Source organism: Nitratireductor luteus, assembly GCF_026162365.1.
GTDB lineage: Bacteria > Pseudomonadota > Alphaproteobacteria > Rhizobiales > Rhizobiaceae > Chelativorans > Chelativorans luteus.
The window spans coordinates 112168-168781 of record NZ_JAOANW010000006.1 but is presented as its reverse complement, the minus strand read 5'-3'; the positions used below and the strand labels follow the sequence as shown (position 1 = coordinate 168781).

56 protein-coding genes (2 of these 56 running past the window's edge) are annotated in these 56614 nt (G+C 62.1%); 42 read left to right on the top strand and 14 right to left on the bottom strand.

Going from position 1 to position 56614, the window contains the following annotated elements:
* Positions 1-111: the final stretch of a M20 family metallopeptidase gene (locus tag N1058_RS09740; RefSeq protein ID WP_420847963.1), read on the top strand. The gene continues 1332 nt to the left of window position 1, outside the view; 111 of the gene's 1443 nt are visible here — the last part of the coding sequence; its start codon lies off the left edge, out of view; its stop codon occupies positions 109-111.
* Positions 112-354: 243 nt separating this feature from the next.
* Here the strand turns inward: N1058_RS09740 and N1058_RS09735 are convergent, their stop codons facing one another.
* Positions 355-798 carry a MarR family winged helix-turn-helix transcriptional regulator gene (locus tag N1058_RS09735; RefSeq protein ID WP_265517511.1) on the bottom strand — a complete coding sequence of 148 codons (444 nt, stop codon included), beginning with the start codon at positions 796-798 and terminating at the stop codon, positions 355-357.
* 189 nt (positions 799-987) lie between these two features.
* On the opposite strand from N1058_RS09735, the gene N1058_RS09730 reads away from it, so the two are divergent.
* From N1058_RS09730 to N1058_RS09710, 5 genes are read left to right on the top strand one after another with little or no spacing between them, the layout of a single operon-like run.
* Positions 988-1497: a flavin reductase family protein gene (locus N1058_RS09730; protein WP_265517320.1), complete on the top strand. Its 510-nt coding sequence runs from the start codon at positions 988-990 to the stop codon at positions 1495-1497.
* 27 nt (positions 1498-1524) lie between these two features.
* The gene (locus tag N1058_RS09725; protein WP_338040656.1) at positions 1525-2748 is read left to right on the top strand and encodes a flavin-dependent monooxygenase; all 1224 of its coding nucleotides are present in this window, start codon (positions 1525-1527) and stop codon (positions 2746-2748) included.
* A 31-nt stretch (positions 2749-2779) separates the two neighbouring features.
* Positions 2780-3754, top strand: coding sequence for a gamma-resorcylate decarboxylase (tsdA, locus tag N1058_RS09720; protein ID WP_265517319.1), 975 nt, complete (start codon positions 2780-2782; stop codon positions 3752-3754).
* Positions 3755-3764: 10 nt separating this feature from the next.
* Positions 3765-4700 (top strand): intradiol ring-cleavage dioxygenase, encoded by a 936-nt coding sequence (locus N1058_RS09715; protein ID WP_265517318.1) that lies wholly within the window; start codon positions 3765-3767, stop codon positions 4698-4700.
* A 50-nt stretch (positions 4701-4750) separates the two neighbouring features.
* A complete protein-coding gene (locus N1058_RS09710; protein ID WP_265517317.1) occupies positions 4751-5806 on the top strand; it encodes a maleylacetate reductase in 1056 nt (351 codons plus the stop codon).
* A 34-nt stretch (positions 5807-5840) separates the two neighbouring features.
* Here N1058_RS09710 and N1058_RS09705 read toward each other — a convergent pair whose 3' ends face one another.
* Positions 5841-6650, bottom strand: a complete 810-nt coding sequence (locus tag N1058_RS09705) for an IclR family transcriptional regulator (protein WP_265517316.1) — start codon at positions 6648-6650, stop codon at positions 5841-5843.
* A complete protein-coding gene (locus tag N1058_RS09700) occupies positions 6634-7053 on the bottom strand; it encodes an acyl-CoA thioesterase (protein ID WP_265517315.1) in 420 nt (139 codons plus the stop codon). Before N1058_RS09700 ends, N1058_RS09705 begins: the two co-directional genes overlap by 17 nt.
* An 85-nt stretch (positions 7054-7138) precedes the next feature.
* Between N1058_RS09700 and N1058_RS24215 the strand changes: the two genes are divergently transcribed.
* The 10 genes from N1058_RS24215 (at position 7139) to N1058_RS09645 (ending at position 17595) form a co-directional block, all read left to right on the top strand.
* The gene (locus tag N1058_RS24215) at positions 7139-9883 is read left to right on the top strand and encodes a benzoate-CoA ligase family protein (protein WP_420847962.1); all 2745 of its coding nucleotides are present in this window, start codon (positions 7139-7141) and stop codon (positions 9881-9883) included.
* Between the two features lie 61 nt (positions 9884-9944).
* Positions 9945-10910: a TAXI family TRAP transporter solute-binding subunit gene (locus tag N1058_RS09685; RefSeq protein WP_265517314.1), complete on the top strand. Its 966-nt coding sequence runs from the start codon at positions 9945-9947 to the stop codon at positions 10908-10910.
* 63 nt (positions 10911-10973) lie between these two features.
* A complete protein-coding gene (locus N1058_RS09680; RefSeq protein WP_265517313.1) occupies positions 10974-12938 on the top strand; it encodes a TRAP transporter permease in 1965 nt (654 codons plus the stop codon).
* Between the two features lie 42 nt (positions 12939-12980).
* Positions 12981-13676 (top strand): fumarylacetoacetate hydrolase family protein, encoded by a 696-nt coding sequence (locus N1058_RS09675; protein WP_265517312.1) that lies wholly within the window; start codon positions 12981-12983, stop codon positions 13674-13676.
* A 2-nt stretch (positions 13677-13678) separates the two neighbouring features.
* Entirely contained in the window at positions 13679-14326 is a 648-nt protein-coding gene (gene maiA, locus N1058_RS09670; RefSeq protein WP_265517311.1) for a maleylacetoacetate isomerase, read from the top strand.
* Between the two features lie 29 nt (positions 14327-14355).
* Complete coding sequence (locus N1058_RS09665) at positions 14356-15456, top strand: cupin domain-containing protein (protein WP_265517310.1); 1101 nt, start codon at positions 14356-14358, stop codon at positions 15454-15456.
* Complete coding sequence (locus N1058_RS09660) at positions 15456-16244, top strand: maleylpyruvate isomerase N-terminal domain-containing protein (RefSeq protein ID WP_265517309.1); 789 nt, start codon at positions 15456-15458, stop codon at positions 16242-16244. Before N1058_RS09665 ends, N1058_RS09660 begins: the two co-directional genes overlap by 1 nt.
* 447 nt (positions 16245-16691) lie before the next feature.
* Complete coding sequence (locus tag N1058_RS09655) at positions 16692-16946, top strand: DUF1488 family protein (protein ID WP_265517308.1); 255 nt, start codon at positions 16692-16694, stop codon at positions 16944-16946.
* Between the two features lie 55 nt (positions 16947-17001).
* A complete protein-coding gene (locus tag N1058_RS09650; RefSeq protein ID WP_265517307.1) occupies positions 17002-17262 on the top strand; it encodes a hypothetical protein in 261 nt (86 codons plus the stop codon).
* A gap of 27 nt (positions 17263-17289) precedes the next feature.
* Positions 17290-17595 carry a hypothetical protein gene (locus N1058_RS09645; RefSeq protein WP_265517306.1) on the top strand — a complete coding sequence of 102 codons (306 nt, stop codon included), beginning with the start codon at positions 17290-17292 and terminating at the stop codon, positions 17593-17595.
* A gap of 270 nt (positions 17596-17865) precedes the next feature.
* Here N1058_RS09645 and N1058_RS09640 read toward each other — a convergent pair whose 3' ends face one another.
* On the bottom strand, positions 17866-19026 hold the full coding sequence (locus tag N1058_RS09640; protein WP_265517509.1) for a LysR family transcriptional regulator: 1161 nt from the start codon (positions 19024-19026) through the stop codon (positions 17866-17868).
* Positions 19027-19165: 139 nt separating this feature from the next.
* On the opposite strand from N1058_RS09640, the gene N1058_RS09635 reads away from it, so the two are divergent.
* From N1058_RS09635 to N1058_RS09585, 11 genes are all read left to right on the top strand, one after another.
* Positions 19166-20539 carry an aminomethyl transferase family protein gene (locus N1058_RS09635; RefSeq protein WP_265517305.1) on the top strand — a complete coding sequence of 458 codons (1374 nt, stop codon included), beginning with the start codon at positions 19166-19168 and terminating at the stop codon, positions 20537-20539.
* Between the two features lie 202 nt (positions 20540-20741).
* Positions 20742-20867, top strand: coding sequence for a hypothetical protein (locus tag N1058_RS09630; RefSeq protein WP_265517304.1), 126 nt, complete (start codon positions 20742-20744; stop codon positions 20865-20867).
* Positions 20864-21811, top strand: a complete 948-nt coding sequence (locus N1058_RS09625; RefSeq protein ID WP_265517303.1) for an ornithine cyclodeaminase family protein — start codon at positions 20864-20866, stop codon at positions 21809-21811. Before N1058_RS09630 ends, N1058_RS09625 begins: the two co-directional genes overlap by 4 nt.
* 225 nt (positions 21812-22036) lie before the next feature.
* Positions 22037-23239: an ABC transporter substrate-binding protein gene (locus N1058_RS09620; RefSeq protein WP_265517302.1), complete on the top strand. Its 1203-nt coding sequence runs from the start codon at positions 22037-22039 to the stop codon at positions 23237-23239.
* A gap of 73 nt (positions 23240-23312) precedes the next feature.
* Entirely contained in the window at positions 23313-24179 is an 867-nt protein-coding gene (locus N1058_RS09615; protein ID WP_265517301.1) for a branched-chain amino acid ABC transporter permease, read from the top strand.
* A 4-nt stretch (positions 24180-24183) separates the two neighbouring features.
* Positions 24184-25191, top strand: coding sequence for a branched-chain amino acid ABC transporter permease (locus tag N1058_RS09610; RefSeq protein ID WP_265517300.1), 1008 nt, complete (start codon positions 24184-24186; stop codon positions 25189-25191).
* On the top strand, positions 25188-25967 hold the full coding sequence (locus N1058_RS09605; protein WP_265517299.1) for an ABC transporter ATP-binding protein: 780 nt from the start codon (positions 25188-25190) through the stop codon (positions 25965-25967). Before N1058_RS09610 ends, N1058_RS09605 begins: the two co-directional genes overlap by 4 nt.
* 1 nt (position 25968) lies before the next feature.
* Entirely contained in the window at positions 25969-26691 is a 723-nt protein-coding gene (locus N1058_RS09600; protein ID WP_265517298.1) for an ABC transporter ATP-binding protein, read from the top strand.
* An 11-nt stretch (positions 26692-26702) separates the two neighbouring features.
* A complete protein-coding gene (locus N1058_RS09595) occupies positions 26703-27485 on the top strand; it encodes an aspartate/glutamate racemase family protein (protein WP_265517297.1) in 783 nt (260 codons plus the stop codon).
* A 184-nt stretch (positions 27486-27669) separates the two neighbouring features.
* Positions 27670-28380: a GntR family transcriptional regulator gene (locus tag N1058_RS09590; RefSeq protein ID WP_265517296.1), complete on the top strand. Its 711-nt coding sequence runs from the start codon at positions 27670-27672 to the stop codon at positions 28378-28380.
* A 111-nt stretch (positions 28381-28491) separates the two neighbouring features.
* Entirely contained in the window at positions 28492-28929 is a 438-nt protein-coding gene (locus N1058_RS09585) for a YbaN family protein (protein WP_265517295.1), read from the top strand.
* A gap of 276 nt (positions 28930-29205) precedes the next feature.
* Here N1058_RS09585 and N1058_RS09580 read toward each other — a convergent pair whose 3' ends face one another.
* Genes N1058_RS09580 through N1058_RS09565 form a run of 4 tightly spaced genes read right to left on the bottom strand, consistent with a single transcriptional unit; the run spans position 29206 to position 33021 of the window.
* The gene (locus N1058_RS09580) at positions 29206-30531 is read right to left on the bottom strand and encodes a TRAP transporter large permease (protein WP_265517294.1); all 1326 of its coding nucleotides are present in this window, start codon (positions 30529-30531) and stop codon (positions 29206-29208) included.
* A 16-nt stretch (positions 30532-30547) separates the two neighbouring features.
* Complete coding sequence (locus N1058_RS09575; RefSeq protein ID WP_265517293.1) at positions 30548-31132, bottom strand: TRAP transporter small permease subunit; 585 nt, start codon at positions 31130-31132, stop codon at positions 30548-30550.
* 55 nt (positions 31133-31187) lie between these two features.
* Entirely contained in the window at positions 31188-32207 is a 1020-nt protein-coding gene (locus tag N1058_RS09570; protein ID WP_265517292.1) for a TRAP transporter substrate-binding protein, read from the bottom strand.
* Between the two features lie 34 nt (positions 32208-32241).
* On the bottom strand, positions 32242-33021 hold the full coding sequence (locus N1058_RS09565; protein ID WP_265517291.1) for a gluconokinase: 780 nt from the start codon (positions 33019-33021) through the stop codon (positions 32242-32244).
* Here N1058_RS09565 and gntR point away from each other — a divergent pair.
* A complete protein-coding gene (gene gntR, locus N1058_RS09560; RefSeq protein WP_420847961.1) occupies positions 32936-33973 on the top strand; it encodes an HTH-type transcriptional regulator GntR in 1038 nt (345 codons plus the stop codon). The genes N1058_RS09565 and gntR overlap by 86 nt on opposite strands.
* A 57-nt stretch (positions 33974-34030) precedes the next feature.
* Here the strand turns inward: gntR and N1058_RS09555 are convergent, their stop codons facing one another.
* Positions 34031-36049: a BTAD domain-containing putative transcriptional regulator gene (locus tag N1058_RS09555; RefSeq protein WP_265517290.1), complete on the bottom strand. Its 2019-nt coding sequence runs from the start codon at positions 36047-36049 to the stop codon at positions 34031-34033.
* Positions 36050-36237: 188 nt separating this feature from the next.
* Here N1058_RS09555 and N1058_RS09550 point away from each other — a divergent pair, with 188 nt between their 5' ends.
* From N1058_RS09550 to N1058_RS09540, 3 genes are all read left to right on the top strand, one after another.
* Entirely contained in the window at positions 36238-36732 is a 495-nt protein-coding gene (locus N1058_RS09550) for a cupin domain-containing protein (protein WP_265517289.1), read from the top strand.
* Positions 36733-36806: 74 nt separating this feature from the next.
* On the top strand, positions 36807-37892 hold the full coding sequence (locus N1058_RS09545; protein WP_265517288.1) for a PLP-dependent cysteine synthase family protein: 1086 nt from the start codon (positions 36807-36809) through the stop codon (positions 37890-37892).
* A gap of 25 nt (positions 37893-37917) precedes the next feature.
* Positions 37918-39405, top strand: a complete 1488-nt coding sequence (locus N1058_RS09540) for a pyridoxal phosphate-dependent decarboxylase family protein (protein WP_265517287.1) — start codon at positions 37918-37920, stop codon at positions 39403-39405.
* Positions 39406-39490: 85 nt separating this feature from the next.
* Here the strand turns inward: N1058_RS09540 and N1058_RS09535 are convergent, their stop codons facing one another.
* Positions 39491-40117: a trimeric intracellular cation channel family protein gene (locus tag N1058_RS09535; protein WP_265517286.1), complete on the bottom strand. Its 627-nt coding sequence runs from the start codon at positions 40115-40117 to the stop codon at positions 39491-39493.
* 264 nt (positions 40118-40381) lie between these two features.
* Here N1058_RS09535 and ehuB point away from each other — a divergent pair, with 264 nt between their 5' ends.
* From ehuB to N1058_RS09510, 5 genes are all read left to right on the top strand, one after another.
* Positions 40382-41227: an ectoine/hydroxyectoine ABC transporter substrate-binding protein EhuB gene (gene ehuB, locus N1058_RS09530; protein WP_265517285.1), complete on the top strand. Its 846-nt coding sequence runs from the start codon at positions 40382-40384 to the stop codon at positions 41225-41227.
* A gap of 69 nt (positions 41228-41296) precedes the next feature.
* A complete protein-coding gene (gene ehuC / locus N1058_RS09525) occupies positions 41297-41968 on the top strand; it encodes an ectoine/hydroxyectoine ABC transporter permease subunit EhuC (RefSeq protein WP_265517284.1) in 672 nt (223 codons plus the stop codon).
* Entirely contained in the window at positions 41965-42633 is a 669-nt protein-coding gene (gene ehuD / locus N1058_RS09520) for an ectoine/hydroxyectoine ABC transporter permease subunit EhuD (protein ID WP_265517283.1), read from the top strand. Before ehuC ends, ehuD begins: the two co-directional genes overlap by 4 nt.
* A gap of 10 nt (positions 42634-42643) precedes the next feature.
* Entirely contained in the window at positions 42644-43420 is a 777-nt protein-coding gene (gene ehuA, locus N1058_RS09515; RefSeq protein ID WP_274709219.1) for an ectoine/hydroxyectoine ABC transporter ATP-binding protein EhuA, read from the top strand.
* 72 nt (positions 43421-43492) lie between these two features.
* On the top strand, positions 43493-44707 hold the full coding sequence (locus N1058_RS09510; RefSeq protein ID WP_265517282.1) for a M24 family metallopeptidase: 1215 nt from the start codon (positions 43493-43495) through the stop codon (positions 44705-44707).
* Positions 44708-44765: 58 nt separating this feature from the next.
* Here N1058_RS09510 and N1058_RS09505 read toward each other — a convergent pair whose 3' ends face one another.
* Positions 44766-45836, bottom strand: coding sequence for a TRAP transporter substrate-binding protein (locus N1058_RS09505; protein WP_265517281.1), 1071 nt, complete (start codon positions 45834-45836; stop codon positions 44766-44768).
* 78 nt (positions 45837-45914) lie between these two features.
* On the opposite strand from N1058_RS09505, the gene N1058_RS09500 reads away from it, so the two are divergent.
* Entirely contained in the window at positions 45915-48392 is a 2478-nt protein-coding gene (locus tag N1058_RS09500) for an ATP-binding protein (protein WP_265517280.1), read from the top strand.
* A gap of 21 nt (positions 48393-48413) precedes the next feature.
* Here the strand turns inward: N1058_RS09500 and N1058_RS09495 are convergent, their stop codons facing one another.
* Entirely contained in the window at positions 48414-49073 is a 660-nt protein-coding gene (locus N1058_RS09495) for a response regulator (RefSeq protein WP_265517279.1), read from the bottom strand.
* A 318-nt stretch (positions 49074-49391) separates the two neighbouring features.
* On the opposite strand from N1058_RS09495, the gene N1058_RS09490 reads away from it, so the two are divergent.
* Positions 49392-49811 (top strand): DUF6647 family protein, encoded by a 420-nt coding sequence (locus tag N1058_RS09490; RefSeq protein ID WP_338040654.1) that lies wholly within the window; start codon positions 49392-49394, stop codon positions 49809-49811.
* A gap of 172 nt (positions 49812-49983) precedes the next feature.
* Here the strand turns inward: N1058_RS09490 and N1058_RS09485 are convergent, their stop codons facing one another.
* Positions 49984-50895: a LysR family transcriptional regulator gene (locus N1058_RS09485; protein ID WP_265517277.1), complete on the bottom strand. Its 912-nt coding sequence runs from the start codon at positions 50893-50895 to the stop codon at positions 49984-49986.
* A 177-nt stretch (positions 50896-51072) separates the two neighbouring features.
* On the opposite strand from N1058_RS09485, the gene N1058_RS09480 reads away from it, so the two are divergent.
* From N1058_RS09480 to N1058_RS09465, 4 genes are read left to right on the top strand one after another with little or no spacing between them, the layout of a single operon-like run.
* Positions 51073-51975, top strand: coding sequence for an amidohydrolase family protein (locus tag N1058_RS09480; RefSeq protein WP_265517506.1), 903 nt, complete (start codon positions 51073-51075; stop codon positions 51973-51975).
* Complete coding sequence (locus tag N1058_RS09475) at positions 51972-53897, top strand: TRAP transporter permease (RefSeq protein ID WP_265517276.1); 1926 nt, start codon at positions 51972-51974, stop codon at positions 53895-53897. Before N1058_RS09480 ends, N1058_RS09475 begins: the two co-directional genes overlap by 4 nt.
* Positions 53894-54874 carry a TAXI family TRAP transporter solute-binding subunit gene (locus N1058_RS09470; protein WP_265517275.1) on the top strand — a complete coding sequence of 327 codons (981 nt, stop codon included), beginning with the start codon at positions 53894-53896 and terminating at the stop codon, positions 54872-54874. Before N1058_RS09475 ends, N1058_RS09470 begins: the two co-directional genes overlap by 4 nt.
* A 58-nt stretch (positions 54875-54932) precedes the next feature.
* Positions 54933-55595 carry a dienelactone hydrolase family protein gene (locus N1058_RS09465; RefSeq protein WP_265517274.1) on the top strand — a complete coding sequence of 221 codons (663 nt, stop codon included), beginning with the start codon at positions 54933-54935 and terminating at the stop codon, positions 55593-55595.
* A 21-nt stretch (positions 55596-55616) separates the two neighbouring features.
* Here the strand turns inward: N1058_RS09465 and N1058_RS09460 are convergent, their stop codons facing one another.
* Positions 55617-56614: the 3' portion of a LysR family transcriptional regulator gene (locus N1058_RS09460; RefSeq protein WP_265517273.1), read on the bottom strand. 262 nt of this gene lie beyond the right edge of the window; the window shows 998 of its 1260 coding nt (coding positions 263-1260); its start codon lies beyond the right edge, outside the window — the gene reads right to left on this strand; it ends in the stop codon at positions 55617-55619.

Below are 56614 nucleotides of genomic sequence, written 5' to 3'. Positions count from 1 at the left end.
CACACACTGATCTCTATGACGGAAGAAGCGCTGGAGATGATGACGGGGCTGTTCTGGGATCTCGGCGAGACGCCGGCGGCGCAACGAGCGGAACCCGCCTTGCAGGCGTAGAGCAGTATCAAAGGGTCCGCTGCAAAAATGGCGCAGTGCTGCCTGTGATTTCTTCAAAGTGCCTGTCAGATTGTGGAGGCGCGCGGTTCAGACGGAGGGCGTGGGCGAGACGCATTCGCCCTCGCGCGCCGACGCTTCACTGCGCAACGCTGTTTGCCTCATCTCATGATGGAAGATGACCAGAATAGCCGCAGGCACCGTTCCCATGATCTGCTCGACACCCAGATATCATATTAGGCGCTTCTAATCGGAACCGCCGATCTCTTCGAGATTCTCATGAATCTGCTTCAGAGCGTTCTTGAGCCGGGCTACCTCGTCCTCACTGAAGCTCCTTATGCCCACCTCCTCGAAATGCGCGGCAACAGGCATGAGGTTGTCCACCAGCTTTTCCCCGGTCTTGGTCAGGTCGATCCGGACCGTTCGGCCATTGTCTTCAGGGCGTACGCGCGAGACCAGGCCTTTCCGCTTCATGGCGGTGACCAGCCGCGAGAGCGTCGAAATCTCGACCGTGACCATGGCGCTGAGATCGCTCAGCCGCTGCGGGCCTTCCTGCCGAAGAACCGCCATGACACGGTACATGGGAAGGGTGAGGTCATGTTCCGCGAGCCTCTGCGAAAACAGCTCGCCCATTCTGACGCCGACGCGATTGAGCAGGTAGGGCAGTGAGCTTGTGAAGCGGTAGGTCATTTTCATTCACAATTGTTGCGTGGGGCATGGTTAGCGCTTGCCGCCCCGCCATGCAAGCAGCGGGACGATGCACTGCCGCCGCCCGGTCGAGCGTCTCGTCGAGCTTCCGCGCCTCCCCTAAAATAATTGTGTAGACAACATTTGCAAATGCAATTATTGTAATTTGCAGATTGGGAGGAGGAAAGCCTCATGACCTTGACCGTCGTTCCAGACGAAACCGTTGGCACCAGCTTTCGCGCCATGATGCGAAAATTCCCGGCCACCGTGACCGTAGTCACAGGCTGCAATGACGGGGCCGATCACGGCATGACGGTGACGGCCGTCACCTCCGTGTCGATGGAACCACCAGCGCTGGTCGTCTGCCTCAATAACCGGACCTACCTGCACGAAATGGTGCTTTGCCAGCCTAATTTCGCGGTGAACGTGCTGGCGCAGGAGCAACGGCCTCTGTCCGATGCCTTCAGCGGCAAGGTCGCACCGGAGGATAGGTTCCGCCCGGCCGAATGGGAGCGCCATGCCTCCGGTGTCCTCATGCTTGCGGGAGCGCATGCGCGGGTGGTTTGCCGGCGCGTCGCCGCCGTTCCCTACGGAACCCATACACTTTTTATCGGCCAGGTGATCGACGCCTTCGTCGACGATGTAACCCGGCCTCTTCTCTACGAGGACGCGCGGTACTGCATTTCGCAGCCCGCAGCCTGATCACCACAACCTGTTTAGGAGGAACCGATGATACTTGGCGCTATAGAGGCCAGGAAGGAGGACGTCGCCGTTATTGGCGGGACGCTCAAGGACCGCGTTGCGGAACTGTCCCCAGTCTTTCGGCAGCGGGCATTGGAAACCGAGCGCACGCGGCGCGTGCCGGCGGCCAATATCGCGGCCCTGCGCGAGATCGGCTACTTTGACGTGGTAAAGCCTGCCGCCCATGGCGGTTCGCCCAGGCCTTTCGCCGAACTCGTCGACGCAAATATCGAGCTTTCCGCCTCTTGCGCATCGACAGGCTGGGTCGCGTGCCTGCTTTCGGCGCATCAGTGGCTGCTCGCCATGTTCCCGAAGGCAGCGCAGGAGGATGTCTGGGCTGAAAACCCCGACGCGCTCTTATGCGGCTCTTATGCGCCCACCTCCATGGCCGAGCGCGTCGAGGGGGGCTATCGGCTCGAGGGACGCTGGTCCTTCGCCAGCGGCTGCGAAAATGCGCAGTGGTCTTTGTGCGCTGCCGTACTGCCTGGGCGTGAGGAGGGGGAGAAGCCGGTTCCAGCATTCCTGCTTGTGCCGGCTCGGGAGTACACGATCGACGATACATGGGACGTGGTGGGCCTCGCCGGCACGGGATCCAAGACGCTCGTGCTCGACAATGTGGTGGTGCCGGAGCATCGCGTGCTGACCTTCCCGCAGGCCACCAGCGGAAGGACGCCGGGTGCCAATGTTTACCAAGGTCATGCCTTGTTCAACATGCCTCTGCTGACCGGCATCCCATCCTGCCTGGCCTCTGCTGCGGTGGGCGCCGCCAAGGGCGCGCTTGAAAGCTACGTCACCTCGATCTCGACGCGCGTCACGCGCGGGGCAGTGGCTGGCGGCAATAACCGCATGGCCGAGTTTCCCACCATTCAGCTCCGGGTGGCGGAAGCGGCGGCGAGCATCGATGCCGCACGCGAAATCCTGCTGCGCGACGTCGCGAATGCTGAGGCATTGGCCGGATCGGGAAACGCGTTCACCGTGGAGGACCGCCTTGTCAGCCGCCGCGGACAGGGGTTCGCCGTCAGTCTTGCGCTGCGCGCCGTGGAAGCGCTCAACGCCTCGACCGGCGGCACGGGACTCAATCTGGAAAATCCCGTTCAGCGTGCCTGGCGCGACGCAAATGCGGTCGGCCGCCACATCAGCATGAATTGGGATGCGGTCGGAACGATGGTCGGCCAGCACATGCTCGGCCTCGAACCCAAGGGCCAGTACTGACCCGGCTCGAACACACCTCAAGGGAGGAAACATGCAAGGCAAGATCGCGCTCGAAGAGCATTTCGCCATTCCCGAAACGCTGATGGATTCAGCGGGGTTCGTGCCGGGAGACTATTGGACAGAGTTGAAAGGCAGGCTGCTCGATATCCAGGACACACGTCTGAGGCTCATGGACCAGCACGGGATCGACATGATGATCCTTTCGCTCAACGCGCCCGCCGTTCAGGCAATCCCCGATACCGGCAAGGCCGTCGAAATCTCGCGCCGCGCGAACGACGCCCTGGCCGAGGAATGCGCCAAACGCCCTAGCCGGTTCCGCGCCTTTGCCGCCCTGCCGCTGCAGGACCCGGAAGCGGCATCGCGTGAGTTGGAGCGCTGCGTCAAGGATCTCGGCTTCGTCGGCGCATTGGTGAACGGTTTCAGCCAGCGCAGCGACACTAATGATCTGCTTTATTATGATCTGCCGCAATATCGCGGCTTCTGGGTTACGGTCGCCGCGCTCGACGTGCCGTTTTATCTGCATCCGCGCAATCCCCTGCCAGAGGATAGTCGCATCTACGAAGGCCATCCCTGGCTGATGGGCCCCACCTGGGCCTTCGCGCAGGAAACGGCGGTGCATGCGCTGCGGCTGATGGGTTCGGGTCTGTTCGACGAACATCCCGGCCTGCAGATCATCCTCGGCCACATGGGCGAGGGGCTGCCCTACATGATGTGGCGCATCGATAATCGCAATGCCTGGGTGAAGGTGCCGCCGAAATATCCAGCAAAGCGGCGTATCGCGGATTATTTCAACGAGAACTTCTACATCACCACCTCCGGCAACTTCCGCACCCAGACGCTGATCGACGCCATGCTGGAGATCGGCTCGGACCGCATCCTCTTCTCCACCGATTGGCCGTTCGAGAATATCGACCACGCGGCGGACTGGTTCGACAGCGCCACCATCTCCGAGGCGGATCGCACCAAGATCGGCCGGACCAACGCAAAGGCGCTCTTCAGCTTGTAGGAGGCGGATTATGACGGCCAACAAATACCCTCTCTTCTCCGAGGAGAGCTCTGTGGAAGTGGTCAACGCGCGCATGGGCGCGGATGTGGATCCGCGGCTGAGTGAGGTGATGGCGGCGATCGTCCACCATCTGCACGCGGCGGTGAAGGAAGTGGAGCCCACCCATGAGGAATGGCTGGCCGCAATCGATTTCCTCACAAAAACCGGCCACATGTGCACGGATTGGCGTCAGGAGTTCATCCTGCTGTCGGATGTGCTCGGCGTCTCCATGCTGGTCGACGCGATCAACCATCGCCGCCCGTCCGGCGCCACGGAAAACACGATCCTCGGCCCGTTCTACGTGCCTGAAGCTCCCCGATACGAGCGCGGCACCAATATCTGCCTGGACGGCAAAGGAGAGCCGCTGGTGGTGGGCGGCGTCGTGCGGGACACGGAAGGTAAGCCTGTTGAGGGCGCGCTCATCGATGTCTGGCAGACCAATGACGACGGCTTCTATGACGTGCAGCAGAAGGGCGTTCAGCCGGACTGGAACCTGCGCGGCGTCTTCACTGCGGACGAGAACGGCAGCTATCGCTTCCGCTCCGTCAAGCCACGCTACTACCCGATCCCCGATGACGGTCCGGTGGGCAAGCTGCTCGGCCAACTCGGGCGTCACCCCAACCGCGCCGCGCACATCCATTTCATCGTCACCGCGCCAGGCTACGATCCGCTCATCACCCACATCTTCCCGCCCGACTGCGATTATCTCGATCAGGACGCCGTGTTCGGCGTAAAGGAGAGCCTGATAGCGGACTTCCGGTGCATGGAGCAGCCTGGAACAGGCGAGGATGCGGGTCTCGCAGCACCCTACTGGAGCGTGAACTGGCATTTCGTCCTGACAAAAGCATTTTGCAGCCAGATGGAACCATCTGGCGTCCGCATAAATGCGGAAAAACAAGGAAAATAGAGCGCCGTGCGTCCGAATGGACGCACGGCGCTCTAGGCCAGGAGGCTGACATGCAGGCATTCACTTATACCGGTCTTCCCACGAGGGTCATCTTCGGCAGCGGCACGCTCGACACACTTGCTCCCGAGGTGGAGCGCCTCGGCGTCACGCGCTCGCTCGTGCTTTCGACGCCCCATCAGCGGGATATGGCTGAGGATACCGCGCGGCGTCTGAGCACGCTTGCCGCCGGCATTTTCTCGGAAGCTGCCATGCACACACCCATTGATGTGACCGAGCGGGCTATGCGCGAGGTCGAGCGCTGCGGCGCGGACGGCATTGTGGCCATCGGCGGCGGATCGACGACCGGCCTCGGCAAGGCGATTGCGCTGCGCACAGACCTGCCACAACTCGTCGTGCCCACCACCTACGCAGGCTCGGAAATGACGCCGATCCTTGGCCAGACCGAGCACGACCGCAAGACCACGCTGCGCGACCCGAAGGTGCTGCCGGAAACCGTCATCTACGATGTTTCGCTGACACTCGGGCTGCCGGCGAAGCTCTCCGCCGTGAGCGGCATGAACGCCATCGCCCACGGCGTCGAGGCGCTCTATGCGCAGGACCGCAACCCTGTGATCGATCTGATGGCCGAGGAAGGGATCGCCGCACTCGCCCGAGCGCTGCCGGGCATCGTAGCGAAACCCAACGATCTCTATACGCGGTCGGACGCGCTTTACGGCGCTTGGCTCTGCGGTATCTGCCTCGGTTCGGTCGGCATGGCGCTGCACCACAAGCTCTGTCACACGCTGGGCGGCATGTTCGATCTTCCCCATGCGGAAACGCATGCCGTCATCCTGCCCCATGCCATGCGCTACAACACGGAGGCGGCACCTGCGGCAGCGGCAAAGGTGGCGCGCGCGCTCGGGGCAGGGGACGCCGCAAAGGGTTTGCAGGGCCTCGCACGCCGCGTTGGTGCGCCGATGTCCCTCAAGGAGATCGGCATGACCGCGGAAGGCATCGAGCCGGCCGTGGCCCAGGCGATGTCGAACCCGTACTGGAACCCCGAGCCACTCACTGAGGCCCGCATCCGTGAACTTCTGGAGCACGCATTCCATGGCTCCGATGCTTGAGAGCAGCCGCCCGCTTAGGGACGACCCGCGTGGTCTATTTCGCGTCGGCCAAGGTCATAGGGGCAAAAGAAAGCTCCTTGCAGAAGGCAACGAGGCGCGCAACGGCTTCCGATCCCGGCTGGACAACGCCCGGGTCGGTGCCAATCAAGGTCACCACGGCCTGCGCTTCTCCCTGCCAGTCGAGGATGGGAGCGGCGATGGCCACGAGGCCGGGTATGAACTTGCCTTCCACCGAGGCATAGCCCTGGGCACGAATGGTCCCGACCAGCTTTTCGAGATCGCGCTCCGTCGGCGCCAAATCCGGGGCGATGGCCGGATTCTTGCGCGCGCCGCGAATTTCGGCCGCGCGGATCGCCTGAAGCGGGGCCTGGGGCGCCCAGGCGAGGAAGGCGCGCCCCGTAGCGGAATTGAGCAGGGGCAGCGTGGTCCCAAGGCCCATCGAAGTGACCGTGGGCGAGGCGGCGCGCTCCCAGCGGATCACTGTCGCACCCTGGTTTCCCCAAACGGAGAGCAGCGCTGTCAGTCCGGATTCCGTGCACAGATCTGGCAAGGCGTCGGAGGCACGGTTCACAAAATCGTGCCGGGCAAGCGCCGAAAGGCCGAGCGTCACCGCGCCGGGGCCGAGATCGTATTTTCCGGAGCGGCCGGCCTGCTCCACGAGACCGGCTCGCTGAAAGGAGGCGAGATAGCGATGCACCTTGCTGGGCGGCATGCGGCACTCGCGGGCGAGCTCCGACAGCGACACCGGTCCGCGGTGTTCCATCATGGCGCCGAGCAGCCGCAATGCCGCGTCGAGTGATTGAATGCCACCCGTCTGTCCCTCGCCCTTATCGTCCTTGGCCATCACCTTCCACCATTCTGCGCAGTGCCCCGACTTCCGCAGCGACCATACCGTTATCGGTACGCTTGAACAGCGCTCGCAACTCGTTCCCCACAACCGTGACATGGCCGCCGACACGCCCCTCATAGGAAAGGCGCAGGGTTTTGCGGCCCCATTCCTCGACGGAAAGGGTGAGGGTCAGGACGTCTCCATCGCGCATCGGCCGACGGAACTGGGCGCCGGCTTCCATAAGCCCCAGACCGATGGCTCCCAGCGTTTCGCAAATCGCGCCATGCCCGCCGAAGCGCCTGAGCCAGTCGTGGAAGGTGCGGTCGAACCATGCGTAAACGTGCGGATAAAAGACGATTCCGGCAGGATCACAATCGCCGAAACTGATCGAATAATCAAGGCTGTGCGCCGTTCGCATTTTCTGCTCCATAAAAAGCATTGCATAATATGGAAAACAATCTATCCTTCTAATCTCAATCTGTCGAGTGAGTTTGGGAGGAGACATGGCTAGGCTGTCCAGCATCGAGATCTTGGGTGCAGGTCCGGCAGGGCTCTATGCCGCGATCCTGCTGCGACGTTTCCTGCCGGCTGCGCGGGTGCGTGTAACCGAGCAGAATCCGGAAGGCGCGACTTTCGGCTTTGGTGTTGTCTTCTCCGACCAGGCGCTGGATTTCCTCAAGGCCGACGATCCTGAGACCCATGATCTTGTGACGCCGCGCATGGAGCGCTGGCGGAATATGACGCTGAACCTGCCAGCCGGGCAGGTGATCCTCGACGGCGTCGGATTTGCCTCCATTGGCCGGCTGGAGTTGATCGAGATCCTGCGCAAGCGGGCGCAAGCAGTCGGCGTGGAAATGCGCTTCTCGCATACGGTGACCGCGCTTGACGAATTGCAGGCGGATCTCATTATCGGAGCAGATGGGCTGAACTCCCTGGTCCGCCGTTCGCGCGAGGCGGAATTCGCGCCGGTGCTCGAGCATTTCAGCAACCGTTTCGCCTGGTTCGGCACGGAACGCCCCTTCGATACGCTGACCCAGACCTTCGTGGAGACCGAGAAGGGGGCGTTGAACGCGCATCACTACCGGTTCTCCCCGAACCGCAGCACCTTCATCGTCGAATGCGACGAGGCCACCTTCGGCGCATACGGCTTTGCGGACATGGACGAAACGCAGAGCGCGCGGTTGTGTGAAACGATCTTTGCCGACGTTCTGGAAGGCGCGCCGCTGATCACCAACAAGTCCATGTGGCGGCAGTTTCCGCGGCTATGGTGCCAGAACTGGGTCACGGGGCGGCATGTGCTTTTGGGCGACGCCGCCCATACCGCGCATTTCTCGATCGGTTCCGGCACGCGACTGGCGATGGAGGATGCCATCGCGCTCGTCCGCTCGCTGGCCGCGCATGACGATGTCGATGAGGCGCTTGCGGCCTACCAGGCCGAGCGGCAGCCGGTCGCCAAGAAGATTGTCGACGCTGCCAACACCTCTGCAAATTGGTATGAGAGCTTTGCGGCGAAGATGGCTTTGCCGCCGGTCGATTTCGCTTTCGACTACCTGACGCGCTCCGGCCGGATGGACATGGAGCGTCTGCGCAAGATCGCGCCGGGGTTTATGGCCCGTTACGAGGCCGAGAGGGCGGCGGAAGGCAGCGCTCTTGCCGACCCGGTAAAGGACGATGCGCCCGGTGCCGTCGAACTTGGCTTCGACAGGGCTGCACACCCGAACTGCTCCGCCATCCTGTGGGACAATCTCGCCCGCAATCCCGACAAGCCCGCAGTGATCGGGCCGGCCGGCACACTGACCTATGCCGAACTGGTGGCAGAGGCGGCGCGGTGGGGCAACGCCTTCATCGCCGCCGGGCTGAAGCGGGGGGACCGCATCCCGTTCTTCCTCGATGATACGCCGGCCTATCCGGCGGCCTTCTTCGGGGCGGTGCGCGCCGGCTTCGTGCCTGTGCTCCTGAACACACAGACCACGCCCGACCTCCTGAACTTCTTCCTGCAGGACACCGGCGCGCGGATCGCTGTATGCGAGGCATCCCTGGCGGACCGCTTTGGGCCGGAGACGCTGAACGGCACAGCGCTGGAACAGGTGGTGATCGCCAACGGCATGGCCGAAGGGGCAGGGCGCATCGCAGCCGCTGACTTCCTGAACGGACAGCCGCAGACGCTCGACTGTGCCGACACCGGCCCGGACGACATGGCCTTCTGGATGTATTCCTCCGGCTCGACCGGTCGGCCCAAGGGGATTGTCCACCTGCATCACGATATGGCCTATACGCAGGCCTCCTTCGGTAAGCACGTTTTGAAGCTGCGTGCCGACGACATCTGTTTTTCGGTGCCGAAGATCTTCTTCGCCTACGGCTTCGGGAACGCGATCACCTTTCCCTTCTCCATCGGCGCGACAACGCTTTTGCTGCCGGGTCAGCCGCGCCCCGACGCGGTACTGGATACAATCGAGCAGTTTTGCCCGTCGGTGCTCTTTGGCCTTCCGACGCTCTACACGGCACTGGCGCGGACCGAAGGTGTCGAGGCGCGCGATCTGAGCTCGCTGCGTCAGTCCATGTCGGCGGCTGAAATCCTGTCGCAGGAAATCTATGACTCCTGGAAGGCGCTGACGGGGCACGGCCCAACCGAGGGGCTGGGTTCGACAGAGATGCTGCACATCTATCTGTCCAACTCCCTGGACGACCACCGCATCGGCTCCGCTGGCGCCCGCGTCCCGGGCTATGAGGTGCGCCTGGAGACGCCTGAGGGAAAACCGGCAGGTCCCGGCGAGGAAGGCGTGATGTTCGTGCGCGGCCATTCCTCGGCCCCCTGCTACTGGAACCGGCCGGACAAGACCCGCGACACCATGCGCGGAGACTGGCTCTATACCGGCGACCGTTTTATCGAGAAGGACGGCTATTACTACTTCCAGGGGCGCGCCGACGAGTTGATCAAGGTTTCGGGCCAGTGGGTCTGGCCGCTGGAGGTGGAGCGCTGCCTGAACGAGCATCCCGACGTCCACGAATGTGCCGTGATGGCGCACGAAATGGCAGACCGCAGGATGACTCTGCGAGCCGTGGTCCGTTTGCGCGAGGGTAAAGCCGGGAGTGACGAACTGAGCGAAACCCTGCGCGCCTACATCAAGTCTCGGCTACAGCCATACAAATATCCACGCATCGTCGAGTATGTCGCCGACCTGCCCAAGACCGGCACCGGAAAGATAGACCGGCAAGCGCTCTTGCCAGTGAAAGAGGAAAGTCTGTGACAGGGCTGGGAGGCTCCTCGGCACGGTTCGGCAAACAATTCTTATCAATGGGAGGAATGAAATGAAGATCAGCAACTATTTATTGGCAGCCAGCTTGGCGCTCGGGTTAACCGTGCCCGCCGCCGCGCAGGTCAGTTCCATCGCAACCCCGCCACAGGGATCGGTGTGGAACACCATGTCGTCCGTCATTGCCGGTCAGGCGCGCGAAAGCAGCGATCTGCGCATGGTGGTGCAGCCTTACGGCGGTAATGCACAGATGATGCAGGCATTGAACGAAGGCATCGCGGAGTTCGCGCTCAACGATGTCAACGACGCCATTTCTGCGGTCGCGGGCAGCGGCGAATATGGTACCGCGTTGCCCAACCTGCGGGTCATTGCGCGCATCAATCCCTTCCCGGTCGGGCTCTATGTGAAGGAAAGCTCCGGATTGACCACAGTGTCGGATCTCGCGGGCAAAAGCGTGCCCTCGGGCTGGGACGGATTCCCGATCGCAAGGTCCCACATCACCGCCATCCTCGCCGCCGGCGGGCTGAGCTGGGATGACGTGAAGCAGGTACCGGTGCCGGAATTGATCCGCGGCTCGGACGACATGGCTTCCGGGCGTGTCGATAGCGCCTTCTTCGCCGTCGGCGGACCGAAGGTTGCCGAGATCGACGCCTCGGTCGGCGGCGTGCGCTTCCTGACCGTCGAAGCCAATGACGAGAACCTCGCCAAAATTCAGGCGGTCCGCCCGGCCTTTTATTTCTCCGAGGTCACCCCCGCACCGCCGCGGGTTGGCGTCAAGGAGCCGATGATGTTCGTGACGTGGGACAATATCCTCGTGGCCGGCAGCCATGTGCCGGATGAGCAGGTCAAGGATTTCCTGTCGGTCATCTTCGACAACACCGAAGCCATCGGTAACGCCTATCCGCCGCTCAAGGCGCTCAATCTCCAGACCGCCTACAAGAGCTACCCGGGATTGGAGTACCACCCCGGCGCCATCGCCTTCTTCGAAGAGCGCGGCGTCGAGCAGCCGGATTCCGAATAGTCTTTTAGCTTCGCGGGGCGGCATTGACGCCGCCCCGGTCGATCTGGATCGAAAGGGTAGAGCGTGAGCGACAACACCCCGCAAATCGCATCCGGTGCGCCGGAAGATGTGAGCGGACCAGCATGGGTCCGGCACCTGGTTCATGCGCTCGCCGGCACCCTCACGCTGCTCGCCGTGGCGCAGGCCGCTGACCTGCCGTCCCGGCTTGGCTATTCATACTATACCGAGCAGTTCCTGGCGGTGATCCTCGGCTTGAGCCTTGGGCTCGTGTTCCTTGTCCGCCGCGCACGGCGATCGGACGACACAACCAGTGCGCCGCCGATACCGGACTTGATCCTTGCTGCGCTCGGCCTCGGCCTTTCCTTCTATGTGGCCTTGGCCTATCCGGCCCTCCTTTCCAGCGCCATGATGCTGCCGTGGGATGCGCTGATCGTCGGCGGCCTTCTGTTTCTCCTCGTGCTTGAAGGCTTGCGCCGGACGGTGGGCATAACGCTCGTCGTCGTCGTCCTGGCGATCGTGCTTTACGGGCTTATCGGCCATCTGGTGCCGGGCATCCTGCAAACCCGCGAGGTCCAGGCGCCGCGCATGGCGGTCTATCTTGCCTTCGATCCTAACGGCCTGTTCGGCATCACCCTCAACGTTGCTGCGACCGTCGTCGTTGCCTTTATCCTTTTCGGCCAGCTTCTATTGCGCTCCGGTGGCGCTGATTTCTTCAACGACATCGCGCTCGCCAGCATGGGCCACAGGCGCGGCGGCTCCGCGAAGATCTCCATCGTCGCGTCGGCCCTGTTCGGCTCCATCTCGGGCGTGGTCGTGTCGAACATCGTTGCGACCGGCGTGGTGACGATACGGCTGATGATCAATTCCGGCTTCCGCCGCACCACGGCGGCAGCCGTCGAGGCGGTGGCGTCAACCGGCGGGCAGATCGCCCCGCCTGTCATGGGTGCGGTGGCCTTCCTGATGGCCGACATCCTGCAAAAGCCCTATTCGGAAATCGTGGTGGCGGCGATCGTGCCGGCACTGCTCTATTATGTCGCTCTCTATGTGCAGGCCGACCTCCAGGCAGCCAAGCACAATATCAGGCCGGTGGAGGGCGAGGAGATCCCGCCTATGGGTCGCGTCCTGTCACGCGGATGGGTTTTCGCGCTGCCTTTTGCGGCAATTGTCGCCGCGCTGTTCTGGTTCAACCAGCGGGCCGAGACCGCGGCTCTGTGGGGTGGCGGTGCCGCCCTGCTGATCGGCCTTTTCATGGGCTACGGCAAGTCCCGCATGTCGCTGCGCGACCTCTGGAGTGCCGCCGTCGAAAGCGGCCAGTCGATCATCGACATCATCATGATTTCCGCGGCGGCCGGCTTCATTATCGGCGTGCTGAACGTGACCGGTCTCGGATTTGCCGTAACGTTCGCGCTGGTCGATCTGGGGCAGGGCAACCTGTTCTTGCTATTGCTCATTTCCGCTGCAGTCTGCCTCGTGCTCGGCATGGGCATGCCCACCGTGGGCGTCTATCTGCTTCTCGCCGTGCTCGTCGCCCCCTCGCTGATCGAGACGGGCGTGGAGCCGATTGCCGCGCACCTCTTCATCTTCTATCTCGGCATGATGTCGATGGTGACGCCGCCCATCGGGATCGGTGCCTTCTTCGCGGCCTCCATCGCCAAGGCTCCGCCGCTGGCGACGGCCTTCGAGTCAATGCGCTTCGGTTGGACCGCCTATATCATTCCCTTCCTCTTCGTATTCTCGCCCGCCCTGCTCTTGATCGGCGACCCGGTTGAGATCGTGGTCGCGGTCGCGACGGCGATCCTGGGGGTCTACGCGATCTCGAGCGCCTTCATCGGCTGGCTGCATGGCCCCGCCGGCATCGTCCGGCGGATCCTGACGGGGCTTGCGGGCGCGGCTCTGTTGCTGCCGCCGGGCATTCTCGCAGCTGCAACGCTCTGGATCAACGGGGCGGGTTTAGCCGCGTTGGTTCTGCTCTGGCTGCTGGGGCGGGACCGGCAAAGCACCGTTTCCGTTCCTCACCCTGCGCAATAACGCATCGACTTGCTAACTGGCTTCAACAACAAGGAGACACGAATGTCCTACGTCTTTTCTCCCGCGCCGGTCGCGACAGTGGCAGTTGCCGACAGCCCGGACAGGTTTCCGGTGCGGCGCATCTTCTGTGTCGGGAGGAACTACGCCGCCCATGCCCGCGAAATGGGCAAGGACCCGGAACGCGAATTGCCGTTCTTCTTCAGCAAGCCGGCAGACGCGGTCGTGGACGCGGGCGAAACCGTTCCCTATCCGCCGCAGACGGAGAACTTCCACTACGAGGCGGAACTGGTCGTCGCCATCGTCACGGGCGGGCGCGATATTCCCGAGGCGGAGGCACTGACGCATGTCTGGGGCTATGCCATCGGCAACGATCTGACCCGGCGCGACCTGCAGCTCCAGGCGCGCGACAAGGGACGGCCCTGGGACTTCGGCAAGGCCTTCGATAATTCCGCGATCATCGGCCCGGTTCATCCGGTGGGCAAGGTCGGGCACCCGGACAAAGGCGCGATCCGGCTCACCGTCAACGGCGAGACCAGGCAGGACGCAGATTTGACCGAGCTCATCTGGTCTGTGCCCGAGATCATCTCGTTCCTGTCGCATTCCATCGCGCTGGCGCCCGGTGACCTGATCATGACAGGTACGCCGGCAGGCGTCGGAGCACTGGTGTCGGGCGACGTATGCGTGGTGAGCATCGAAGGGCTGGGCGAGATCGTTACCGAGATCGGCCCCAGGGAATAACGATGACCCTGACGCTGCACAATTTCTTCCGCTCATCGACGTCCACGCGGCTGCGCGCAGCGCTGAACCTCAAGGGCCTGGACTACGACTACGTACCCTATGTCCTGCGGCGGGGAGATACGCGAACGCCGGAGTACCTGGCGATGAACCCGGCCGGCCTTGTGCCGACGCTCGAGCGCCCGGACGGCACGATCATGACGCAGTCGCTGGCGATCATCGAGTGGCTGGAGGAAACCTATCCCGAACCCGCCCTTCTGCCGTCCGATCCCGATGGCAGGGCGCGGGTGCGGGCGCTGGCGCTGATGAGCGCCTGCGAGGTCCATCCGCTCAACAATCTTCGGGTGCTGGGCTATCTGGCGGACCGCTTCGGCGCCGATGAGGCGGCGCAAAAGGAATGGTTCACCCACTGGGTCGAAACCACCTTCGATGCGCTGGAAAAGATGCTGTCGTCGGATCCCATGACCGGCCAACTCTGTCATGGCAATAAGCCGGGGCTCGCCGACCTTTGCCTTTACGCGCAGGTCTGGAACAACCGCCGCTTCGAAATCGGCACGTCGGCGTGGCCGACGATCGGCCGCATCTTTGAACGGCTGGACCAGATACCCGCTTTCAGGGATGCGGCACCCCCTAACCAGCCGGACGCTGCCTGACCATCAATTCGCAAGCAGGAGGACACGCCGTGCCTGACAAAAACGAAGACACTCCCGCCAACGAAATGCAACCAGAGGATACGCTGGAGCTGCGCGCCCTCTACAAGGGATTCGAGGAGCAGCATCTCATTCCGCTCTGGACCCAGCTCGGCGACCTGATGCCGATTCATCCCAAGCCGCGAGCTGTGCCCCACATCTGGAAATGGGCGGAGCTGCTGCCGCTTGCGGAGCAGTCCGGCGAACTCGTGCCGGTTGGGCGTGGCGGCGAGCGGCGGGCCATCGGCCTCGCCAATCCGGGGCTGGGCGGCCACGCCTATGTCAGCCCCACGCTCTGGGCCGCGATCCAATATCTCGGCCCGAGGGAAACCGCGCCTGAGCACCGCCACGCGCAGAACGCCTTCCGTTTCGTGGTCGAAGGGGAGGGGGTCTGGACCGTTGTCAATGGTGACCCGGTGCGAATGAGCCGCGGCGATCTGCTCCTGACGCCAGGCTGGCATTTCCACGGTCATCACAACGACACCGACAAACCCATGGCCTGGATCGACGGGCTCGATATCCCCTTTGCGCAGCAGAATGATGTCGGCTTCTTCGAGTTCGGCTCGGACCGGGTGACCGACTACGCCACGCCACGCGTTTCGCGGGGCGAGCGGCTCTGGTGCCATCCGGGCCTGCGTCCCCTGTCCGGGCTTAGCGACACCGTCAGCTCGCCCATCGGCGCCTATCGCTGGGAGCACACGGACCGCGCCCTGACCGAGCAGCTCCTGCTGGAGGAGGAGGGGCAGCCCGCGACGGTGGAGCAGGGCCATGCCGCCATCCGCTATGTCAATCCCACGACGGGTGGCGACGTGATGTCGACGATCCGCTGCGAGTTCCATCGCCTGCGCGCCGGCACGCAAACGCCGACGCGGCGGGAGGTGGGCTCGTCCGTCTTCCAGGTGTTCGAGGGAGAGGGCGCAGTTGTCATCGATGGCGTGAGGCACAAGCTCAATATCGGCGACCTATTCGTGATCCCGTCCTGGGTGCGCTGGTCCCTCCAGGCCGAAACGCAGTTCGATCTGTTCTGCTTTTCCGATGCGCCGATCATGGAGCGGCTGAACTTCGCCCGCACCCATGTGGAAGTGGGCGATTGATGGGTCAGAGCATCGAAGAGGCGCGCGCTGCACTTCGGGCCCGGCAGGGCAGTGGCGCCCGATACGATGCGGCCGCCGCACCCGTCCGCCAACTCGATTGGGCGCGTCGCGGCACTGCCTATTTCGCACGCCTCCTCAACGAGCTGTCGGATGCCGATCTCGACGCGCCTTCCGCGCTGCCCGGATTGTCGCGGCGCCATATCATCGCACATATCGGCTACCACGCTCGTATCCTGAGCGAAGTAGTCGCTTGGGCTCGGAACGGCCGGAAGGAGCCCCTTCCGCGCGTCGCGCAGGTGGCGAGCGGCGATGTCGAACTTGGGGCAACCCTGCCGTCGCGCGCGCTGCGTTATCTGTTCGACCATTCGGAGGTTCACCTCAACGTTGAATGGCGCGATCTGAGCGATGCTGACTGGGACGCTTGCGTGGAGGATGCGGCGGGCCGGCGGCTGGCGCTGAGAAAAACACCAGAAATCCGCGCACGCGCACTCTGGCTCCATGCGGTGGACCTGAACAGTGGCGGCCGTTTTGCCGACATGCCGTCGGATTTTATCGATGCGCTGATCCGGGATCATGCGGCCGCGTGGTCAGGCAGGACATCTATTCTGTTGTCTCCCACCGACAGGCAGGAACCGATCGAGTTCGGCAAGGCGCCCGAGACCAGGCTGATGGGGCAAGCGGCTGACATGGCCCGATGGCTTTCCGGCCGGGGCGCCCGCGGGCTGCGCGCCGATGGAGGCTCGCTTACTGAAGGGGTTTCATCAAGTCCTGGCCTCATCGGCCTATGAGACGCGCATGGAGGGCGGCCAGCTTGCTAGCAAGGGCGACCCCTGGCTTTTCAACCTTTAGCGCTTGGCGGTCCGCATAGGCCAGGCCTTGAGGGCGGACCACTTAACCCGCCTGCGCCGAGAAGAATATCTGGCACTCCTGTTATTCGATTGCCAAAGAGACTATATGAGGATGTGGCCCTCTACACCCGGCCGCAGAAAAGAACACTCCATGGGATCCGGTGTCTTAAGGTGACAGCGCTCGTGCAAGGAGCGGTCGTGTCAGCTGCGGCTGGTCCCGCGCCGAAGCGGTGATGGGATCAGCGCCGCCACCGTCGCACTTACTCTCCATGCCGCAGCAGCCTGACGCTCCTGAGATCAGCGTGTGAGGGAGTGCCATTGTTCACCCAGCAATGCGGAGAGCTGTAGCCCACGAACTGAGAATCCATTCCTATGAGGTATACGATCATGACGCTTACTTTCCCCAATAGAAGCCGCAGCTACGACGAAGTCGGGCAGCGCGTTCGCTTCATCGGCCATGACGGTATGTTCGAGGTGCCCTTCTTCGTCGAGACCGATGCGCTGCATACCGCAACTGCCGGTGAAGCGGATTATCTGGCCGCGTTCGATGCAGCGCGCGCCACGATCCACGACGTCGCGCGCGAGATCTACGGCAGCGCCCGCAGGACTGTGTATGTGCTGAGGGCGGCGGATTTCCGGTAAGCCAAGTTCCCCTGATCGCCCGGATGGGGAGATGAAAGAAGAGCCGGAGGCTCCGATGACCATTCGCACCACCGATACCCAGATCACGTTCCAGCAACCCTTCATGCTGAGTGCCTTCAACATTCGGCAGCCTGCCGGGGTCTATCGTCTGGTGGTCGACGAGGAGGAGATCTTCGGTCTCTCCTTTCTTGCCTACCGGCGCACGGCCACGATGTTGCACATTCCAGCGATTTCCGTCGAAGGCGTCCGGCATCAGGTGGTTGAAGTCGATCCAGAGGAACTGGCCGCAGCTCTGGACGCAGATGCACTCGTCTAACCAGAACTCTTTAAAAGGAGATCGCTAATGCAGTATCTTGGCGGCATTCGTGGGGCCGGTGTCTTGAAAAGCAGGGATGAAACCCTCGCCCGCGCGGACTACGATTTTGACGGATTCCTGAGGAGACCCGGAGAGGTGACCGGCAGCGGCGAAATCCGCATGCCTGCGGATGTTTTGCGGGAGGTGTTCGCTCGCGGGGATCTCCATCTTCTGACCGACGACGGGAGGCTTCTCAGCCTTCGCTTCTCTGAAAAGGAATTGCCGCCAGCAAGCGACTCTGCCCATGTGGATGTCGCTGGCGACCTGCCACGGCAATCCGAATGGCGGCACTGACTGCGCTGTAAACGGTCGCGCGGGATAATCGATCCGCGTGCCATCCGATCCTGGTCCTGCGGGAAGGGTCCTCAAAAATCGACCGATTTTGATTTGGCGCAGTCGCATCGGGCTGGAAAGGCACTCATTGAACGCGATCTTTACAGGAACGCGATCGAGCAACTGGCCGCTGCAGCGTTCAGGAGCGCATTGCGCGTGCCGATAGACGGAGGCTGACACAATCTGGCTCTCGGTTTCGAGTGAGAGCCGAGGGCAGGCATCCGCCTGACCCTAGGACGCCTGCGCTCTGAGGTGGTCTTCGAAGACCTTGAGTATCGCTGACGATCCCCCGCTCTTCCTGATGGTCAACCCTATGGCGATCTCCGATCCCGGGAGGTCGATCTCTACTTTGCGCAGTCTGTCGGGAAGACTTTTGAGGTTCTCGTCACTGTAACTCAAAAGGCCGATAGAATTGCTGTTCATGATGACCTGTTCCGCGTTGCCGAAGGACAGGATTTCACAGGTCTGTGTCGGCGGCACGGCGCCGACATTCCGGAACAATTCTTCGAAATAGGCGCGCACCGGCGTGCGGTGAGGCGCGACGATCCATTTCTCGTCCTGCAGGGTGGAGATGGACACCGGTTGGGAGTGGCAGGGGTGGTCATGCCGGGCGACCAGGGCGAACTTTTCATTGTAAAGAAAGATTTCGCGAAGGTCGTTGTAGGGCGGCGGGTTTCTCAGAATCCCCACCATGCAATCGATCTCCCTGCGCCGGAGTGCTTCTGCGAGCATGTTGTAGCTGCCCGGCACGGCCATCAGCCGCAAATCCGGATAACGGTCGGACAGACTTCCAAAGACCTTTGCCACTATGTTTTGTCCCGAAAAGGGTAGCATCCCGACCGCCAGACGACCGATCAGGCGACGTTTCGTGTCCAGCGTGAAGGTTTCTATGCCGCCCAGTTCCTGAAGAAGTTCGCCGCGAAGTGCCGCAAGACGTCGTGCCTGCTCGGTTGCTTCAAGCCCGTGGCGACGTCTCTTGAAAAGCGTCTGCTTGGAATACTGCGCGATAGCGGCGATCGACCGGCTGATCGCCGGTTGTGTCATATTCAGGTGGACGGATGCGGCCGAGGCGCTTTCGAGCCGCACCACCGCCGCGACAGCATCAAGATGATGCCATCGCAGGAAAGTCCTGAGATTCGGACGGGGACCGCCGGCGATGGCGATGTCATCTTCCGCCTTTTGAATCAGCTTGAGCGCCGCTGAGCAGTGCCTCAGGACAGCCTCACCCCATGACGTTGGTTCCGTCCCGCTCCAGCCGCGTTGAAACAGGGCTACGCCCAAGGCTTTCTCGGCGGAGGCTATCGTCCGTGAAACGACCGGCTGGCTCGTGTTCAGTGTTCGCGCCGCCTGCTCGAAGCTCGTGGTTCCTGCCACAGCGTCTATAACGCGCATCTGCTTCAGTGAAATGCGGGCTTCCTCTGCCATATACAGATATTACCAAGATGATCATGGCTATTCAATATGAGCATATGCCAGCGCTGGCGCTGGATGATAGGTATTCCGACGGAGAATTTCGGGAGGAGTCCGGGCGATGGCCGACAAATCACTTGAAGATAAGATCAAACGCGTCGGTAACCCGTCGCACATGTTGCAGAACGCGCAGGACGGCCCCTACGTCTTTCCTATCCAGCCGCAATATACCAATTGGATGGAGGAGATGCGCGCCTGGCGTCACGCCGCCGCACTGCTCAATCAGTCCTACCATATGGCCGATCTTTACGTGCGCGGCCCTGATGCCATCAGGTTGCTCGCGCATGTGGGGGTCAACAGCTTTGAGGGCTTCGGGCGTGACAAGGCCAAGCAGTTGGTCTGCTGCAATTATGATGGATATGTGATCGGCGACGGCATCATCTTTGCGCTGGAGGATGACGAAATTCTCTATGTCGGAAGGCCGCCCCTTGCGAACTGGATAAAGTTTCAGGCGGAAAATGCCGGCTTCGACGTTCGGACCGAACTAGACGCCCGTTCCCTCGATAATCCCAACAAGCCGCGCAAGCTGTATCGCTACGAGGTGCAGGGTCCGCTCGCGATGGACATCCTCAACGAGGTCAATGAGGGCGGTCCGCTGGTCACCAGGTTCTTCAACATGGGAGAGATCACCATCGCCGGATGCCATGCACGTACGCTCAGCCACGGGATGGGCGGTGCCAAGGGGCTTGAAATCTGGGGACCCATCGGTGACGCCGAGAAGGTCTACGATCGTCTGCTCGAAATCGGCGGCAAGTATGGCATGCTGCGGGCGGGCTCGCGGGCCTATTCCTGCGCTGCAATGGAATCGGGCTGGATCCCGTCGCCGCTGCCGGCGATCTATACCGGGGAAGCCATGCGTCCCTATCGTGAATGGCTGGGTGCCGACAGCTTCGAGACGACGTGCTCGGTTGGCGGCAGCTTTCAACCGGACAATGTGGAGGAATTCTATCTCACACCCTTTGACCTCGACTATGGCCGCATCGTGAAGTTCGACCACGATTTCATCGGGCGCAGAGCGCTCGAGGAGATGGCGACGCAAGATCATCGCACCAAGGTCACGCTGGTCTGGGACAAGTCGGACGTGCTCGGGATTTTCGGTGGCCTGATGGATCAGTATCCGGGTCCCAAACTGATGGAGCTGCCTGCGGGCCATTATGCCGCCCATCCCTATGACCAGGTGCTGCTTGATGGTCAGCAGGTCGGCCTGTCTACCTATCCCGTCTATTCGGCGAACGAGCGGGCCTGGATTTCACTCGCGGTGGTACGTGCGGATTTGGCCGATCAGGGAACGAAACTGTCAATCCTTTGGGGCGAGGCCAATGGCGGCACCAAGAAGCCGCATGTCGAGCGGCACGTGCAGATGCAGGTCGGGGCCGAGGTTCACCCCTGGCCGATCCACGAGGCGAGCCGAAAGCACTACCGATCGCAAATCTAAGCCTGCCGGGTGCATTCGGAGCGGCCTGCCGGCGCAGCCTGCGCATGATCGCCAAAATTCCTTCTGCGTGAAAAGCCACATACTTTGCACTCATCGCCGCACGCCTCACCTTGCCTGGTAACGCGCTGGCGGAACCCGTCTTATTTCGACCGTTCGAACAGCCAAATGCGAGCGCCGTGGATGTGGTAACGAAGGAGTGCGTATGTTCACCGCTGCCGTGGTCATCAGTGTACTCGAACTGCTGGAACTTCGGCTGGACCTCGGCGATCAATGTCTGGAGAATTGCATCCCGGCTTGCGCGAAATTCATGAATGAAGGAACACCATGATGATCACCCCACGCCTGATCACCTATGACGAGGCCGCGCCCCTGCTGACCTGGCCCGGTGCGGTCGCCGCACTGCGGTCCGGTCACGAGCGCCCCAAGGCGCAGGTGGCCGACATGTTCCTGGGTCCGACCGAGGGGTCTCTGCTCAGCCGGGGCGCCTTTATCGAAGGGCTCGGCTTCGGTGTGAAATCGGTCACCGTCTTCGGCAAGAACCCGCAGGCAAACCTGCCCAGCATACAGGGGGCCATGTTCACGTTCGAGCCCGAACACGGACAACTGACTGCAATCATCGAAAGCCGGCTCGTCACCGAATTCAAGACAGCGGGGGATTCGGTTCTGGGCGCCTCCCTTCTGGCCCGACCCGACAGCGAAAGGCTGCTGATCGTAGGGGCGGGCACCGTAGCACGCAGCCTCATCCTCGCCTATACGGCGATTATGCCCTCGATCAAGCACGTCCGGATCTGGGCACGCCGGAATGAACAGGCCGAGGCGCTGGCCGGATCCATGCGCGTGGAGGGTGTGGAGACCGCCGCCGCCCCCGACCTGGAAGAAGCGGCCGGCGCAGCCGACATTATCTCGACCGCCACCATGGCGCGCGAACCGGTGCTGCTTGGCGCCTGGATCAGACCGGGGACGCACGTGGACCTTATCGGTGCCTTCAAGGCCGATATGCGTGAAGCCGACGATGCGCTGATCGCGGGCGGATCGCTCTTTGTCGATAGCCGGGAAACCACGATCGGCCATATTGGCGAGCTCACGATCCCGATCGCCGCGGGGGTCATTGCCGCTGACGCTGTGAAGGGCGACCACTACGACCTTGTCAGCGGCACAGCGACCGGACGCGCATCCGACGATGAGATCACCGTCTTCAAGAATGGTGGCGGCGCCCATCTCGACCTGATGATCGCCAATTACATAGCGACAGCGATGGCGAACGCGGGCTGAACCGATGCCGTTGGCGCGATACGAGGATACGCACCTCCTTGATGGTCCCTGCAGCGCCGCCGCTGCATGTCGCTCCCCGGCATCGAACCAACCGGATCAAAATTTTGTATACAAAATTTTGATCAGATGTTGACAATCTTGTCGTTTCGTACTTCGCTGGACGTCATCCGCGCAGCCAAAGAGCATGACCGTATAAAAAGCGCGATGACCAGAAGGGGAATGAAGATGATCAATAGACGCACGACACTGAAAACGCTGGCTATCGGCGCCGTTTCCGCGCTCGCGTTCACCGCCGCGGCCCTGTCCTCCGCGGCCGCCCAGAACAAGACCTTGAAGATCGGCTTCGTCGGCGTGACCAGCGGCCCCGCTGCCGCCTGGGGCACATCGAATGTGCGCTCGATGCAGGTGCGGGCCGACTGGCTGAACGAAATCGGCGGGGTCAAGATCGGCGACGAGACCTACGACATCAGCATCGTGACCTTCGACGACCAGAAGGATCCGAAGCGGGCCATCGCCGGCATGGAGAAAATGGCTCAGGAAGGCATCCACTACGTGGTCGGCCCGAATGTCGATGACGGCGCCGCGGCCGTGCGCCCCGTTGCCGAGGCCAACGGCATCATCTACTTTCCCTACGCCTTCCCGAAGGAGCTCTACACTCCGCCCGCGTCCAATGCGGTTCTGGGCATGGTTGCGAACTACCAGTCGGGACCGGCCATCTACAAATACCTGATGGAAAACAAGGGCGTCAAAACGGTCGCCTTCGTTGCGGCCAACGAGTCCGATCCGTTGAGCCAGCGCGACAGCGGCGTGGCAGCCGCCAAGGCGTTGGGCCTCGAGGTGGTCGCCGAGAACGACACCTATCAGACCGACACGCGCGATTTCACGCCGATCATGACGCCTATCGTGCGCTTGCAGCCAGACCTCCTGGTCCTGTCCGGCGTGGCCCCGGCCAACGCCCCGCAGCTCATCCGTTCCGCGCGGGAGCTCGGCTATCAGGGGCTGATTTCGGCAGAGACCGCCCAGGATGCCAATGTGCTGCAGGAGGGAGCGGGGGAACTCGCCAACGGCTTCATCTCCGTCGGTGGTGCGTCCACACCGGAAATCCGCTCACCCGAGATGGAAGAGTTCATCGAGCGCTATACCAAGGCCTATGGAGAATATAACGACGAGTCCAACACCAAGGTCTATGCGCTCGACTACATCATCGAGACCCTGAAGGCGAACCCGGCGGCGATCGATGATGTCGAGGAGTTCAAGAAGACGATGGAGACCTTCTCCGCGCCGAACCCCTACATCAAGGGCGAAAGCGAGCTGAAATATGTCGGCATGTCCTCCTTCGGCCAGAAGCGGCAGATCTCGGTGCCGATGGTGGTGACGGAGTTCAAGGACGGCGCTTTCGAGACCTTGTTCATCGGCGAAGTCGACTGACACAGCGCCCGCATTCCACGAGTGACGGAGGTTCGGGCGCTGCCCGAGCCTCCCGGCAGCGGACACCCTCGACATGGAACAGGTAATCGCCAACGGGCTCTATCTCGGCGCCCAATACGCCCTGATCGCGCTCGGGCTCACGCTCATCTTCGCGCTGATGAACGTCCTCAATTTCGCGCATGGCCAGCTCTATGTGCTGGGCGGTTTCGTCACTTATACGATCTACGGCCAGCTCGGCCTGCCCTTTCCGGTGGCTCTGGTCTGTTCGGGCCTCACGTTGGCGGTGGTCGGTGCGGCGATCGAAAAGTATCTGTTCCGGACGGTGATCAGGCGCAGCGTGCGCGAGGAAAGCACCATGCTCCTCGCAGCGGCCATCGCCTTCTTCCTCGATTCCGTCATCCTTCTGCTCTTCGGCGAGAAGCAGCGCGGCGTTCCGAAGATTATCGACGGCGTTTTCATTTCCGACGCGGTGATCCTGCCCTACGACCGCATCCTCGTCGGGGTGCTTGCCGTACTCATGATCGCGGCCTTTGTCCTGTTCATGCAGTACAGCAAACCCGGCCGGGCCATGCGGGCGCTTGCGCAGGATCGGATCGCGGCCCAGCTGATGGGCGTGAACGTCAATCGCTATTCCATGATCGGCTTCGCACTTGGAGCAATGCTCGCGGGTGTCGTGGGCGGATTGCTCGTCACCATCACCGGCGTCAATTCGGGCATCGGCGGACCGATCTCGATCAAGGCCTTCCTGATGGTGATGATCGGGGGGGCCGGGGTTGTCGGCGGGGCGATCGCCGGCGGCTTCATCCTGGGCATGATGGAATCGGTCGGCCTGACAGTGCTTCGCGAGTTCGGCGACGTCACCTATCTGGTGATCTTCGCCCTTTTGATGGTCTTCCTGAGCATTCGCCCGAACGGGCTGATGGGCAAGCCGTGGGGTTGATGCAATGACACGGACAACCAAGATCGCGGCCTCGGCGGCCTTTCTTCTGACATTGCTCGTCGGCGTGCCGGTGCTGATCAACCTGACAGGGCGGACCGACTTTTATTACACGCTCACTTCGGTGGCCCTGCTTTCCATCATCAGCGCCGGTGTTTGGATCACCTTCTATATCGGTCGCATCAATATCGGGCAGGGCGCCTATGCGCTCATGGGCGGGTATGTCTCCGCCATCCTCGTGACCGGCTACGGCGTCTCCTTCTGGCTGACCCTGCCGCTGGCCGGCCTGTTCTGTGCGGCGGCAAGTGTGCTGATCGGATTGCCGATCCTGCGGCTGCGCGGTGTCTACTTCGCCATGATCTCCCTGGTGCTTACCGAGGTCGCCCGCCTTCTTGCCCTGGCGCTGCCGATCACCAACGGCGCCAAGGGGATCGTCAGCATCCCGTTACCTGGCGAGATAAGCCTGTTCGGCCTGACGATCATTCCGGACTTTTCCACGCTGGCCAACCCGCGGCTGGCCTTCTACATCGTGGCCGTGCTTCTCATGGCGTTGTGCTTCGCCGGGCTTTACCGCCTGTCGCGGTCTCGCATCGGGCAGTTGTGCCAATCGCTGCAGCAGAACGAGGAGCTTGCCTCCTCGATCGGCGTTAACATCGCTTATCTGCGCGTCATCGCCTACGCCATGTCCTCCTTCCTCGGCGGTGTCGGCGGCGCCATGTTCGCGGCCATTTCGCAGTCGATCTATCCGTCGAGTTTCACTGTCGCCGATTCGGTGAACTTCATGCTCAACTGCTTCCTCGGCGGGCTCAGCTATGTCTTCGGGCCCATGCTCGGCACCTTCGTTCTTTACTTCGGTTGGGACCTTCTGTTCGAGACCGGCCGTTTCCAGCTTCTCATCTTCTCGTCCGTGCTTATCGCGCTCATGCTGGTGCTGCCCAACGGCCTCTTGAGCCTCAGCCTGCCGAAGCGGAAGGGGAACGGCGTGCCTGCACGGAAGAAGGGGGTGGAAGCATGAGTCGGATTCTGGAAGTCGTCGGTCTCACGAAGCGCTTCGGCGGACTTGTCGCCGTGAACGACGTCTCGTTTTCCGTTGAGGAGCGCGAAATCCTCTCTGTCATTGGCCCGAACGGCGCCGGCAAATCGACGCTGTTCAAGCTGATCTCCTCCTTCCTGATTCCGACCGCCGGCGAGGTGCGCTTCAAGGGCGAGCGAATCTCCGGCCTCGCTCCTCATGCCGCGGCCCGCAAGGGCGTCGTCCGCACGTTCCAGGAGACCACCATCTTCAAGGGGATGAGCGTACGCGACAATGTCGTCACTGCGCATCATCTGCGCTCGCGGGCAAGCCTTGCCGGCTTTTATTTCGGCACGGTGGCGGCACGCCGCGACCAGGCGGAGTTCGGCCGCTCGGCCGACGAGATTCTCGAATTCCTTGGCCTTGCCCCGATGCGCGACGAGACGGCCAGCAACCTGCCGCACGGGCATCTGCGCGCGCTCGGCATCGCTATCGGCCTTGCCACAAATCCGGCTGTGCTGCTTCTCGACGAACCCTTCGCGGGCATGAACCACGATGAGACGCGCAAGGCGGTGGAGATGGTCCACAAGGTGAGGGAACGCGGCATCACGGTCCTCCTGGTGGAGCACGACATGCCGGCGGTGATGAGCATCTCCGATCGTATCGTCGTTCTCAATTTCGGCAGCAAGATCGCCGAGGGATCGCCGGCAGACATCCAGCAGGACCCGAATGTCATCGAAGCCTATCTCGGTGCCGAAGACGAAACGATCGGAGTCTAGCATGGATCAGCTTCTCAGATTTCAGGACGTGAAGCTCTATTATGACCATGTCTACGCGCTGAAGGGCGTGTCCCTTGAGGTCAAGGAGGGCGAGACAGTCGCGCTGATCGGCGCCAATGGAGCCGGGAAGTCTTCCATCCTGCGCGCCATCACGGGGTTGCAGAAAATCAGGGAAGGGCAGGTGCATTTCCGCGGACAGCGGATCGACGGCACGGCGCCCGACGAGATCGTTCGCATGGGCATCTCCATGGTGCCGGAGGGGCGGCGCGTCTTCCCCTACATGACTGTGCGCGACAATCTGATGATGGGCGCCTTCACGCGCGGCGACAGGAACGAGATCCGCGACAGCATCGACATGGTGTTGACGCGATTTCCCCGCCTGAAGGAGCGCTATTCCCAGCAGGCCGGCACCATGAGCGGCGGCGAGCAGCAGATGCTGGTGATCGGCAGGGCACTGATGAGCAGGCCACGCCTGCTTCTGCTCGACGAGCCCTCGCTCGGCATCGCGCCCAAGCTCGTCCAGGACATCGCCCGCTCGATCGTGGCGATCAACCGCGACGAGGGGGTGAGCGTTCTCCTGGTGGAACAGAATTCCCGCATGGCGCTGCGCGTTTCGCAGCGGGCCTACGCGCTGTCCACCGGCAGCGTCGCGCTGAGCGGCAACTCCGCCGAGATGCTGACCGACGAGCGGGTCCGAAAACTTTATCTCGGCGGCGAACTTTGAGGCCGGTCTGAATGCGCATCCTCGTCATCAACCCCAATACAACGGCTTCAATGACCGCCAAGATCGGCCTGGCCGCCCGTTACGTGGCCGCGCCCGGAACGGAGATCGTCGCCGTCAACCCTGAGGACGGCCCGCCCAGCATCGAGGGCTATTACGACGAGGTCGTTGCCATACCCGGCATCCTCACGCAGATGCGCAAGGCGCCGATGATGGACGCCTATGTGATCGCGTGCTTCGACGATACCGGCCTCGATGCGGCGCGCTGCGTGACGGAGGCCCCGGTTCTCGGCATCGGTGAGGCCGCCTTCCATTTCGCCGCGCTTCTTGCGGGCAAGTTCAGCGTGGTTACGACCCTTGCCCGCTCCGTGCCGGCTATCGAGCACAATCTGGTGAAATACGGTTTGGCGACACGCTGCGCAAAAGTGAGGGCGGCGGATGTTCCCGTGCTGGATCTCGAGCTTCCGGGCTCGAAGGCGCGACAGAAGATTTCGCGGGAGATCGCGCGTGCCATCGCGGATGACGGCGCTGAGGCGATCGTGCTGGGCTGTGCCGGCATGGCCGATCTGGCGAAGGATCTGACGGGAGAGCACCACATCCCGGTTCTTGACGGTGTGGCATGCGCGGTGAAGCTGGCGGAGGCGATGGCCGGCATCGGACTGAAGACGTCGAAGGTCGGCGGCTACGCCTTTCCCCGTGGCAAACGCTATGCCGGAATGCATGCGCCCTTGTCCCCGGTCGATGAAGAGGCCGGTGGAGCCCCCGCCGCAGTGGGCGCGACGCCCGTCAAACGGTAACCGCTGGCAAGCCGTTTCCGATGGGATTGACGGCGATGCGAACAATGTGAGACTTCGAACAGCTATGCGCTGGTGTCGAAGTTGCTCCGGCGCGGATCCGTAAGGAAGTTGGAGCGCCGTGCGTTCATGCGGACGCTCCATCTTCTTGTTTTTCTGCCTAAATGCCATAGGTTCGCCAGGAAACATGAACGAACTGACCGCACTACGACTGGAAGACGACGGGGAAAAGCGCTCGACACGCTGGTCGCCGATCTATCATGGCCTTCGGCAAGCCATCGTCAGCCACCGCCTCGCCCCGGGCACGAAGCTGCCCGAGGATGAGCTCGCCTCCATCTATTCGGTCAGCCGCACAGTCATCCGCTCGGCCTTGCAGGCGCTTGCCCACGACCGTCTGGCGCGGTTGGAGCCGAACCGCGGCGCCTTCGTCGCCAAGCCGTCGATAAAGGAAGCGCGCGAGGTCTTCGAGGCCAGGGCGCTGATCGAACCGCGGGTCGCCGCTCTTGCCGCAGGCTCCGCCGGTCCGCAGGACATTGCCTTGTTGCGACGCCATCTGGATAAGGAGCATGAAGCGCTGCATGCCGGTCGTGACAGCGAGGCGATCACGCTGTCGGCCCGCTTCCACGTGGGGATCGCCGAGATCACCGACCATTCGGTCCTGACGGCCATGGTGCGCGACCTCGTCTCGCACTCGTCGCTGATCATCGCGCTCTATTGGAAGCGACGGGACACGACGTGCGAAAGCCACGCCCACCATGCTCTGGTCGATGCGATCGAAGCGCATCGTGCCGAAGAAGCGGCCGGGCTGATGAAGAGCCACATGGTCGATCTTCTCTCGGGGCTCGACCTCACACGCGGCGAGAAGAAGCCGGAAAAACTTGCCGATATCCTGCGCTGACCGGCAACCGGCTGAAGGCAGCAACCATGCACCCCATGCGCGCTTGGATAGGACGGTCATGGCCGATCTCGGTGTGGCGATCCGGCAGCCTGTTCACCCGGAGCGATGACGATGGACGGAAAGCGCGACTGGTACATCCGTTCCCGGCTCAAGGTAGGCCGGCAGGCGGGTTTCGTCGCGCTCGGCTGCCTGATGTTGTTGCTTGGTTTTGTCGGCGCATTCCTGCCGGTCATGCCAACCACGATCTTCCTGATCCTAGCCGCCTGGTGTTTCGGCCGGTCGTCACCGCGGCTGGAGGCGTGGCTGCTTAATCATCCCCGCTTCGGGCCGGTGCTGCGGGATTGGCGCGAACATGGTGCAATGTCGCGCCGGGCAAAGTTTATAGCCTGTGCAGGCATGATAACCGGCTACGCGCTATTTTACGTCGGGGCGAAGCCCGCTCCATGGCTTGCCATCGTAGTGGCGGGCGTCATGGCCGGCTGCGCAGTCTGGATCGCGAAGCGGCCTGAGCGCAAGGCACCGGGCAGGCGGACAAACAGCGTGAGATGAAGATCGCCGAACGGGGAGGGAGGGGACAAGCTATGCCGGAGGGCGTTTCGTGCGTGCGGCCGACTGGATCGGCGTGGACGCTGTTGGCGTAGCTTTCCTGGACCAGTCGCCCGTTCTTCGAGCCTGGTGATGGTGACGAAGACGACCACCAGGTCCCGCGTGGCAATGAGCTCGATCATCCTCTTGGCACGGGCGGACAGGAAGGGTGCCGAGGCGCTGCCAAATCGTTTTCGTCAACGGTTTGTGACAGAACTCTGCAGCGGCGCGCTCCAATGGTTACCGCCCGGTGATGCCGGGGAAGGCGATAAGCAGACCAACGGCCAGAGCCTGGAGACAGATGAACGGCAGCAGCGCGCGGAAGATCATGCCCAGCGAGATTTCCTTGGGCGCCACGCTTTTGAGGTAAAAGGCGGCCGGGCCGAAAGGCGGCGTCAGGAAGGATATCTGCATGTTCATGGCAAACAGCACGCCGAACCACACCGGATCATAGCCCAGGTTTATGACCACAGGCACGAATATCGGCATGGTGAGCAGGGCAATGCCCACCCAGTCCAGGAACATGCCGAGGACGAAAAGAATCGCCATCATCACAAGGATGATGACCGTCGGGTTCTCCGACACCCCCGTTAGCAGGCCCGCGACAAAGTCGATGCCTCCCATCAGGTTGAAGACCCCCACCAGCGCGCTGGCGCCGATACCGATCCACACGATCATGCCGCAGGTCGACAGCGTCTGCAGCGCTGCGGCCTTGAGCATGTGCAGCGAAAACTCACCACGGACGACGGTGGAAAGGAGAACGCCGGCGACACCGACAGCCGAGGCTTCGGTGACGGAAGCAATGCCGCCATAGATCGAGCCCAGCACGAATATGACGACGATGATCGGTAGTATGATGCCCCTCAGGAGCGTCAGCCGCTCGACCAGCGGCCGCGGATCTGGTTCGGGCAGCGGGGCAAGGGCGGGATTGAGCCAGCAGCGCACCAGCACATAAACGACATAGAAGCTCGCCAGCATGAAGCCGGGGATGAACGCGGAGGTGAAAAGGTCGCCGATGGAGACGTTGGCAGTCAGGCCGTAGATGATGAGAACAATGGAGGGCGGGATCATGGTGCCGAGCGAGCCGCCCGCGCAGATGACACCTATAGCCAGATTGCGGTCATAGCCAAGGCGCAGCATCTGGGGCAGGGCCAGCAGCCCGAGCAGCACGATCTCGCCGCCGATGATGCCGCTCATGGCCGCCAGCACCACGGCGAGGAAGATGGTCTGCACGGCGACGGCGCCGCGCAGCCGGCCGCCGATCAGCTTCATCGCGTCGAACAGGTCGCGGGCGATGCCCGAGCGGTCGAGCAGCGCCGCCATCAGCACGAACATCGGCACCGACACGAAGACGAAGGACGAGACGAAGGAATAGACCCGGCTGGTGATCAGCGGCACCGAGGCGGGGCCGAACCAGCCCAGCGCGAAGATGAGCGCGACCAGAAGCGTCACATAGGCAAGCGGAATGCCGACGAGCAGCAGGCCGAAGAGCATGGCGAACATGACAAGCGTGCCATATTCGATGCCGAGCGATTTGAGGTCGAAGAGGAACCCGAGCCCCTCCATCAGGTTGTCTCCGGCATCAGGTGGTCTCCGAATGGCGCGCCAGGGCCGCGCGGGCGAAATTGAAGGCAAGGATCAAGAACTGCAAGGCCATCAGCGCCAGCACCGCGAGCAGAAACAGCTTCAGAAAGGCGGGGAAGGCAGGGTCCCAGGCGCTGCCGGAGGTTTCGAACCTGACGCTGCCGTCGGGCCTGAAGATGGCCCGCTGCACCATCAGCCAGGCCGCCCAGGCAAAAAAGCCGGTGGCGATCATGCAGACGAGGGAGATCACCGCGTCGAGCACGCGCCGCGCACGGCCTTGCACCAGATCGTAAAGCAGCACCACGCGGATGTGGGAGTTGCGCACCGTGCAGTAGAGGCCGCCATAAAGGAAGGCGGTGGCGGCCAGGAAAACGGTCGTCTCGTGCGCCCAGATGGTCGGCGCATTGAAGAAATAGCGCAGGACGACCTCCTGGATCAGGATGAGCATTGCCAGGACGATGCCGATCGCGAAGACGATCCCGCCGCGGTCGATCAGCCTGCCCAGCATGCCGGCTTCCGGCAACGGGGCGGCGACTTCCTGTTCGAGCACCGCTTCGACATCCGGCAGATCGTCGTCGCGCATAAGACCCTCCCTCGATGAGCCGGCGGCGGCACTGCCGCCGCCGGTGCGCCGGTCCTTACTGGACCAGACCTTTGCTGGTGAGATACGACGTCAGCAACTCGTAGACCCGCTGCGCGTTCTCCGACTTCGCGGCAACTTCCTCCCACTCGCCGATGGCGATCTTGCGGAATTTGGCGCGCTCTTCGGGCGACCAGTCATGGACGGTGATCTCGCCGCTGGCCTTGGCCTCCTCGACCGCTTTCTGGTCGTTCTCGGCGAGCGTGGACACCTGGTGCTGGGCAAACTCCGCCACGGTCTCCTCGAAGGCCGTCTTGATGTCGTCCGGCAGCGCGTCCCACTTCTCCTTGTTCATCGACACCTCGACAAGCGGCATCGAATGGAAGCCCGGATAGACCGGGTGCGGCGCGATCTCGTTAAGGCCCTGCGCCTGGTTGGTCGAGAAGACGCTGTAGTCGGCCGCATCGATGACACCCTTGTCGAGCGACGTGAACACTTCCGAACCCGGCAGGTTGACCGGAGAGGCGCCCGCCGCAGCGAACACCTGCTGCACCAGGCCCTCGGGCGCACGCATCTTCAGACCCTGAAGATCGTCGACGCTGTCCAGCGGGACGTTGGACACGAAGGCTTCGAGACCGGGTGTCGTGGCGCCGATGAAATGCAGGCCGTAAGGCTCGAGGATCTCATTCATCAGCTCCTTGCCGCCGCCCTCGGACATGAAGTCGAACATCTGCTGAGGATCAGACCACGCACCGACCGGATTGGCGATCAGTCCAAAAGCAGGATCCTTGCCGGCGAAATAGGAGGTGTCGGTGATATGGCCGTCGAGAATGCCGGCCGCGATCGCGTCCTGCGTTTCGTTATACTCGACCACCGAGCCGACAGGCAGCAGCTCAATCTTGACCTTGCCGTCCGTGCGCTCCTCCAGCGTCTCGGTCCAGCCCTTCTGCAGCTCGAAGTTAGGGTTGCCCGAAGGGTCGCTCGACTGGAACTTGAACGAGAACTCCTGGGCGGAGGCCGCGCTCGACAGAGCGATCGCCGCCACGGCGGCCAGCGCAAGTTTCGGGATGAATTTCATGGTGTTTCTCCTCCTGAGTTATGGCCAGCGGCCATCATGGAATTTGTTGCCTGCTTGGTGTTTCCCCGCTTGGGGATCGACCGGCGCTGGCAACGTGACGCCGGCAAAAATGCTCCGCTTCCTCTATGATCTGGTCAAGACTGCGCGCGATATCGAACCGGCGGACGGGTGCCTCCGCATGCGTGTCGGGCGGCTCGAGGTCCCGCAACTGGCTGCCCAGCAGGGACGGCGGCATGAAATGGTCCCGGCGCGCATGCAGGCGCTGATGGATGATCGCGCTGTCGCCGTCAAGATGGATGATCGCGAGGGGCCCCGTGCGGACCCGCAGCAGCGTGCGATAGCTGCGCTTGAGCGCCGAGCATGCGAGGAAGACGGGCGCGTCGTCGCGGGCATTGAGTGCTCCGATCCCGTTGCAGATTTCCCCGAGCCAGACCCAGCGCTCCTTGTCCGTCAGCGGAATGCCGCTCGCCATCGCCCCGACATTCTCGGGAGGATGAAACTGGTCGCCTTCCAGGAAATGGCCATTGCAGCGGGCGGCCAGACGGCTGGCGACTGTGGATTTGCCCACGCCGCAGACGCCCATCACCACCACGTTCCTGCAAAGGCCGACCATACACTCCTCCCCGGCATGGTTCTCGATGTTAGCGCTGTCATAGGGGGTGGCGCTGGCATATGTCAATGGGGTGAGATAGGATTCGTCATCAAGATGCGGCTGGAAATCCGATATCGTGCGAAACTTCAGGAAAGCAACACTTGCGGATGTCGCGGCCCGGGTCGGTGTCAGCGCTATCACCGTTTCGCGGGCCCTGCGCATGCCGGACAAGGTCTCGCCGCGGCTGCGCGAGGAGATTGCGCGGGCGATAGACGATCTCGGCTATGTGCCCAATCCGGCGGCGCGCACCCTTGCCTCGAGCCGGACGAACGTCATCGGCGTGATCATACCTTCGGTCACCAACAACGTCTTTGCCGAGGTGCTGCTCGGCATCTACACCGCGCTGGAGAGCACGGACTACGACATCCAGCTGGCAAATTCGCGCTATTCCGCGCTGAGGGAGGAAAGCCTCTTGAAGGTTTTCCTGGGCCAGAAGCCGGCCGGGCTGATCGTCACCGGCATCGACCAGTCGGAAAAATCCCGCGAGCTGCTGGAGAGGGCCGCCTGTCCCGTCGTGCAGATCATGGAGATCGACGACAACCCCGTGGATCTGATGGTCGGTTTTTCCCACTACGACGCAGCATGTGCGGCCACACGGCATCTCATCGAGCAGGGCTACCGGGGCCTCGGGTTCATCGGCGCCCGCATGGATCCCCGTTCGCAGCGCCGCCTGCGCGGCTTCCGCGACACGGCTTCAGGGGCGGGTCTGTTTTCCGAAAGCAGGGTCATCACCACGACGGCTGCCTCGACGGTGACGCTGGGCGCTCAGCTCTTCGCGGAACTGATCGACCGCGCGCCTGATCTCGACGCCGTGTTCTGCAACAATGACGATCTGGCACTCGGTGTCATGTTCGAGGCACAGCGCCGCCGAATTCCCGTGCCCGCCTGGCTGGGCATCTGCGGCTTCAACGATCTTGAGATGATGGCGACGGCCGAGCCGCCGATCACCAGCGTGCGCACCTATCGTTACGAAATGGGCCGGCATGCGGTGAACATGCTCGTTGAGGCGATCGAGGGCTCCGGCGGCGAGAGCAAGACCATCGACCTCGGCTTCGAAATCCGCAAGCGCCAGAGCTCAAACCTTGTTGCATCCGACCTTATCGGGAAATTCTGACCCAGGTGTTTGGTCCGGGCCGTTCCCGCATCGAGCAAGCGGTCGTATGATCGCGCATCAATCAAGCCCAATTCGCTTGGCGCCCTGACGGAACAGGGCAGCGGCATCCTCGGTGAATCGGAATGTGGCGAGGAAGTCATCGATCCGGTAATGCGGAAGCGTGTTGCGAATGGTGGCGGCGAAGGCTCTACCCTCATCGACCCGCCCCGCCAATGCAAGGCAATGGGCCGCGATCGCAAGTATAATGGCATGGGCGTTGGGACGGGCCGCCGCCTTGAGCGCCCACTCCGCCGCTTCATCGAATTGCCCCAGGCGAATATGCGCCATTGCCCGGGCACCAAGCATGCCGAACAGAAGCGGGTCGAACGGGCTGAGATGGCGAGAATGATCGGATGACCCGATTGCGGTTTGCGGATCGCCCGACTGCGAATGAACGAAGGCGAGTGCATAGTGGCCGAGAGCAAAGTTCGGGCTCAGGTCAACGGCCCTCTCCAGTTCGCCGATGGACTCGTCCTGGCGATCTCTCAGCCACAGGGCCCGGCCCATGGCCCAATGTGCGGCCGGATCGTGATCGTCGACAATCAGGCTTAACCCGGCGGCCTCGAAAGCCCGGTCGCTTTCCCGTTCGCGATCCGCCCAATGCTGGAAGGCATTCTGCCAATGCGTGAAAGATAAGCCAGCATGCGCCCTGGCGAAAGTAGGGTCCAGACGCACCGACATCTGGAAAAAATGCTGGGCCAGTTCGTTGTCCGGCTTGGTGAACCGATACATGTGCCAAAGGCCGCGGTGGTAAGCTTCCCAGGCATCCAGCGAGTTGGGCGGTTTGAGGATCGCGCGATTTCGTTCCACCGTCTCGATCTCGCTGGCAATCGACGAGACGATCCTGTTGCCGATCTCGTCAAGAACCAGGAAGGCATCGTCTGGCTTGTGATCGAAGGCCTCGGTCCAGACAATCCTGGCCGTCCGTGCCTCGACAAGCTCTACCGTGACAGTGATGCGGTCTGTCCGGTGCTGCACGGTGCCGCTGGCGACATAGTCGACGTTCAGCCTCCGTCCGGCATCCTCGGGGCCGACGCTCTGCTCCGCGAGTGCGAAGACAGAGCCCCGCGCGATGACGAAGAGGTTCCTCAACTTCGCCAACCGGGTGATGATGTCGTGGGTGAGCCCCTCCGAAAGGGTACGACTTCGGCCGTCCTTGTTCAATTCATCGAGAAACGGCATCACGGCAAGCGAGGCTCTGCGGGGGGCACCGGCGATGTCATCGGGTAAAACCAGTGCTCGGGGAGTTGCGTCCGCGGCGCGCAATGCGGCCGGCCGCCGATTTCTGATATCCGCCCAGGCCTTGCGAACGGGATCGAGATCCAGGTTCTCGGCCTCGAACATTCGCGCTGTGGCAGCCAAATGTTCCTCGCATTCGCCTATTTTCCCGCGCGCTGCCAAAGCGGCCAGCAGCCTCACATGCGCCTGCCCGTCGAAGGGGGCAAGTTGGCTCCACTTTTCCAGGAGCGGGAAGATTTCATCGGAATCCGTCGAAAGGCATCCGACAAGGCGTTCCAGCACTGCCGTGTGGCAGGCCCTGAAGCGGCGGCGTTGAGCGATGAGCCAATTGTTGAACTGGTAGCTGCGATCGATCTCCAGCCCTTCGAGAAAATCACCAACGAACAGTTCCGACAGCGCCCGCAACCGGTTCGCGTCGAGATTAGGAATTCCCTCCTTAGTCGCGGAGGCGATCTCGAGAACGTCAACCAGGCAGTCACCCAGATCCAGCGCGACCATGTCGTTGGAGGCCTCGATGCGCCGGCGGCCCGGCTCGTCGAGTATGCTTCGCAGTTTACTGAGACACCACCGCAGTTCGCCTCGCGGATCGTTGGGCACATCCCAGAAGAGCTCGCAGAGGCGGCTGCGGCCTACGGCATGCGGGGCAAGTGCGAGATAAGCAAAGAGTGCGCGCATCTTGCGCGATGCCGGAAGCTCAAGCTTGCCGCCGTTCCGCTCGACCGTCAGAGGGCCGAGCATCCGAACCCAAATTCCGGATGTGCCGATTTCAAGGTCCGGTGAAGTGGATTCTACGTGCATTTCCACGCCTCCTCCCACGATGGCCCTTGGATCTATGTTCTATCATTGAAATTGCCGCGCTGCATCTTTGATCGATCTTGTTGCTGCAGCGATCATCATGAAAGCGCATGAGCAAAGCAGGCCAATGCCTCCATTCCTGGCTTGGGCCATTGTTCATGGGCACATTCGTCATCAGATGGAGAACAGACATGAAAATACATCATGTTCATCGCATCTCGCTACCTCGCATGGCGGCCGCACTTGGTGTGCTTCTCGTTGTCTCCGCTTTTCCGGCTTCCGCCGCTGAGGAGCATCATACCGTCATCCCTGCGGATGATGTGAAGTTCAGCGCCGGCCCGCCGACGCTGCCGGCCGGCGCCGAGATAGCCGTATTGCTGGGCAGCCCAGCGGAGGAAGGTCCATTCGTCATCCGGCTCAAGTTTCCCGCCGGCTACGATGTGCCGCCTCACAGGCATCCCAAGGAGGAGCACGTCACAGTCATCTCCGGCGGCTTCGGCATGGCGAGTGGAGAGAAGCACGACCGGGCTGCTGCACCCCTGCTGCCTCCGGGAAGCTTCGTTCGCATTCCCGTCGGCATGGCGCATTTTGCCTGGACTGAAGAAGAGACTATCGTCCAGCTGAACGGCATGGGACCGTTCGGCGTCGAATATGTCGACCCGAAAGACGATCCACGTACGAACTGAAAATTCATGGCCGCCGCGGCTGGCCGCGGCGGCAATGACGGCTCAGCCTATAACGAAAACCAGGGAGACCAACCATGTTGAACAAGGCAGCAATCAGGACCACGGCCGGGCGAGGCCATCTCTTCGACAGCATTCTCGATACCGTCGGAGATACACCGACAATCCGGATAAACAATCTCGGGGTCGATCACGCGACAATCTACGTGAAGGCCGAATTCTTCAATCCGATGTCCTCCGTGAAAGATCGGCTGGCGCTCAATATCATCGAGGAGGCGGAGCGCAGCGGAACTTTGAAGCCGGGACAGACAGTCGTCGAAGCGACCAGCGGCAATACCGGGATCGGGCTTGCCATGGTTTGCGCCCAGAAGGGCTACCCGCTGGTCGTGACCATGGCCGACAGCTTTTCCATCGAGCGCCGCAAGCTGATGCGCATGCTGGGAGCCAAGGTGGTTCTGACGCCCCGCGCGGAGAAAGGCTTCGGCATGTACAAGAAGGCGGTGGAACTGGCCGAGGCCAATGGCTGGTTCCTTGCGCGTCAGTTCGAGACCGCTGCCAATGCCGCAATCCACGAGGCAACGACCGCCCGCGAGATCATCAACGATTTCGCCGGTTCGCGTCTCGACTGGTTTGTGACCGGCTACGGAACGGGCGGCACGGTGGCCGGCGTGGGCCGCGTCCTGCGCCGCGAACGTCCGGAGACGCGGATCGTGCTCAGCGAGCCCGCCAACGCACAGCTGATCGGCAGCGGCCATGTACAGGAGCGCAGACCGAATGGCGCCCCTGCCGCCAGCCATCCCGCCTTCGAGCCGCATCCGATCCAGGGCTGGACGCCGGATTTCATTCCGCATGTGCTGCAGGAGGCGATCGACACCAGCCTCTATGATGAGGTGATACCGGTTGCGGGACCCGAAGGGATCAAATGGACCAAGGCTCTGGCCCAGCAGGAAGGCATCTTCACCGGCATCTCCGGTGGCGCGACCTTTGCCGTGGCGCGTCAGGTCGCCGAACGCGCATCCGCCGGGTCCGTGATCCTGTGCGTGCTCCCCGACACTGGCGAACGCTACATGACGACACCGCTCTTCGAAACGATCGAAGCCGAGATGGATGAGGAGGAGATGGCTCTTTCACGTTCGACGCCTGGATATCAGTTCGCTGTCTGATCACGACGCCGCGACGGAGGAAGTGATGGATGTCTCGCGCCGCCCACGCATCGCGCCAGTCGAAGAATCACTCGATCCGAGTGATTGGACCGAACTGCGGGCGCTATCGCATCGGATCGCCGACGATGCGATAGCCTACCTGCGGGACGTGCGCGAGCGGCCCGTGTGGCAGGAAATGCCGGTGGGCGTGAGGGCCACTTTCGAAACGGAGCTTCCCCGCTCGCCTGCGCCGCTCGCCGAGATATATCGGGAGGTCGCGGAGAATGTGATGCCCTATCCGATGGGCAACATCCATCCGCGCTTCTGGTCCTGGTATATGGGATCCAGCAACTTCACCGGGGCTTTGGCGGACTTCCTGGCCGCGATACAGGGCTCCAACCTTGGTGGTGGCAACCATGCCGCCGCACTCATTGACAACCAGGTGGTGAGCTGGTGCAAGGAGATGATCGGGTTCCCTGCTTCAGCCAGCGGTACGCTGGTCAGCGGCGGTTCGATGGCCAATCTTATCGGGCTGACGGTGGCGCGCAACGCCAAGGCGGGCACCGATGTGCGCGAGACCGGGGTCGCAGCGATCGAGAAGCCCTTGCGCTTCTACGCCTCCGACCAGGTTCACAGTTGCCATCGCAAGGCACTGGAGGCGCTGGGGCTGGGAAATCGCGCCCTCCGGCGCATCCCGACTGACGCCGACCTCCGGATAGACCTCGCCTCGCTTCAGAAAGCGATCGCGGAAGATCGCGAAGCCGGATTTCGTCCCGCCTGCGTGATAGGAACGGCCGGAACGGTCAACACCGGCGCGATTGACGATCTGGAAGCGCTCGCCGATTTGGCGGCACAAGAGGATCTTTGGTTCCATGTCGACGGCTGCATCGGCGCGCTGATTACAATCGCCCCCAAGAACTCATACCGCGTCACCGGGATCGAGCGTGCCGATTCCCTGGCGCTCGATCCCCATAAGTGGTTGCATGCGCCGTTCGAAATCGGCTGCGTTCTCGTTCGGGACGCGCCTGCGCATCACCGCTCGTTCGCAGTTACGCCCGAATATCTGGAGTCGACCCCCCGTGGCCTCGCCTCGGGTCCGTGGCTGCATGAGTACGGGCTACAAACAACACGCGGCTTCAGAGCCCTGAAGGTCTGGATGGCGCTGAAGGAGCATGGCGTTGAGAAGTTCGGCCGCTTGATCGACCAGAACATCGCGCAGGGGTGCTATCTCACGGACTTGATCGAAGCCGAGCCCCTTCTGGAGTTGGTAGCGCCGACCACCATCAACATCGTCTGCTATCGGTATCGTTCGGACGGCATCGATGGCGAGGCGCTGAAGGCGATCAATACCGAGATCATGCTGCGGCTGCAGGAAGAAGGCACCGCAGCCATCTCGGATACGACGGTACACGGGGAGCATTGCCTCCGCGTTGCCATCAACAATCACCGGACGCGGCAAGATGATCTCGACTTGCTGGTTCGGGAAACGGTTCGCTTGGGACACGAGATCGCACGCACGACCACGTCGACCTGATGTGCCCGCAGATGGCGCTGGATTCGCAAGATCGAAGTGGATCCGGGTACGGGCCCTGACATCATTGCGAGGACATCCGCGCTCGTCAGTGCAGTTTCAGCGTGTAGACGAATTTCGGCATCTGCCAGTTGAAGCGCAGCGCCAGGAGCCGCATTGCCAGGCCTATGATCGTCGCCGTGTACATGACAGGGTCGTGCGGCAGGCCGAGTTGCATGCCTGTAACATAGAGGCCGCCCGTGACGATGGAGACACTTGCGTAAAGTTCGGCGCGGAACAGGAGCGGGATCTCGTTGCACAATATGTCGCGCAGCACTCCGCCCACGCAGCCGGTGATCATGCCGGCGACGATCGCCACGACGACGGGCAGACCCATATCCAGCGCTATCGTGCAGCCGATGATGGTGAAAACGACAAGGCCGACGGCATCGAGGAAGAGGAACAGCCGGCGCAGATGGTGCATGAAGCGGGCGATGGCAATGGTGGTCATCGCCGCGACAACGACGACCAGCAGATATTCAGGATGGACGACCCAGACCAGCGGATGGTGCCCGAGCAGCACATCGCGGGTTGAGCCTCCGCCAAGGGCTGTTACGGCGGCCAGCAGGCAGACACCGACCCAGTCCATGTTGCGGCGGCCGGCGGCGAGTGCGGCGGTCATTGCCTCGGCCGTTATGGCGACGAGATAGAGAATGTGGAGGATGAGGACGCTCATGGGTGGTAGACCCCCTTGGGTGTGTCGGCGCTGCGCATGAAGAGGATGCGCAAACGCGTATCAAGAAACATCTGCAAAATACTGCCTCCTCCTCTTCGGCTACTTCATCTGCCCTCTCCGGGCGCATCGGAATGTGATCTTCCCAAGTAACTTGTCGGCGAAATGTGCTGACGAGGCCGCATGATTGCGAAGCTGGATGATGTTGTACATAATACAGCCATAAACAGTGAACGAGAAAAGCGGGAGAACAACGGGAGAAGAAAAATGAGACGTGCAATCCTAAGGGGGATTGCCGCACTTGGAATGGCGGCACTAACCATGGGGACATGGGCCGGTTCGGCCTCGACCGGAGAACTTCTCGACAAGATCAAAGCCGGCGAAACCATCCGTATCGGCTTCTCGAATGAAGTCCCGTGGGCTTATCCAGGCGATAACAACCAGCCGCTTGGCTTCATCAACGCCATGACGATCGACCTCCTCGAAAAGATGGGCACGACCAGCATCGAGCCGGTAGTGACCGAGTGGGGCTCGCTGATCCCCGGCCTGCAGGCCGGCCGCTTCGACATCGTTACTGGCGGCATGTACATCCTGCCAGAGCGCTGCCGCAACGCGCTCTTCACCGAGCCGCTTGGCACCTTCGCAGACGCGCTTCTGGTGCCCGCGGGCAATCCCGAAAACCTTCACTCCTTTGACGATGTGCGCGACAAGGAGCTGACGTTCGTCACCGGCGCCGGCTATAACACCGTCAAGAACGCAAAGGAGGTCGGCATCGCGGACGACAAGATCATGCAGGTCGCCGGCCCGGCTGAAATCCTGCAGGCGGTCAAGGCCGGGCGCGCAGCCGCCGGCAGCGGCACTTACTTCACCATGAAGGAATTCGCCGACAAGGACGATGCTGTCGAACTTGCCGATCCGTTCACGCCGCCGGTTATCGACGGCTATCCGGGGCTCGCCTTCCTGCCCAACCAGCAGGAAGAAGTTGATGCGTTCAATGCGGCCCTCAAGGAGTATATCGGCTCCGAACAGATGATGGAGTCGGTGCGCCCCTATGGTTATACCGAGACCAATCTGCCGGATGGCACGACCACGGCCGAACTCTGCGAGGGCTGAGACAGCCCTTGACACGTCATCACCCTCCCCGGGCGACTGCCGGGGAAGGGTGATGAGGGGTCCGGCAGAATGAACGAGTTTGCCCTCGGCTTCAGCGTCGCAGCCCTTTTCACAGGCGTCACCGTCACGCTTCTGGTGACCCTTGGGGCGTCGCTCGTCGCCATAGCGCTCGGCCTTGCGGTTGGGCTGATCCGCGTTTCGCGACTTGCTCCGCTGCGCTGGATGGCCGTTGCCTATATCGAGTTCTTCCGCGGAACCTCGATGCTGGTGCAGCTCTACTGGTGGTTTTTCGTGCTCCCGATTTTTGGCCTCGTCATGACGCCATGGACGGTGGCCATTGTCGGCGTGGGCATGAATGTGTCGGGTTATGGCGCCGAGCTCGTGCGAGCGGCGATCCAGAGCGTCGATCGCGGTCAGTATGAAGCGAGCATCGCGCTCAACTTTTCGCGCTCGACCATGATGCGGCGCATCGTCCTGCCACAGGCGATCCGCGGCATGCTGCCGCCCTGGGGCAACCTGTTGATCGAGTTGCTCAAGGGCACGTCCCTGATCTTCTTCATCACCATTACCGAGCTGACCACCGCCGCCAAGCTGGCAGCCGACGCGACCGGGAATTACCTGCTGTTCTTTGCCATCGCGCTGTTCGGCTACTACTTGATCGCACGCGCTCTTATCACGCCTCTCGTGCGTTGGCTGGAACGACGCTTCTCGCGGGGCTTTGTGCGGGAGGTTCCTGCATGAGTATCTGGGATTGGAGCTATGTCTGGGACGCGTTGCCACTGCTTTATCGAGGCGGTGTCGTGACGGTCCAGGCGACCATCGTCGGCTTTGCGATTGCTTTGGTACTAGGGCTGGTTTTCGCGCTTATCCGCCAGTCGCCAAATCGCTACATCTCCGGCGCCATGGCCGAAACGATCGAGTTCATCCGTTCGACGCCGCTGCTTTTGCAGATATTCTTCGTCTATTTCGTCGGTCCCCAATTCGGCATCGTCATTCCCGCCTGGACGGCGGGAATCGGTGTGCTCGGCATCCACTATGCGGCCTATTGTTCGGAGTGCTACCGCGCCGGTATCGAGCATGTTGACGCGGGTCAGTGGGAGGCATCCACTGCGCTCAATCTGTCGACTGCGCGGTCCTGGCGGGTCATCATCCTGCCGCAGGCGATTCCGCCCATCGTTCCCAGCCTTGGCAATTATTTCATCGGCATGTTCAAGGACACACCGATCCTGGCCGCAATCGCAATCCTCGAAATGCTGCAGCAAGCCAAGAACTTCGGCGCTGAGAACTATCGCTACATCGAGGCGATCACGGTGGCCGGCTTCTTCTATCTGGTCTTCAGCCTGGTCGCCTCGACGATCGTGCAATCGGTGAGTTTCTGGCTCAAGCGCCGCTATCATTTGCAGTAGGAGCTCCGTCATGAGCGACCCCATGGTCCGCTTCGAAAAAGTTACCAAGCGCTACGGAGCGCTGACGGTACTCGACCAACTCAACCTCGATATCGCACGTAATGAGAAGGTCGCGATCATCGGTCCTTCCGGCTCGGGCAAGACCACGGTGCTGCGAATGCTGATGACGCTGGAGCGCATCAATGGCGGTGTGATCTGGGTCGACGGCGAGCCGCTCACGCATATGGAGAAGAATGGTCAGCTGGTGCCGGCAAACGAACGGCACTTGAGGCGCGTGCGGGGCAAGATCGGCATGGTGTTTCAGCACTTCAATCTGTTTCCGCACATGACGGCGCTGGCCAACTGCATGGAGGCGCCCAAGTCCGTGCTCGGGCTGCCGAAGGCCGAAGCCGAAGCGCGGGCTGCAGAACTCCTCGAAATGGTCGGCCTCTCCGACAAGAAGAACCACTACCCGATCCAGATGTCCGGCGGGCAGAAGCAGCGCGTGGCAATCGCCAGGGCGCTAGCAATGCGGCCCAAGGTGATGCTGTTCGATGAAGTGACCTCAGCCCTCGACCCGGAACTGGTCGGCGAGGTGCTCAACGTCATCCGCAAGCTGGGCACCGAACATGATCTCACCATGTTGATCGTCACGCATCAAATGGGGTTCGCCAAGGAGTTCTCCGACCGCGTCTGCTTTTTCTACGACGGCAAGATCGCCGAGCAGGGACCGCCCGACAAGCTCTTCAACGATCCCGCAAACGAGCGGACCCGTCAGTTCCTGAGCGCTGTTCTGGAGGCGGGTTGACACCGAGGCACCTGTTGACCACGCAGATCTGGAATATGTCTGCCGCGAAATCGATCAGGAGCGGTTGTCCCGATGTTTGAAAACCCCTTCACCGACGACGAACTGAGACACAGGCTGGAGAACGTCCGGCGCGCTATGGAGGCGCGCGACCTCGACATGGCACTGCTGTCAACACCGGAGAACATCTTCTATCTCACTGGCCTCGACCATTGGGGCTATTTCGCGCCGCATCTCCTCGTTGTGCCCGCCGAGGGCGAGATGGTTCTCATCACGCGGTTGATGGAGCGCGTTTCCATCCAGAAGCAGGTGCGCAACGCTCTCTTCGAAGGTCACACCGACAGCGAGACCGCAGCGGACATCGCGGTCCGGCTCCTCAAGGATTCCTTCGCGGCGAAGGATCGTTCGCGCGCCTTGCTCAGGGCCCTGGTCGAAGAGATAGAAGAACAGGCCGATAGCGCCATGCGCATCGGTGTCGAAACCTGGTCGTCGGGGCATTCCTATGGCTTTGGTCACGCGCTTCGTGAGAGTTTTCCGGATGTCCACTGGGCCGACATAACCGGGCTTGTCGATGAACTGCGGCTCGTGAAATCGCCGTTGGAACAGGCCCTGATGCGCAAGGCGGCCGTGGTGTCCGATGCAGCCGCCGAGGCGGCCATCACCGCCATCGTCGATGGCGCGCGCGAGCGCGATGTGGTGGCGGAATGCCATGCGGCGATGATCCGCGCCGGTGGGGACGCACCGGGCTTCGGCCCCTTTATCCGCCCCGGCCAGCGCATGGATGAAGAGCATACCACCTGGGGTAGCGGGGTCTATCGCGCGGGCGAGCCCGTCCTCATCGAACTTTCGGGCTGCGTCAGTCGCTATCACGCGCCACTTGGGCGGTTGATCCATGTCGGCTCCATCCGCGATCAGGACGCCGAGATGGCTGAAGTCGCGACCCGCGCCTTTACTGCCGTTCTGGCCGTGCTCCGACCGGGCGTGCGGGCAAGTGAAGTCTATCAGGCATGGCAGGCCGCCGTCGACGATGCCGGGCTTGCCCATTACCGCCGACACCATTGCGGCTATGCAGTCGGCATCGGCTTTCCCCCCTCTTGGACGGGTGGAAATCGCGTCACCGGCCTCCGGCACGATTCCGATCTGGAAGTCCGCGAAGGCATGACGTTCCACATCCTTTCCTGGCTCATGGGAACGGGCAAAGGTGATTACTTCCTTTCAAACGCCGTGCTTCTCGGACCTGACGGCGCGGAAGTCCTGACTCAAACGCCTCTCGGCCCCATTGTGAAATAGAGCTGTTCCAGGGAATCGGGCGCCGGTTACGGCCTGCCCGGTGCGTCGATATCGGCAATCAGCCGACGTCGCGGACGTTCAGATAGGTGCCTTCGCCAACGTCGCTCCACCCCTTCGCAGTCTCCCGGAAATCCCGGTAGCTCGTATGGATCTTTTGCGAGAGCGCGTCGGTAGAGCCCGCTTCCGCGACAACGCTTCGGCTGATCTCGGCAAAGGTCTTCAGCATCTCGTCATCGAATCTGCGAAACTTCACTTCACTCTCCTGGTGCAGCCTAACCAACGCGCGCGCATTGTTGGTGTCGAACTCCGCAAGCGAAACGGCATACTCGCCTGCTGCGGCGACCTTGATCAGCTGCCTGTCGGTCTCCTCGAGGCTTTCCCACACGCGCCTGTTGATGCCCAGTGTGAGTGCGGTCCCCGGCTCGTGCCAAGCTGGGTAGTAGTAGAAGCTGGCGACCTCGTGCAGCCCCATCTCCATGTCGAGCCAGGGGCCGAGCCATTCGCAAGCGTCAATCGCGCCGGATCGGAGCGACAGCATGATGTCGGCCCCCGGCACGACGACCACGGTTGCGCCTAGACGCCGGTAGACCTCGGCGCCGGGTTCGGCCATGCGGTAACGCAGCCCATTGATATCTTCTATCGAAGCGATTTCCTTGCGGAACCAGCCGCCCATCTGAATGCCCGTGCTGGAACACAGGAGCGGCTTGATGTCGAACCGGGCGCTCAGCTCGTCCCAAAGCTCCTGACCGCCACCAAACCGGACCCAGGCAAACAGTTCCTTCGCCGTCATGCCGAACGGAAGACCGGAATAGAAGTGAAAGGCCGGCGATTTCTCCACGAAGTAACCGATATGCGAATGGAACATGTCGGCGACACCGGATTGAACCGCGTCGAAGGTTTCAAACGGACGCACCACGGCGCCGGAAGCAGTGACGTTTATCGTGATCCGTCCGTTCGATGCATCGGCCACTGTCTGCGCCAGCCGCCTGGCGCTTGGAAGGACGCCAGGACCCTCGGGCCAGTCCGTCACCATGGTGAGCTGCCGAACCCCCTGTGCGATTGCCGGTGATGGAAAGCTGGAGGTCGCTGCGGCCGTCCCCGCGCCGGTCAAAACATCTCGCCGTCTCATCGGTTATCTCCGGTTTGCTCCGATAGGAGCTCTGGCGGTATGCTAGCCTAGCATAAAGACGCTGAATGCGGATCTGCCGTGACAACATCGCAGCCCGACGGCACGAAAATTCAGGTGCGCCGAGCTTGGAACCTCGGGGTGCGCATACGGCTGCTGCTTGCATTCTTTGCCATAGCGGCATTCGCCGCGCTGGCTGCAGCTGCGGCAATCTACGCCTTCCGTGAGGTAGGCAGCCGCCTCGATGTTGTCGAGACCCGCGTGCCGCCTGCACTTTCAGCGTTCGAGCTATCGCGCTCTGCGGAGCGGATCATCGCCACGGCGCCGGCGCTGCTGGCAGCACCCGATCAGGGCCGGCGAGACGAGGTCAAGGCCGTGCTCGCAGCGGAAGAGAAGCGCTTGAACGGAATGCTTCTCGAACTGAGAGAGGGGACCGACGGAATGCCGCTCGGCCATATCGAATTGATTGTCTCGTCGTTGACGAGAAGCCTCGGCGAGCTCGATGCCATCGTAGCGCGCCGCCTCGAGACCGGCGAACGAGTGCGAACCCTGCGGCGTGAGGTCTACCGGACAAACGCCGAGATACAGCGCCTGCTCACACCATGGCTCAATGTGCTCAACAATGAGATCGCGCAGCTCACCGAGAACGGCGCTGGGGCGCCTGACAACCGGCTGGAACGGCTGAACTCATCGATCGAGCATCAGCGGTTGGCGCAGACTGCTCAGGGGCACGCTTCCGCCATCGTCGACATGTTGGCCGACGCTTCGACCGCTGAGGAAGCGGAACGGCTGCCGGTTCTCGATTTCCAGATCGGCCTGTCCCTCGCCAAGCTGAAGGCTACGGCGGAGGGACTCGACGCCAGGCTGCGCACGCTGCTTCTTGAACAGGCTACCCGGCTCGAGGGACTTGTCGAGGGGCCGGACTCGATCATCGATGCCCGCAGGCGAGAACTTGCGCTGATCGGTGAGGGCGAGGAAGGGATTGCCAGAACGGCAAGTCTGTCGGCGGAACTCACTGCGGCGGTGGACGAGTTGGGAAGCGCAGCCAGAGGGGACATCGGCAAGGCGATCCAGGACGCACTGTCCGTACAGCGGTCGAGCACCCGCGCCCTTGTCGCCGTCGTCGTCCTCAGTATTATAACATCGGCCCTGATAGTCTGGCTCTATGTCGGCGGCCATATCGCCCGCCGTCTGGCTGCGTTGAGCGAGGGGATGCTCGCGATCGCCGACGGGCGGCTGCGCACGCCGGTCGCGGTAACGGGAACCGACGAGATCGCGGCCATGGCGCAGGCAGTGGAAATCTTCCGCCGCAACGCTATCGAGTTGGGACAACTGCTTGAAGAGCGCAAGGAAACGGCGACGCGGCTTGAACAACTCGTCGCGGAACGGACCCGCGAATTGAACGAAAAGAGCCGACAACTCGAAGCCGCCAGCAAATACAAATCGCACTTCCTTGCCTCAGCGAGCCACGACCTGCGCCAGCCGCTGCACGCGTTGAATCTGTTTGTCGCGCAGTTGCGCGCCGGGGGTGAGGCCTCCGATCGAGATCGTCTTGTCGAACGCATTGATGCGGCCGTCAACTCGATGAACGAATTGTTCGAATCGCTTCTCGACATGTCGAAACTCGAAGCTGGCGCGTTTGAACCGAACGTCGTGGAGTTTCCGGTCGAACGGGCGCTCGAGTGCATCGAGATGACCTTCGCTGGCGCTGCAAAACAGAAGGGACTGCGGCTGTCGGTGGTGCGGAGCGACGCTTGGGTACGGAGCGATCCCGTGCTGCTTGAGCGGATACTGATGAACCTTGTTTCCAATGCGGTGCGTTGTACGGAACGTGGCGGTGTCGTCATCGGGTGCCGCCGGCGCGGCGAAAGCTTGCGTATCGACATCTGCGATAGCGGACCCGGTATTCCCGTCGAGGAACAGGGAAACATCTTCAGCAACGCTCTACGCCCGACGGTCGGCCGGAGCCAGAGTGATGGATTGGGTCTCGGGCTGACAATCGTGGAGCGATTGGGACGCCTGCTGGACCATGCCGTTGAGTTCGATTCCCGGCCAGGGCAGGGCTCGCGCTTCTCTGTGTGGATACCGTTTGTCGCCGAACCCAGAGCCGCGCTCGAGACGGCGGTTTCGCCGGCAGTGGCCGACCCGGCCCGCGACAAGCTAGTGGTCGTAATCGACGACGACCCGCTGGTGCTTGAAGGGATGCGCAGCATCTTGCAAAGCTGGGGCTGCCGGCTGCTGAGCGCCGAATCCGAGGAAACCGCACGCTCCAAAATTCGTGACGAAGCGAGACGACCAGACCTGATCATCTCCGACTATCGGCTGGCGAATGGTCGAACTGGAATCCAGGCAATCGAGCAGATACGGTGCGAGTCCGGCGCGGAGATCCCGGCGTTCCTGATCAGCGGGGACACCGCGCCCGAAGGGCTGCGCGAAGCACGCGATCACGGCATCCACCTGCTGCACAAGCCGGTTCTGCCAATGCAACTCAGGGCGATGCTCAGCCGCTCGTTGAAGCCGCGCGGGAACACGGAAGCGCCTGTGCCCTCGATGGAATGAAGTCGGGGTGTTCGGAGCGAACTAACCCGCGCCCCGTTGCCGCCCGAGTCCAAGAGCTCCCGCAGCGATGACCGCCTCGGTGCGGTTAGTAACATTGAGCGCTTTCAGGATTGCAGTGACATGATTTTTGACCGTTGGCTCGGCCATGTCGAGCACACGACAGATCGCCTTGTTGCTCTTGCCTTCCATCATCAGGGTGAGCACTTCCATCTGCCGGCGGGTGAGCCCGAGCTCGGTAGCCGAGGGCGGCCTTTCTCGCGGCGGCATGGTTGGCGCCGTCCTTGACCGCCCGAGGAATTCGGGAGGGATATAGACACCGCCGGAGAAGATCAGCTTCAGGGCACCGAGCATGACCTCGCGTTGGATCGATTTGGGAATGAACCCGGCCGCACCCAGCTCAAGCGCCCTGGCGATGTCCTTCCTGTCATCGCTGCCCGACAGAACCGCCACGGCAATCGCGGGATGGTGCTCACGCAACTCGGCCAGGAAGTCGAGGCCGCTCCCGTCCGGAAGATAGAGGTCGAGCAGGATTAGTCCAATGTCAGGGTTTTCCTCCACGCTCCGGCTTGCCCGAGCCGAGTCAGGCGCCTCGATGATTGCAGCATCGTCCACGATTTCCTTCAGGGCGCCACGGAGCGCTTCCCGGATCAGCACATGGTCGTCGACGATCAGAACTTTCATCTCCTGTTCTCCCCGTCCGAGACCGTGCCACTTGTCAGGATACCCCAGGATGGCACCCAAAGCATCACTGCCGTCATGGCGCTCAACACGCCGTCCATCACGTGACCGGTACTTCCGTATCGGGACCTCTGGCTGATTCACTTGCCCGCCCTGTCGGCCTACGCTCCTCACCTCTTGGTAAAACGCCAATCTTCAGGGAGGAAGCGTCACAGGCCCGGAACTCATCGACCATCGGGTCTGGAAGCAGGTTCCCGGGACGGTGGAAAAGGTGGCCGGCGCGAGCCCGCAGCCATTGCAGGTGAGACGAAAGCAATCGCCATGCAGGAACTGATGAACGTCATCGCATTATGGCTTTCCGTCACGCTGGGACTTCCCGAGGCAGCAGAGCTTCCCGAAGTTCGATATGCTGCGCCACGCCAGATGGCGGCGATCCGCTATGGCCAGCCCGGCGTGGGTATGGATGACATCGTCGCGATCTACAGCGAGCCCACGCAGACGATCTACCTGCGTCACGACTGGAACAGCCGGAATATCGCGGATATTTCGGTCCTGGTCCACGAGTTGGTCCATCATCTGCAAAACAAGCCGGGCACCGTGTATTCATGCCCTCAAGAGCGCGAGGCCCTTGCATACGAGGCTCAGGAGCGCTGGCTCCAACTCTTCGGCTCCGATCTGGAAAGCTCCTTCGGCATCGACGCCTTCTCGTTGAAGGTCTTGACGCATTGTGTGCCGCATTAGGAATTGGAGGCACGGGGATGCTGGCGAATATCGAAGATTGGTCGGCGTTCAATGAAATCATGTAACAGAATCTATCCGGCGCCGAGCGCTTCGCGCCTCGGGTCTGGCGCTTGGGGTGCGTGTCGAGGCGAACTGCCTTTCGGTCCGTTAGCACTGGTCAGGGCAAACTGGGTTAGCTTTCCGCCGTGCAGGCTTTCTGGATCTGTTCGCGCAGCCAGCGGTGGGCGGGATCGTTGGTGAAGCGGCGGTGCCAGACGATCTCGTGCGAGATCGGGGCGATTTCCAGCGGGATTGGCATCACGGCCAGATCGTAGTTTGCGGCAAAATAGTCCGCAGTGCGCTTGGTGAAGACACCGACCTGATCGCTGTCGCGTAAAAGATGCGGCACCAGGGTGAAATTGGTCAAGGCGGTCTGGACGCGCCGTGCATGGCCGATCCGCGACAGGATCGCATCAAAGGCGGCGTGGCGCCCCCCGCCCGAGCGAACCACGAGATGTGGATAGGCCAGAAGCGACTGGAAATCGACCGCGCCTTTGGACCGCAGGATCGGATGCCCCTTGCGGCACAGGCAGACCAAGGCTTCGGAAAAGGCGATCGAACGCAGCATGCTCGGCGGCAGATCATCGAACCAGCCGAGGGCCAGGTCGATCTCACCGCTGGCCAGCAACCGGATCGATATATCCCGGTCGGAGGTCCGCAGATCAAGCCGCATATGCGGAGCTATCGCGTGCACATAGCGCATGAACGGCAAAAAGACAGGCAGGCTGAGCCGGTCAGGTGCACCAATCACGAAATGCGCATCATTGGTGGCCAGATCGATTTCCGTGTCCTGCCGCAGACAGCGTTCGGTCTGTCTGACGATCTGTTCGACCTCGGGGGCCAGCGCCTCCGCCCGTGGGGTCGGCATAAGGCCCGATGCCTCGCGCACGAAGAGCGGGTCGCCAAGCGCCTCCCGCAAGCGTTTGAGAGAATTGGAGATCGCCGACTGGGTTCGGCCCAACCGTTCCCCTGTCCGCGTCACGCTGCGCTCTTCCATCAGCGTGTTGAACACCAGCAGCAGGTTCATATCGAAGGTCTTCAGCATTGGGTGCCACATCATTATCATTCTGGATGATGATATTAAGATGTAGCAAAAATTTGCCAAATGTATATTCGAAATCTACGGTCCCAAAACCCCCGAGGAGGACGTGGGAGCGCACTGCCGTTCATGGGCGGGACCGAAGAGGATTGCGATGAAGCACCACCTGAACGGGGCGTCGGCATGACCGTCCCTGTGAAGACGATCTCAACCTATCTGCCATTTTGCGCAGAGCCGAAACGACCTGATTTCCGGCCGCCGGAAGGCGCGGTCGACGCCCATTGCCATGTCTTCGGCCCGGCCTCCCGCTTCCCCTTCGCTCCCGAACGCAAATATACGCCGATCGACGCCCCGAAGGAGCGGCTGTTCTGGCTGCGCGACCGTCTCGGCTTCGCGCGCAACGTGATTGTTCAGGCCACCTGCCACGGCCGCGACAATGCGGCTCTCGTCGATGCACTCGAAGCTTCGGGCGGGCTGGCACGCGGCATCGCCGTTGTAGGCGAGGATAATACCGACGCGGAACTCCAGAACTTGGACGAAGCTGGCGTTCGCGGCGTGCGGTTCAATTTCGTGAAACGGCTGGTTGACGATACGCCGCACGAGGTGTTCGAGCACATTGCGCAAAGGGTTCAGCCCCTCGGTTGGCATATCGTCGTCTATTTCGAGGCGCAGGACCTTACATCAGTCGCGCCACTTCTGGACCGGCTGCCGGGCAGGATCGTGGTCGATCACATGGGGCGGCCCGATGTCACAAAGGGCGTCGACGGTCCCGAATTCGCGCGCTTTGTCGATCTCATGGAGCGTAATTCCCGGATCTGGGTCAAGGTCTCCTGCCCGGAGCGTCTTTCCGTTGCGGGCCCGCCCTATGACGATGTCGTGCCCTTTGCGCTCCGGTTGGTGACACAATTCCCCGACCGCGTGCTCTGGGGCACCGACTGGCCGCATCCGAATATGGTATCGCATATGCCGGATGACGGTTTTCTGACGGATCTGATTCCGCGCATCGCCCCCACGGAAGCGCTACAGCATGCCCTGCTCGTCGCCAATCCCATGCGCCTCTATTGGCCCGAGGAGGCACAGTCTTGACCCTGACCAGACAGGCTTTTTCATTTACCCAAGCCCTTGTCGCAGGTTTGGCGAGCATGATGATCGTCGCCTGTATCCTGTGGAATATCCAGGCCCCGACACGGCTGGGCCTGGCGATCCTGCCGCAGCAATACATGGCCTTCCAACTCGGCATTGCGCTGGCCGTCGCTTATCTGCGCTTCGGATTCAAAGGACAGGAGAAATCGCGGGTCGGCTGGATCGACGGTGCTATTGCGGCGATTGCCTTCGGCACGTTGATGTATGCGGCTTGGGACTTCGCCTGGCTGCTGCAGGAGCAAGCCTATCGCCCCTGGCAGATCACCGTGATCGGCACAGTCGTAACCCTTGCCGTTCTGGAAGGTGTGCGCCGCCACGCGGGGTTCATGCTGTTTTCCATCGTCAGCATCTTTCTTCTCTATGCGCTCATCGCCGACAAGGTGCCGGGACGGCTGGTCGGCAAGGAACTGAGTCCTGAGCGGCTGGTCCAATATGCCGGCTTCGACCCCAATGCGGTGTTCTCCACCCCGCTGGCGGTCGGCACGATCATCGTGATGCTCTTCGTTTTCTTCGGACAATTGCTCTTTGCAGCGGGGGGCGGCAATTTCTTCACCGATCTGGCGATGGCGGCCACCGGCCGGACGCGGGGCGGAAGCGCAAAGATCTCGGTTGTCGGCTCGGCGCTGTTCGGATCGATCTCGGGTTCGGCGGTTTCCAACGTTGTGACCACAGGTGTCGTCACCATTCCGCTGATGAACCGCGGAGGCTATTCCAAACGTGACGCCGGCGCGATCGAGGCCGTGGCCTCCACCGGCGGCCAGCTAACGCCGCCGATCATGGGGGCCGCCGCCTTCCTGATGGCGGAGTTTCTCGACATCCCCTACCTGGCGGTCGCCGGGGCGGCGCTCCTGCCGGCCGCACTCTACTATCTCGCGGTCTTTGCGCAGGTCGACCTGATCGCCGCGCGCGATAAGATCTCGTCCGCCGACGCCGACGGGCTGACCACCCGGCAGGTGCTGCGCGAAGGCTGGCATTTCATCCTGCCCTTCGCCGTGCTGCTGCTGGCGTTGTTCGTCTGGCGGCTCGACCCGGAGGAATCCGCGCTGTTCGCCTCGATCGCGATCGTCGGCGTAGGTTTCCTGCGCGGCTATCGCGGTGAGCGGCTGACCCTGCGAACGCTTGGCCAGGTCTTCGTCGACACCGGCATTGCGATGATCAACCTGATCCTGGTCGTTGCGGCCGCCGGCTTCGTGATAGGAGTCCTTAACATAACCGGTCTCGGCTTCGCGTTGACGTTGGTGCTCGTGGATGCCGTGGGTTCGAACGTGGGGCTGCTTCTGCTGGTCTCGGCGGCGATCTGCATCATCCTGGGCATGGGCATGCCGACCTCGGGAGTTTACGTGCTTTTGGCCGCGCTGGTCGCGCCGTCGCTCGTCCAGGCCGGGATCACGCCCATGGCGGCGCATCTGTTCATCCTCTACTTCGGGATGCTGTCGATGATCACACCGCCCGTCGCGCTGGCAGCCTTCGCCGCCGCGACGATCACCAAAGACGATCCGCTGTTGACGGGGGTCGCCTCGATGCGCATCGGCTGGGCCGCTTTCATCATCCCCTTCCTCTTCGTGGCCACACCCGAACTTCTGATGGACGGGGACGCGACATCAATAGTCGTGATGATGGCGCTCGCCATCATCGGCATCGTTGCTGTCACGGCCGGGATCGTTGGCCATTGGGGCGGACCGCTGAAACGACCGTCGCGCGGGCTTGCCGTTCTGCTAGGCCTCTGCGCTCTTCCGCTCGGCTTCCTGCCAGCCGTTGTCACCTTTCACGAAATAGCGGCAGGGCTGTGTCTGCTCCTTGGCCTGACGCTCGCCCTGCGGGGCAAGATCCACCATGTGAACACCAAGGGAGGAAACTACTCATGATCAAGTTCAATGCCATACTCGCCGCAGGCGCGCTTAGCCTTGGCAGCCTGGGCCTTGCCGGTGCGGCCAACGCACAGGTGGTGACGATCGCCTCTGGGGCACAAGGCTCGCTGGCCTATAATACTGGGCAGGCCGTCGCCAAGATCGCCAACGATGCCGGGATAACCGGCCGGACCCAGCCCCTCGTCGGCTACCTGCCGCTGATCAGCAATGGCGAGGTCGACTTCGGCTTCTCAAACCTCGTCGAAACGGAATATGCGGTCACAGGCACAGGAAACTACGACCGGGCCAGTCCCGGCATCGAGCTCGTCGGCACGATGTTCAACCTTGTCACCGGCATGATGGCGCCTTGCGATCTGGGTCTGGCGACCATCGCCGATGTGAAGGCACGGGCCGCCGATCTACGCATCGCCTCGGAATACACCTCCTCGACGATCATCCCCTTCTACATCGCCGGCGGGCTGGCCAGCGGCGGGTTGAGCTACGACGACTTCCAGCAGGTTCCGGTGGCCAATTTCGTGGCCGGCATAAACGCGCTAGGTGACGGACTTGTCGACGTCGCGCTGGTCTCGCTCAATGCGGGCGCGGGCCAGCAGGCCTCGGTCAAGCTGCAGGATCGTGGCGGCCTGTGCTACATCTCGCTCGACGCGTCCGATGAAGGCACGGCAGCATTCAAGGACTTCCTTCCCTCGGGCAACCTCGTGCATCGCGAGCAGAACGATAAGGTCAACGGGCTACAGGACCATGCTGCCAACCTGATGAGCATTCCCTGGGTGCTGATAACCAACAATCAGGTCGACGAAGATCTCGTCTATACGCTGACCAAGGCCATCGCCGAGAATAAGGAAGCGCTCCAGGCTTCGTTTGGCGCCTTTAGGAACTTCGACGCCCAGATCATGGCCCCGGCCTCTGCCGTCCCCTATCACGCGGGCGCACGGCGCTATTTTGAGGAAGCCGGCATTCCGATCAGCGAATAATCACACTTGATGCGCTCCCTCGGACGAGGGGGGCGCATGCTTTTCTGAGAAGGACCAAATGATGATGACACAGATCGAGGCCGCCGATGGCCATCGTTTCGATTGCTGGATCGAGCCCGCCCAGGGCGAACGCAAAGGGGGAATCGTCATCCTCCAGGAAATCTTCGGCGTGACCGACCAGCTCAAGGGCGTGGCCAGAACTTACGCCGCGCTCGGCTACGAAGTGGCGATTCCGGCGTTGTTCGACCGGCAGGAACGCGGTGTCGTCGTGCCCTTCGACAAAGGCCCCAAAGGCCGCGATCTGATGCTGGCTGCCAAACTCGACGAGACGATGCAGGATGTCGCCGCCGCCGTGGCGGTGCTTGCCAGGAACGGTGGCAAGGTTGGGGTGATCGGGTTCTGCTGGGGCGGCGGTCTGGCGATCCGCGCTGCGCAAACGCTGGATATCGGCGCCGCGGTCGCCTTCTACGGCACGCGCCTGCCGCAATATCTTGATCGTCCGCTCAAGGCGCCGATGCAGGGCCATTGGGGCACCGAGGACGATCACGTCCCGGCTGAGGTGCTGGCCGAGGCCCAAGCCTATTTCCCCGAGCTGGAGGTCCATACCTATAAGGCGGGCCATGCCTTCGCCAATGACGCCCGCCCCTCTTACATCCCTGAAGTCGCGGCAAAAGCCCACGCCCGCACACGGACCTTCTTCCAGGAACACCTGATCGGCTGAGCCGGTCCGGGTGATGAAGCATTAGGTCAGGCCTCGTACCGCGGTGTGCGAGGCCTTTTTCATTTGCATCCAGGTCATGTTACCGGAGCATATTTCCCTGAGGAGATCCAAGAAGAGAGATTGTGTAGCAGTCGGCGACCAGTCGCGCCTCGTAGTGATGCCGATGGGGCGGTCTGAACCATCGAGCGTGAAGTCCAATGTCGTCAGAACGCCCTCTTCCAGCTCCCCTGCGATCTGGTGCCGGGAAATGATGGTCAGGCGATCACTGCCAAGCAGCAGACCACGGATCAGTATCAGGGAACTCGTTTCGACAATCCTGTCCGGCGCAGGCCGCGCTGCATTTTCGAACAACGCATCGAAATGTTGACGGGTCGGGATATTGGGCGAGGGAGTCACCCAAGGGAATTGAGCGAGCGTATCCGCACCCAGTCGCCTCTTGCCCGCAAGTGGATGGCCGGCGCGCGCGGCTATGGCCAGCCTGTCGACAAACAGTTCCTCCTGCACGACATCGTCCACTGGGAGGGGATCTCTTAGGGCGCCGATGAGAATGTCCATTTCGCCGTAGCGCAGGGCGTGCAACATATCTTTATAGGCACCATCGCGCGCTTCGATCCGGACATCCGGCCGTATCGCGGAAAGATCGTTGATCGCCTTGGGGAGAATGAAGCTGCGCGCCAGGGGAAGGGAGCCGAGGACGATCCGCGCGGTATCGCGACCCAGCAGCATACTGACCTCCTCCAGCCCCTGCTTGAGTTCGGCGAACGCCAGCAACGCGCTTTGGCGCAGGGCATCGCCGGCGTGAGTAGGCTCGAAGCCTTGAGCGGATCTGGTAAAGAGCTGAATTCCGGATATGCGCTCCAAGTCATTGATGGCCCTGTGGACCGAAGGGCGGGATACTCCGAGGTTCCTGGCCGACCAAGAATAATTCCCGGTTTCGCAAAGCGCCAGAAAACACCGTAGTTGAACCGTCGTCAGAAGATGATCGAAGTTCGCAAAGCCGGCGGATTTCGAACGCCCGC

Coding starts and splice junctions, on each gene's coding strand:
- N1058_RS09735 (WP_265517511.1), bottom strand. CDS start 798: ATGACCTACCGCTTCACAAGCTCACTGCCCTACCTGCTCAATCGCGTC.
- N1058_RS09730 (WP_265517320.1), top strand. CDS start 988: ATGACCTTGACCGTCGTTCCAGACGAAACCGTTGGCACCAGCTTTCGC.
- N1058_RS09725 (WP_338040656.1), top strand. CDS start 1,525: ATGATACTTGGCGCTATAGAGGCCAGGAAGGAGGACGTCGCCGTTATT.
- tsdA (WP_265517319.1), top strand. CDS start 2,780: ATGCAAGGCAAGATCGCGCTCGAAGAGCATTTCGCCATTCCCGAAACG.
- N1058_RS09715 (WP_265517318.1), top strand. CDS start 3,765: ATGACGGCCAACAAATACCCTCTCTTCTCCGAGGAGAGCTCTGTGGAA.
- N1058_RS09710 (WP_265517317.1), top strand. CDS start 4,751: ATGCAGGCATTCACTTATACCGGTCTTCCCACGAGGGTCATCTTCGGC.
- N1058_RS09705 (WP_265517316.1), bottom strand. CDS start 6,650: ATGGCCAAGGACGATAAGGGCGAGGGACAGACGGGTGGCATTCAATCA.
- N1058_RS09700 (WP_265517315.1), bottom strand. CDS start 7,053: ATGCGAACGGCGCACAGCCTTGATTATTCGATCAGTTTCGGCGATTGT.
- N1058_RS24215 (WP_420847962.1), top strand. CDS start 7,139: ATGGCTAGGCTGTCCAGCATCGAGATCTTGGGTGCAGGTCCGGCAGGG.
- N1058_RS09685 (WP_265517314.1), top strand. CDS start 9,945: ATGAAGATCAGCAACTATTTATTGGCAGCCAGCTTGGCGCTCGGGTTA.
- N1058_RS09675 (WP_265517312.1), top strand. CDS start 12,981: ATGTCCTACGTCTTTTCTCCCGCGCCGGTCGCGACAGTGGCAGTTGCC.
- maiA (WP_265517311.1), top strand. CDS start 13,679: ATGACCCTGACGCTGCACAATTTCTTCCGCTCATCGACGTCCACGCGG.
- N1058_RS09660 (WP_265517309.1), top strand. CDS start 15,456: ATGGGTCAGAGCATCGAAGAGGCGCGCGCTGCACTTCGGGCCCGGCAG.
- N1058_RS09655 (WP_265517308.1), top strand. CDS start 16,692: ATGACGCTTACTTTCCCCAATAGAAGCCGCAGCTACGACGAAGTCGGG.
- N1058_RS09650 (WP_265517307.1), top strand. CDS start 17,002: ATGACCATTCGCACCACCGATACCCAGATCACGTTCCAGCAACCCTTC.
- N1058_RS09645 (WP_265517306.1), top strand. CDS start 17,290: ATGCAGTATCTTGGCGGCATTCGTGGGGCCGGTGTCTTGAAAAGCAGG.
- N1058_RS09640 (WP_265517509.1), bottom strand. CDS start 19,026: ATGCGCGTTATAGACGCTGTGGCAGGAACCACGAGCTTCGAGCAGGCG.
- N1058_RS09635 (WP_265517305.1), top strand. CDS start 19,166: ATGGCCGACAAATCACTTGAAGATAAGATCAAACGCGTCGGTAACCCG.
- N1058_RS09630 (WP_265517304.1), top strand. CDS start 20,742: ATGTTCACCGCTGCCGTGGTCATCAGTGTACTCGAACTGCTGGAACTT.
- N1058_RS09625 (WP_265517303.1), top strand. CDS start 20,864: ATGATGATCACCCCACGCCTGATCACCTATGACGAGGCCGCGCCCCTG.
- N1058_RS09620 (WP_265517302.1), top strand. CDS start 22,037: ATGATCAATAGACGCACGACACTGAAAACGCTGGCTATCGGCGCCGTT.
- N1058_RS09615 (WP_265517301.1), top strand. CDS start 23,313: ATGGAACAGGTAATCGCCAACGGGCTCTATCTCGGCGCCCAATACGCC.
- N1058_RS09610 (WP_265517300.1), top strand. CDS start 24,184: ATGACACGGACAACCAAGATCGCGGCCTCGGCGGCCTTTCTTCTGACA.
- N1058_RS09605 (WP_265517299.1), top strand. CDS start 25,188: ATGAGTCGGATTCTGGAAGTCGTCGGTCTCACGAAGCGCTTCGGCGGA.
- N1058_RS09600 (WP_265517298.1), top strand. CDS start 25,969: ATGGATCAGCTTCTCAGATTTCAGGACGTGAAGCTCTATTATGACCAT.
- N1058_RS09595 (WP_265517297.1), top strand. CDS start 26,703: ATGCGCATCCTCGTCATCAACCCCAATACAACGGCTTCAATGACCGCC.
- N1058_RS09590 (WP_265517296.1), top strand. CDS start 27,670: ATGAACGAACTGACCGCACTACGACTGGAAGACGACGGGGAAAAGCGC.
- N1058_RS09585 (WP_265517295.1), top strand. CDS start 28,492: ATGGACGGAAAGCGCGACTGGTACATCCGTTCCCGGCTCAAGGTAGGC.
- N1058_RS09580 (WP_265517294.1), bottom strand. CDS start 30,531: ATGGAGGGGCTCGGGTTCCTCTTCGACCTCAAATCGCTCGGCATCGAA.
- N1058_RS09575 (WP_265517293.1), bottom strand. CDS start 31,132: ATGCGCGACGACGATCTGCCGGATGTCGAAGCGGTGCTCGAACAGGAA.
- N1058_RS09570 (WP_265517292.1), bottom strand. CDS start 32,207: ATGAAATTCATCCCGAAACTTGCGCTGGCCGCCGTGGCGGCGATCGCT.
- N1058_RS09565 (WP_265517291.1), bottom strand. CDS start 33,021: ATGCGCAGGGCCCGCGAAACGGTGATAGCGCTGACACCGACCCGGGCC.
- N1058_RS09555 (WP_265517290.1), bottom strand. CDS start 36,049: ATGCACGTAGAATCCACTTCACCGGACCTTGAAATCGGCACATCCGGA.
- N1058_RS09550 (WP_265517289.1), top strand. CDS start 36,238: ATGAAAATACATCATGTTCATCGCATCTCGCTACCTCGCATGGCGGCC.
- N1058_RS09545 (WP_265517288.1), top strand. CDS start 36,807: ATGTTGAACAAGGCAGCAATCAGGACCACGGCCGGGCGAGGCCATCTC.
- N1058_RS09540 (WP_265517287.1), top strand. CDS start 37,918: ATGGATGTCTCGCGCCGCCCACGCATCGCGCCAGTCGAAGAATCACTC.
- N1058_RS09535 (WP_265517286.1), bottom strand. CDS start 40,117: ATGAGCGTCCTCATCCTCCACATTCTCTATCTCGTCGCCATAACGGCC.
- ehuB (WP_265517285.1), top strand. CDS start 40,382: ATGAGACGTGCAATCCTAAGGGGGATTGCCGCACTTGGAATGGCGGCA.
- ehuC (WP_265517284.1), top strand. CDS start 41,297: ATGAACGAGTTTGCCCTCGGCTTCAGCGTCGCAGCCCTTTTCACAGGC.
- ehuD (WP_265517283.1), top strand. CDS start 41,965: ATGAGTATCTGGGATTGGAGCTATGTCTGGGACGCGTTGCCACTGCTT.
- ehuA (WP_274709219.1), top strand. CDS start 42,644: ATGAGCGACCCCATGGTCCGCTTCGAAAAAGTTACCAAGCGCTACGGA.
- N1058_RS09510 (WP_265517282.1), top strand. CDS start 43,493: ATGTTTGAAAACCCCTTCACCGACGACGAACTGAGACACAGGCTGGAG.
- N1058_RS09505 (WP_265517281.1), bottom strand. CDS start 45,836: ATGAGACGGCGAGATGTTTTGACCGGCGCGGGGACGGCCGCAGCGACC.
- N1058_RS09495 (WP_265517279.1), bottom strand. CDS start 49,073: ATGAAAGTTCTGATCGTCGACGACCATGTGCTGATCCGGGAAGCGCTC.
- N1058_RS09490 (WP_338040654.1), top strand. CDS start 49,392: ATGCAGGAACTGATGAACGTCATCGCATTATGGCTTTCCGTCACGCTG.
- N1058_RS09485 (WP_265517277.1), bottom strand. CDS start 50,895: ATGCTGAAGACCTTCGATATGAACCTGCTGCTGGTGTTCAACACGCTG.
- N1058_RS09480 (WP_265517506.1), top strand. CDS start 51,073: ATGACCGTCCCTGTGAAGACGATCTCAACCTATCTGCCATTTTGCGCA.
- N1058_RS09470 (WP_265517275.1), top strand. CDS start 53,894: ATGATCAAGTTCAATGCCATACTCGCCGCAGGCGCGCTTAGCCTTGGC.
- N1058_RS09465 (WP_265517274.1), top strand. CDS start 54,933: ATGATGATGACACAGATCGAGGCCGCCGATGGCCATCGTTTCGATTGC.